The organism is Streptomyces sp. NPDC026672, assembly GCF_040638185.1.
Taxonomy (GTDB): domain Bacteria; phylum Actinomycetota; class Actinomycetes; order Streptomycetales; family Streptomycetaceae; genus Streptomyces.
This window is the reverse complement of the sequence record NZ_JBEZXS010000015.1, coordinates 113,459-171,129: the sequence shown is the minus strand read 5'-3', so window position 1 is coordinate 171,129 and position 57,671 is coordinate 113,459. Positions and strand designations below refer to the sequence as shown.

Sequence of the window (57,671 nt, the reverse complement as noted above, 5' to 3'; positions counted from 1 at the left end):
CACGATCCCCAAAACCGTGTGTGGTGTCGCCGCTCCGAGCGATGCGTTCTCCCGACTCCTGCCTGAGTCCGGCAAGAAACTAACCGTTGACGAGCACGGCACTTTGGCCGACGGCAACGTCACCTGCGGGATCAATGTGGACAAGAACAACATGGTCCTCGTGGTGAACATGGAGCGCATCGGTACTGACGCATCCGCGCGGGGCGTCCTGGTCGATCGGCTCTCGATCTGGCAGCAGAAGTCCGCGGAGAACGGCACCATCGCATATGTCGATCACGCTGCCGCATCGCTGATCAAATGCCGCGGGGCAGGGATCGAGGAGGAAGATATCAGCACCTTCATCAAGGTCCTCAATCCCGGTCGACCCGATGAATCGGCCATGAAAGACATGATCTCCGGATACACGGCTGCACTCAAGAAGAAGCAGCCGTGCACGCCCGAGTCGTAGGTGCTGGGCGATACCGAATGATCGCCAAATGAAACAGGGTGGACACCTCCCGTGCGTGTCCACCCTGTTTGTTTTGCCCGGCGGGGTTACTGAAAGTAGCTGGCCGCCTTGAGGTCGCCGCCTCGGTAGTCGCCGCTGGCCTGGTTGACCTTGTGGCCGATGCTGACCAGCGCCGCGTGGATGGCGGCCGCGTCCGCGTCCCACTCCTTCATCTTCTGGCCGAACTGGTTCGCCGCCTCGCCCTCCCAGCCGCCGGCGACACGGACCACGGCGGCCTTCAGCGCCTGAAGGTCCTCTTCCAGCTTCTTGGCCTGGTTGCCGAGCTCCGTGGTGATCGCGTCGAGACCGCCGTACTTCACGGCGAGTTCGTCGTAGTGCACGTCAGCCATGCTTCCTCATCTCTTCGTTGGCTTCTGCGGGCCGCGGGCCCGTGTCACGCGGGGGCGGCGCTGCTCAGTAGCTGTTGAGGGCCGAGTTCGCTCCGCCGTACTGGACGTCGATGCTCTGCATCGTGGAGCGCACCGCGTCGTCGTTCTTGCTCGCGATCTTGCGGGTCTCGTTGATGTTGTCGAGGAACCACGTGAGCAGCCCGCCGATGTGCTTGACGCGCTCGTTGATCTCGACCTGCTTGTCGTTGAAGGCCTTGGCGCCGATGCCCCGCCAGCTCACCTCCATCGTGTCCAGGGTGCCCTGGAGGCTCTTGAGCTGCCCCTGGATGGACTCGTACCGCGTCACCATTTCCTTTTCGAGCGCGATGACTTCGCTGTCACTGAGCCGCTGGCCCGGTACCGCCATGGTCGGACTTCCTTTCGTGAGGTTTCCTGTCGCGCGCGGGCGTCAGGTCGTTCGCCGCTTGCGGGTCACGGCGAAGATTCCGCCGCCTGCTGCCACGACGACGAGTACGGCGCCGAGGATCACGTACAACTGCGTGTTGTCGTCGGACGAGTTCGCATTCGATCCTGCCGCCGTGGTCGCGCCGCCTGAAGAGTCCTTGGGCTCTTGTGACGAGGCTGATGCGGAGGAGGAGGGCTGGGAGGAGGCCCCGGCGACTCCGCTGCCGTTCTCGTAGCTGAGGGGGTCGGTGTTGGCGGGGCCCGGGTTGATGCCGCTGTTCTCCAGGACCTTGCGGGGGCGGACGAGGCCGTAGCCGAGGTAGTTGCTGCGCTCGTTCCGCGGCCAGCTGCGTCCGGCGGTGTCGATCAAACTGCGGAGAACCTGGTTCGCCGTCCAGTCGGGGTGCGCGGACCAGATGAGGGCGGCGGAGGCGGAGGCGATGGCGGTGGCGGCACTGGTACCACCGCCGTTGTCGCAATAAGAGCGGAAGGTCGCATCGCACCACTCCGGCAGGCCGAGGCCAGGAGCCGACAGGTCCACGTAGCGACCGTGTTCCGAATACTTGGCCACCTTGCCGTTCTTGTCCGCCGCAGCCACCCCCACGACGAACGGATACGCGGCCGGATAGCCGATGAAGTTCTTCGTCTCCGCGTCGTTACCGGTGGCGGCGAACATCAATTTGCCCTTGGATTCCGCGTACTTGACCGCTTTCTCCACATCCGGATCAACGGTGTCGCCGCCGAAGGACATGTTGATGATCCGCGCGTCCGTGTCGGCAGCTGCCTCGATGGCCTCTGCCGGCTCAATTGCGATCTTGTCCGAGTCTCCGGTGATATTCACGTGATACGGAACGATTTTCGCGCCGGGGGCCAAGCCCTTCAGGCCCCCACCGGCACCGGTACCGGCGATCAGTTCGGCCATCGTCGTCCCATGGCCGTCGATGTCGCTCGTCGCTCCACGCGCGGCCGCCTTCGGCACCTCGTCCACCAGCACCTGGCCCCTCAAGGACGAGGTGTTCGGGTTGACGCCGCTGTCCACGACAGCCACCTTGACACCAGTGCCCGTGCTGGTCTTCCACATCCCTTGAGCGTCCATGGGGTCCAGGTACCACTGCTTCGACTGAGTATCGGCAGCGACGGCGCTCGTGGCGAGCTCCGAGGACGTGACGGCGACTGCACCAAGTGCGGCGCACACGATGGCGATCCGCCTTCCGGTACGTCCCGTGAAGACCGCAGTCGATCGGCCCCGTCGGCTGGTCCCTGTCACCTGTAGATCCTCGCTTTTTCGTTCAGTCAGTCGCCGACGGCGTATCGCGTCGCCCAGTTCCGGACCGGCGTTCGCCCTTGTCGTCCGTGCGGTTCTTCCTGTGCTGACTGCCAGTTGAGCTCTGTGGCTTCCGCGCGTTGCCACCCGCCAGTCCGCCGCCCCTGCCTGTCGGGCTCGTGCCTGTGGGCTTGCCCACCACGCCGTCCGGGTTACTCGCCGGAGGACGAGCCTTTTGTCCCCCGCGTGTTTCAGCGGCGGAGTTCTGTGCTCCGATGACGCCCCGTTGCCCGGCCCTGCCCGCAGGCGTCCTCGCGCTGTTACCGCCTTCGGCGCCGACGACCGTACCCCGCGGCACCCTGCTCCCGCTTGCCTGTTTCGCGGGGTTGGCGGTGGGTCTGCCTCCGACAACACCGTTGCCGCGTGCCGCCCCCGTGGGACCGGCCGCCCCGCCGGCTCGACCATTCGCGGGGCCGCCTACCGTGCGCGGAGTACCACCGGTCACGCCACGCCCCATGGGCGATCGAGCCCCTGCGCCGTCACTGCCCCGGACACTCGACTGGGCGTTACCCGCAACGCGTCCGACCGGACCCGTGCCAGAGCGTCCAGTGACCGCACCGCTGGAGGTACCCGCACGTCCCTCGTTCGGAATCGGGGACTTGCTCGTGGAGATCGGGGACTTGGCTCCCCGGGCGCCGCCGATCGGCGACCTGCGAGCGACGGATCCTGCGAATGTCGGAAGAACAGCACCTGAAGCCAAGGGCGGCGTAGGCCCGCCGGTGCCAAGCACCGGGGATTGCGGAGTCGTCGCCGGTCTCACGGCCTCCTGCGGCGGCAAGGTACCGACACTGTCGATCTCCGTACCGAGATCCCGGGCCGGCTCGACGCGCGGATCGCTCTCGTGCTCGATCGATCTTGTGATCGTCTCCCCGGAATCCGGGTGACGGCTCACGACGCCGACAGGCTCGTGGTCAATCGGTTCCGGCCGATGGGTCGTCTCCGCCGTTACGCCGCTTCGCGGACCGCCCGGGGCCATCCAATTCCCGGTCGGCTTCGGCACCCCCACATCCGGCATCGCCTCGAACGTAGGGGGCTCCTGGGCCGCCAAGGTCTCTTCCGAGACCGCGTAGAAGGACGCCAGGCGGTTCATCTGGTTGATGGCTTCCTGGCGGTCCTTCTCGGCCTTGATCGCCGCCGCGTACTCCTCGTTGCTCGCCACCCGCGCCGGCGTCGGGATGTCGGCCGTCGTCTGCGTCGGGTCGGGGCGGGTGTCGCGGGGCGGCATCGCCGCGCGGACGGACGCGAGGCCCGTCGCCGCCGCCGTGATCTGGGTGCCGGCGACCTCCGCGAAGGAGGCGAGGTTGAGGGCGTGCAGGACGAGGTTGCCGCCCCAGTCACGGAAGGCCGTGCCGGACTCGCCCTCCCACTCCACCCAGCCGATGTGGCCGCGCAGTTCCTCGGCGGCCTCCTGGATGGCGTCGCGGGCGTCCCACAGGGCCTTGCCCGCCGTCTCCAGGTGCTCGGGGTTCGCCGAGTCGACCATGTCGATCATGTGGTTCAGGGCGTGGCCCTCGAAATCCGTCTTGCCGAAGAAGCGGACGGTTCCACCGAAAGGCATGATGTTCGCCACGGTGTTGACCATGTCGATCGCCCCGACCTGCGCCGTGGCCCGGTCCTGCTCCTCCTGGTGCGGAGTCTGCTGTTCCTTCTCACCGGCCACTAGAAGCCGCCCTCCGTCGCGTCGTTGCTCTTGGGCGCGGCCCCGCCCTTCTTGGCGGCCTCCGCCGCCCTCCGCGCCTGTTCCGCTTCCTCCTGCTGTCGGCCGATGTCCGTCTGGATCTCCCAGAACCGGCGTCGTTGTTCCTCGTCGAGGTTGCTGAAGTCGCCGTGGGCGCCGATGACCGCGATCTGGATGGCCTCGATCTGGAGGCCCAGGTTCTTGGAGAGCGTCGTCAGCCGTTCGTGGACGCGCTCGTACTGACTGTGCAGGCCCTTGGCCTCGCCGAAGCTCCCGGCGCCGCTGAACGACGCCGCGGAGAGGGTGTGCGTACCGATCTTGCGCGCGCTGCCGGGTGAGCCTTCGAACGTGGAGAGCACCGCGTCCACACGCTTCTTGAAGGTCCCGAGCGCCTCCAGGCTGGCCTTGAAGCCCCCCATGTCCGCAGGAAGCACGATGCCTTCCCTCCCCGTTCCCCGTTGGTGAAGCCGTCGGGTGACGCTCCGATGACTCCGGCTGACGTTGAGCGACGCACCCTTCGACCACTGTAGTCATTGTGTAAAAGGCGGCCAACTGAACTTTGCATTGGTTCAGTTACAAAGTTGTCGAGACACCGTCAGGAGGCCGGCCCAAGCTGCTCCCGGCTGCCTGCGGGCGGAGCCCGGCCAGGGGGTCTGAACAGGCGACTCTCCGGTCACGTAACACTCGCGAACTTCCGTCGTCTGCGTCGCGCGTCGCGTATGGCCACCGCCGTGCCGCCGAGGCCGGCGACGAGGACCACCGCGCCCACGGCCACGTACGTGGCGAGTCGGGCGTTGCGTTCCCGTGCCGTCTCGCCGAGTTGGAACCTGGCGGGCGTCGGAGCCTCGGGTCTGCGCAGTCCCGTCCCGGCGTCGGGGGACTCGATCGGGTGATCGTCCTCCGTGAGCGCGCGTACCGGGTCGACCACTCCCCAGCCCACGAGCCGGTCGTGGCCCGCGACGGTGCGTTCCGCGGTCTGCTCGATCTGAGCGACGACCTCGCGCGCGGTCCAGTCCGGGTGCCTCGCCTTGATCAGCGCGGCCACGCCCGACACGTACGGCGCGGAGAAGCTGGTGCCGTTGTCGGAACAGTGGCCGCCCTGCGGCACCGTGGAGATCATGTCGACGCCGGGCGCGGCCACGCCCACGAAGTCGCCGGACTGGGAGAAGGCGGCGCGCTCGTTGTTGCGGTCGGAGGCGGCGACCGCCAGCACGCCCTCGTAGGACGCGGGGTAGGTCTCCTTGACGTTGCCGCCGAGCCCGTCGTTGCCCGCCGAGGCCACGACCACGACGCCGGCGGCCAGTGCCCGGTCGATCGCCTGCTCCAGCTCGCTGCTCGGCCGCACGGCGTTCGACGTGTCCTGGGAGATGTTGATGACGCCGGCCCTGGCCTGGACGGCGTAGTTGATCGCATCGGTCAGGGTGTCCACGTTGCCGTGGCCCTCGGCGTCGTTCTGCTGGATGGGGATGATCGTGGCCTCGGGGGCGAGGCCGACGAAGCCGGTGCCGTCGGCGGGGCGGGCCGCGATGATGCCGGCGACCTTGGTGCCGTGGCCGACGGTGTCCGTCGTACCGTTCGCGCTGCCGCGTTCGATCGGGTCGCCGTTGTCGTCCTTGAGGTTGCGCGGCATCAGATTGCGGCCGCTCTTGACGTCCACCGCGTCCTTGAGCTGTGGGTTCCGCACGTCCACACCGGTGTCGATGACGGCGACCCGGACGTTCTTCCCCTTGGACCGGCTCCACAGTTCGTCCAGGAGGACACGTTGCAGGGCCCAGGGGCGGCCGGGGTACTCCCCGTTGGGGAACGTGCAGTTCTCGGAGTACGGGCGGCCTGCCGCCACCGCGGGGGACGCTCCCGGGACGACGGCCGTCGCGGCCACCGCCGCGGTCGCGGCCGCCAGCGCCGCCGCACGGCGCGGGCGGAAGGAGCGAAACGAACGGAACGAACGGAACGAACAGAAGGAGACGAGCGGGTGCGGCATGTTTCTCTCCCTCTACGAACCCTGTGGCTGGCGTGCCGCCGACGTCGACAGGCGCGGGCCCGTGGGCAGGAATTCCGACCAGGTGGCGGGGATCGGCGCTGGGGCGACGTTCTTGTATCCCAGCCGGGTCTGCGCCTGTTCGGCCTCCTGCTGGAGCTGCCGGCGCTGTTCGGCCGTGGTGCCGATGCCCGCGTCGTCGGTGGCGCTGTCCGCGTTGGACTGGAGCACGTAGCGCAGGCCGGTGTCGGTGACGAGGAAGACGGGGCCCGCCGTGGTCTCCTCGCCCTGGAACTGCCGGTAGAGCTGGCCGGAGCCGGGCGTGACGTAGGCGCTGGAGGAGCCGGTGGGGAGCCTGGCCGGGAAGTCGGTGCCGGCCCAGGTGCTCAACGTGGTCGCGCCGGTACGGGAGTTGACGTCGCGCAGGACGTTGCAGACCGTGCTGCGGCTGCCGGTCGCGCCCGACGCCTCGTTGACGGGCACGGGCGAGGCCGTGGGCCAGTGGTGCTCGGTGCCGAACGCCTTGCCGGGGACGAGCGCGCCGGGGCTCATCTCCTTGGCGTGCCCGGCCTGGCCGAGCAGGGCCAGGTCCTCGCTGAACAGCAGCAGTTGGGCGATGAACGCGGAGACGGGGGCGACCCGGCCGGGCAGGACCACGTAGTACTGCTCGGTGTTGCTGTCGAGCGCCTTGAGGACGGTGCCGACCTTGTCGGTGGCCGCGTCCAACTGGCCGGGCGCGTGCGCCGTTTCGCCCGGCTGTCCCTCGACGCGGGGGAACGTGACGGGGTCGCCCCGGTGCAGTGTGGCCAGCCATTCGCGGGAGACGCGCTGGGGCTCGCGGCCGGAGCCGACGACGGCGCGCAGCAGCAGTTCGTCGTCCTTGTCGACGGGGTACGCGGTGCCGCCGGCGTCCACGACGGAGCGGCTGCCGTCCGGGCCCTCGACGTACAGGAGCTGACCGCCCCTCAGCCGGCCCTTGCCGTCGGTCGCCCGCATGTCACGGGGGGCGAGGACCAGGGCGGCCTTCTGGATGGACTCGCCGCCCGCGCCGGGGCGTTCGCACACGGCCCAGCGCTTGGCCGTGCCCGCCTCGGACGACGGGGGCAGCCGGTCGGGCGCGTACGGGATGCCGATGGTGACGCCGTGCGGGATCCTGCCGCTGTCGAGGACGGACTCGGAGACGGTGACAACGTCGCCCTGGCTCTCGTCCAGGAGGAGCTTGGCGGAGGCCATGTTGAGGACCGGGTGCAGCTGGAGCTGTCCCTCGGTCTTCAGGACGACGTACCGCGTGGTCGACTTGTCGGCGATGATCACCTTGGCGCCGGGGGTGTTCCACCCTTCGGGTGCCGTCGGTTTGAACATGCCCCACGCCCCGAACACGGCCATGACGACGACGCCCACGAGGATGCCGGGCAGCAGGGCGCGCAGCGGCCGGGGCGCCCCCTCCTCCGAACCGTCGGGCGAGGACTGGAGGAAGGCCGCGAGCATGCGGCGCTTCGCGAAGGTGTAGGCATTGAGCTGGTCGCGCCGGGATGCCATCTGTGCCTGTCTCTCCCCGTGTCTGGCCTGGGACGTGTGCGGGCGACGTGCATCCCGCCCTCGATGTCGGACCGGCCCCCTACTATGCCTGGTATCCGCGGTGACGTGCGGAGCGGGTAGGGTACCCGGGCCCTCAAGGGCCCTGTGCGGTGCGGGAAGACCGCCGGTTTGTGAGCAGAACGGGGGGATGGAGTGATGGCTTCGGGAACGCGCACCCGGTCCCGTGACCGGTCGGGGGCGCAGGGCTCGCCGGCGTCGCGGACGGGGTCGCCGCGCGGCCGGTCGGCGTCGGGCGCGCTCCACCTCCGGGGCCGCTCGGACCAGGTCGGGGCATTCCGGTTGCAACGTCTGGTGCTGCTGGAGCTCGCGCTCGCCGCGCTGCTCGTCGGCTGGGCGATCGGCCCGGTGGCGCTGATGGCGGGCGGTGTTGTCGCCGTGGCCCTGGTGCTGCTCTCCTTCGTGCGCCGCCGCGGGCGTTCCGTGCCCGAATGGCTCGGTATCGCACGGGGGTTGCGGGCACGGCAGCGCCGCGCCGAGAACGTCGTGATACCTCCGGGCACGGAGCCGGGACTCGCTCCGGCCCTGGAGTGCGACCCGAGTCTGCGAACGTACGCGTACGGCGGCCGGGACCGCAGGCCCGTCGGCATCGTGGGTGACGGGACGTTCGTCACCGCTGTGCTCCAGGTGGAGGCGGACGCCACCGCGCTGCGGGCCGAGCGCAACCGTCGTCCGCTGCCGCTCTCCCTGGTGCACGACGCGCTGGAGGTGGACGGCGTCCGCCTGGAGTCGGCGCAGGTCGTGCTGCACACCCAGCCCGCGCCCGCGCTCCACCTTCCCCAGCAGTCCGTGGCCGTCGCCAACTACGCGCCGCTGCAGGAGCGGACGGGTGCGCCGGCCGTGCGCATCACGTGGATCGCGCTGAAGCTCGATCCCGAGCTGTGCCCGGAGGCCGTGGCCGCGCGCGGGGGCGGCCTCGCCGGGGCACAGAAGTGCGTCGTGCGGGCGGCGGACCACCTCGCGAGCCGGCTGACGGGTGCCGGATTCCGGGCGACCGTGCTCGACGAGCAGGAGCTGATCGCCGCCGTCGCCACGTCGGCCTGCGCCAATCCGCTGGTGACGGCGGAAGTGGGGCGGACGGAGGCGCGGGAGCGGCGCACGGAGGAGTCCGGCCGGAGCTGGCGGTGCGACGACCGCCGCCACACCACGTACTGGATCCGCCGGTGGCCCACGCTCGGCGGTGAACGGGCGCCGTCGATGCCCCAGTTCCTCGCCCTGGTCACCGCCGTTCCGGCGCTCGCCACCACCTTCAGTCTCACGCTGGCGCGCGGGGAGCGGCAGGAGGTGTCGGTGTCCGGGCACCTCCGGGTGACGGGCAGCAGCGACGACGAACTGACGGCCGCGCGCCGCGCGTTGGAGGCCGCCGCCCGTCACACGGGTACGGGACTCGCCCGCCTCGACCGGGAACAGGTGCCCGGCATGCTCGCCACTCTGCCCCTCGGAGGTGCCCGGTGACCGCCATGCCCGCACGTGCGGCGCAGCCGCCCGCCGACCGTGCCGAGGAGCGGCCCAGTGATCGGCAGGGGGCCCGTGAACTGCTGCGCAGGGGCTTCGGGTTGATCGGTCCCCGGCACGCCCGGCACACCGTCTCCGTGGAGGGCCTCGACACGCTCGCCCTGCCCATCGGGGACGACGGCGTGGTGATCGGGGTGGACGCGGAGGGCCGGCCGGCGGTGCTGGGGCTCAACCGGCCCACGCCGTACGACGTGCTCCTCATCGGAGGTCTGTGGACCGCGCAGGTCATCGCCCTGCGGGCGGCGGCCACGGGGGCGCGGGTCGCCGTGGAGACCGGACGCCCGCAGGCGTGGATGCAGATGGTCCACGCGATGGGCGGCGGGCAGAACGGCCTGGCCGTGTACGACGTCGGACGGGTCCCCCCGCAGGGGACGTCGGCCGGAACCCCCGTGCTGGTGGTGCGGGACTGCGGCATGCGGCCACCGCGCGGGCGCGTCGTCGCCGGTCCCTGGCAGGCGGTGCTGACCCTGCTGCCGTATCTGAGCCCGGTGGCCCCGCGGTTGCTGCGGCAGGCGCAACTCGTCGGGGTGCAGCGGATCTCCCCCGACGAGACCCTGGAACTGGGCCGTACGATCGCGCTGCCCCAGGCCGAGATCGAGTCCCTGCCCGGTCTCGCGGACGGCCTCACCCTGTGGTGCACGGACCACGACCGGCAGTACGTGCTGACCCAACCCACCGACGCCGAGGTCGGATTGCTGGGCATGCCGCGCAGGATGGACTGAACCGGCCCGCGCGCGACGCGAATCGAGTGCGTGCCGGTCCTCTGTCTCGCTCGCCTGTGCGGAACTGAGCGTGTTATCAGTCGGTTTCCTTGCCGATGACACATTTCGTACGTCGTTTACGGGCCGTTTGTGATGCCCTGGGCGGGCGGTGAGGGGCGGACGGGCCTGCCGCGTCCGGCGATGCGATGACTAGGCTGGTGTTCGGCGCGATGCCGGAAACCCGTGGACAGGGCGTCGGCGCTTCAGGGGAGCCGGTGGATCGGTCGACCTCGAACGACCAAGGACGACGAGTGTGGGTCGCCCCGGCACGGCATGAGGGTGCTCGACCACTTCAGGAGGAACTGTGAGCAGCGACCGGGACGGGACGCGCGGGGGCTGGGCCACACCCGGCGATGACCAGCCCGACGCGGAGACCTCCATCGAGACGACGGGCGAGTTCACGATCGATTACGCACCGCCCGCGTGGTACACGCAGAACACGGCGGAGGCGAAGAAGAAGGACAAGGCGGAGCCCTCGGCCCCCGGGGCGCCGTTCACTCCCCCACCGCCTCCGGCGGCTGCGCCCGAGGCCGCTTCGGCTCCGCCGGAGAACGACGGGTTCGAGCTGCAACCGCCGGAGGCCGAGGCGCCGGTGGCGTCGGAGGAAGGCGAGTCCGGCAGCGGTCAGCCGGAGAGCGGCGCGACGATGCGGTTCTCCGCGGGCGCGTTGCAGCGGGAGATCGCCGAGCGCGCGGCGGCCGAGGACACGGACCGTGCGGATGCCGACGAGCCTCGGGGAGAGGCCGAGTCGGACACGGAGGACGCCGAGAACACGGCCGACGACAGCACGGAGGGGGACGCGTCGGCGGAGTCGGAGACCCCGGACGCCGTCACGGCCGACGCCGAGCCCGAGGAAGAGGAAGAGCCCGGACCGGCTGCGGACTCAGCGCCGGAGGACAGCGCGGAGCAGGACAACACGGCGGAGGACGGTTCCGCCCAGGACAGCGCGGCGCAGGACACGGCCTCGCCCGCGCCACCCACGCCTCAGGACACCCCTGCCCCGGAACCCGAAGAAGCCGAGCCCGCCACCGCGCAGGGCACTGTACCCACGGCTCCGGACGACACCCCCACACCGCCCGCCGCACCCGCCACACCGCCCGCCGCACCCGCACCCGCACCCGCACCCGCACCCGCACCCGCACCCGCACAGGCTGCGCCTCCCGCCCCGCACGATGCCGCACCCCCGGCGCCGCCCGCACCCCCGGCGCCGCCCGCTCCCTGGGCTCCCCCGCCCGCCGCACCGCAGGGCGGGGTGCCTCCGCTGCCGCCGACGTACCAGCCCGCGGCACCGGCGGCGGCCGGCCAGTGGCCCGCGCAGGGGATGCCGCAGCCTCCGGCGACCCCTCCTGCGGCCGGGGCCGATCAGCCCGAGTCCGCGGCGCCGCAGTCTCCGCCCGCCGCCGGGCCCGGTCAGCAGCCGCCGTTCCAGCCGCAGGCACCGCAGCCCGCGCCCGCCGCATGGAACCAGCCCCCGGCCCCGGCCGGTTACGGCTTCCCGAACCCCACGACAACCGGTCCCGTTCCCCCCACGCCCCCCGCACCCGCACCCGCGCCCCACCAGCCCCCGACCCCCAACGCCCAGCCCGGCTACGGCTTCCCCCAGCCCCCGGCCCCCAACGCCCAAGCCGGATACGGCTTTCCGCCCCCGGGCGAGCAGCCCCCCACCCCGGCCGCACCCAACACCCCGGCGGGTTACGGCTTCCCGCAGCCGAGGCCGCACAGCGACAACACCCCCACCCCACAGGGCCCCCCGCCGCCACCGACCCCCAACCCCCAGCCGGGCCACGGCCACCCGCAGCCCCCGGCCCCCAACCCGCAGGACGGCTACGGCTTCCCTCCCCCCGGCACACCCGCACCGCCCGCACACCAGCAGCCCCCGACCCCGGCCGCGCCCCACACCCCCGCCGGCTACGGCTTCCCGCAACCCGGCCCGCAGGGCGACAACTCCCCGGCGCCTCAAGGACCCCCGCCCCCACCGGTCCCCAACCCCCAGGCCGGTTACGGCTTCCCCCAGCCCCCCGCGCCCAACGCGCCCCACGCCCCCGCCGGGTACGGCTTCCCGCAGCAGGCCGGTGCCGGTTCGCAGCCCGACCCCTCTGCCCAGGCGCCGCAGGCACCCGCGCCGCAGGCACCCGCACAGCCACCCGTAGACCCCCGTGCCGGTGCCGCCTGGCCGCAGGCCGTGCGGCACGATCAGCGGCAGCCGGTCAATCCGGGGGCCGCGCCGCTCGGGTACACCGCTGCCGTGGAGCTGTCCTCCGACCGGCTGCTGAACAACAAGAAGCAGAAGGCGAAGAGCGGGCGCCCGACGGCCGCGTCCTCGCGGTTCAGGATCGGCGGGAAGAAGGAGGAGGCCGAGCGGCAGCGCAAGCTGGAGCTGATCCGCACGCCCGTGCTGTCCTGCTACCGCATCGCGGTCATCAGTCTCAAGGGCGGTGTCGGCAAGACCACGACGACCACCGCCCTTGGTTCGACGCTCGCCACCGAGCGGCAGGACAAGATCCTCGCGATCGACGCGAACCCGGACGCCGGCACCCTCGGCCGACGTGTGCGCCGGGAGACCGGGGCCACCATCCGCGACCTCGTCCAGGCGATCCCGTACCTCAACTCGTACATGGACATCCGCCGGTTCACGTCGCAGGCGGCCTCCGGGCTGGAGATCATCGCCAACGACGTCGACCCGGCGGTGTCCACGACGTTCAACGACGAGGACTACCGGCGCGCGATCGACGTGCTGGGCAGGCAGTACCCGATCATCCTCACCGACTCCGGCACCGGTCTGCTCTACAGCGCCATGCGCGGTGTGCTCGACCTCGCCGACCAGCTCATCATCATCTCCACCCCGTCGGTGGACGGCGCGAGCAGCGCCAGTACGACGCTGGACTGGCTGTCCGCGCACGGCTACAGCGATCTGGTGTCGCGGTCCATCACCGTGATCTCCGGGGTTCGCGAGACCGGCAAGATGATCAAGGTGGAGGACATCGTCAGCCACTTCGAGACGCGCTGCCGGGGTGTGGTGGTGGTGCCGTTCGACGAGCACCTGTCCGCCGGTGCCGAGGTCGACCTCGACATGATGCGGCCGAAGGTGCGGGAGGCGTACTTCAACCTCGCGGCGATGGTCGCCGAGGACTTCGTACGCCACCAGCAGTCGCACGGGCTGTGGACCAGTGACGGCAATCCGCCCCCGGTCGCGGCCCCGCCGATGCCGGGCGGCCCCGTGCCCGGGCAGCCCCATCCGGGCCAGCCCCAGCACCAGTCCCCGTACCCGCCCCACCAGCAGCCGTACCCGCAGGTCCCCGGGCAGCCGTACCCGCAGCCCTATCCGCCGCAACCCGGCCAGCCGGGTCAGCCCGGCCAGGCGTACCCGCCGCAGCATCCCCAGGGGCAGCCGCCGTACCCGCCCCAGCAGTAGGCGGCGGGGCAGGAGCCCGATACGAACGACGAAGGGCGGCCGGTGCGCGAGACGCGCCGGCCGCCCTTCGTCGTGTCCGTGCGGGCGTTCAGTCCTCCGCCGCGATCAGCTCACGGCACCGCTTCACGTCCATGGCCATCTGCTCCAGCAGGGCTTCGAGGGACTCGAACTTCGCCTGGCCGCGGACGTACGCCAGGAAGTCGACGGCGACGTGCAGTCCGTACAGGTCGAGTCCGACGCGGTCGATGGCGTACGCCTCCACCGTGCGCTCGGTGCCGTCGAACTGGGGGTTGGTGCCGACGGAGATGGCGGCCGGCATCACCTCGCCCTGCGCGTGCAGATACCCGGCGTAGACGCCGTCGGCCGGGATCGCGGTGTGCGGGAGCGTCTCGACGTTGGCCGTCGGGAAGCCCAGGTCGCGGCCGCGCTGCGCGCCCCGCACGACAACACCCTCCACCCGGTGCGGGCGGCCCAGGATCTCGCGGGCGCCCGCGACGTCGCCCTCGGCGACCAGGCGCCGGGTCAGGGTCGAGGAGAAGGGCTCGCCGCCGCCCGCCTCACCGGTCACGTAGAGGTCGACGACCTCGACCTCGAAGTCGTACGTCCGGCCCTGCTCGGTGAGGTACTCGACGTTTCCCGCCGCCTTGTGGCCGAAGCGGAAGTTGGGGCCCTCGACGACCGCCCGGGCGTGCAACTTGTCGACCAGCACCTTCACCACGAACTCGGCCGGGGACAGCTTCGAGAACTCGGTGGTGAAGGGGAGGATCAGGACCGCGTCCACGCCCAGCTCCGCCATGAGCTCGGCCCGGCGGTGGTGCGGGGCGAGCAGCGGCGGGTGGCTGCCGGGGCGGACGACCTCGCTGGGGTGCGGGTCGAAGGTGACGACGACCGAGGGGACGCCCCGCTCGCGGGCGCGTTCCACGGCATGCTTGATGATCAGCTGGTGGCCGCGGTGCACCCCGTCGTAGGAACCGATGGTGACGACGCTGCGTCCCCAGTCCTCGGGGATGTCCTCCAAGCCACGCCAGCGCTGCACTGTGACCGCTCCTCGAACCATTGTCCGTATTTCCCTTGACCGCTTACGCAGCTCTAAGGGTGCCATGCCGGGCCGCCGGGACAGGCATCGGGCGGGCATCGGCACCAGGCTGTGACGGTGTGCACGCGTGCGGGACGTCACGCCGGGACGCGCACGCCCGCCATCGTGCCGAGCATCCGGCGGGTGCTGGGGCCCACGACGACGGCCCAGTCGTCCGGTCTGTCGGTCAGCCAGCGGGCCATGGTCGCGGCGAAGCCGGGCACATGCCGGCCCAGGTCGACCAGGCCGCGGTCGAAGCGGTTCGCACCGTCCGGGGTGCGCACCAGGAGGAGGCCGGTGCGGTGGACGAGGTCGCGGACCTCCTCGCCCGCGTGCCCGCCGAGCGCGGCGGCGTGCAGCAGGGCGTCCAGGACGGCGGGCTCGCGCTCATGGGCGAGCAGGTGCTCCAGGAGCTCGCGGCGTAACGGGCGGGACGCGGGGGTGCCCGGGCCGGCGAGCACCGTGGCGAGGGCCGCGCGGACGGATTCGGGGCCGTCGTCGAGGAGGGCGGTGACCAGGGGCAGGAGCACGGCGCGGGCGGCCGGTCCGTGGTCGAGGCGACGATCGACGTACGCGGCGACCGCTCCGGCATCACCCGGGCCCGCTCCGGCGTTCCCCGGCCCCGGCTCCGGTCCCGGTCCCGCGTTCTCCGGCCTCGGCCCGGCGTTCTCCGATCCCCGTCCCACGTTCCCCGGCCCCAGCCCCGCGTGCCCCAGTCCCAGCCCCGCGTGCCCCAGTCCCGGCCCCACGTCCTCCAGTCCCAGTCCGGCAGCCGCCAGCACCAGCTCCGTGATCGGGCCGGCGAGTGCGGGTGCGGTCACCTCGGCCAGGGCGCGCAGCGTGTCGCCGGTGTCCGGTGTGCCGAGGCGGGTGCGGAAGGCGTCCAGGACCGGCCCCGGATGGGTGGCCAGGGCGGGGAGCAGGGCGCGCGGCGGGAGCGCGGGGTCCGCGGCGGCGAAGTGCCCCAGGGCGCACGGGAGATGGCGGTCGCGGGTGACGGGGTCGTGGACGAGGAGGGCGAGCGCGCCACCGTGCGGGGCGCGGTCGGCGGGGCGGGCGAGCAGGGCGAGGGCGGCGCGGCGCAGCAGGGCGCGGTCGGTCTCGGTGCGGGCGTGGGGAGCGACGCGCATGCCGTAGGTCGCCGCCGCGTCGAGGCGGTCCCGCCGTCCGTCGTGGGCCCATCGGTCGACGGCCCGGCACAGGGCCGACGGCGCGTCCTCCGCGAGCACGGCGAGCAGTTCGGCGCCCCGCCGGTGCCCGCTGTCCAACAGCACCTCGGTGAGCGCGTCCGGGGCCCGGTGCCGATGGGTGTGCAGCAGCGCCTGGGCGGCGGTGGCCACGGTGGCGTACGGCATCGCGGGCAGCGCGCGGTCGTCGTCGAACCAGCGGGTGAGCGCGGGTTGTACGGCGCCGGGGTCGGCGGCGAGGAGCCGGGCGACGGCGTCGAGGTGGCGGGGCTCCTCGACCGTCGTCCCGGACGGCGGGGGGTCGGCCAGGACCAGTCGGCGCAGCAGGTCCAGGCGCTCGGCGGCCGGGAGGGGCAGGCCGGTCCAGAAGGCCGGGCCGAACTCCGGTGGTACGGGCCGCTGTTGGCGGCGCAGGTCCACGAGGGTGTCGGCCAGCAGCGTCAGGACGCCCGTGTAGAACGTCGCGTCCGGCACCCGTGGCAGGGTCCGGGACAGCAGCCGGGCGGCCCACCACGAGCCGGGGTCGAGGTCGAGGGCGTGGACCAGGTCCGCCAGCCGGCCGGCGAGTGCGCCGGGGCCCTGCCGGTGGCCGAGGAGCAGCAGGGCCTCGGCGACCGGGCCCGCGCGGTGGTGGGGAACGGGTCGCCGAGGGGCGGGGCCCTGGCGGTGCACCAGGGTGTGCAGGGCCTCGTCGAGGTCGAGGTGCAGGCCCTGGATCCAGTCGGCGGTCTCCTCGTGGGCGAAGCGGTAGCCGTCCCCGGCGGGCACGAACAGCCCTTCGGCGAGCACGGCGGAGGCGCAGTCGACTCCCCCGGACGGGCCGGGGAACAGCGCATCGAAGGTCCGCCGGTCCAGTTTCCCCCGCCCCGGCCCGAGGCTGCGTCGCGCGGCCTCGTGGACCTGTCCGCAGACCCGGGCGGCGAGCCGTCGTACGTCGGTGCCGCGTAGCCCGTGCCAGGTGGCGAGCCGGACGGCGACGCGCAGGCACAGCAGGTCGAGGTGGGCCGTGAACACGTCGTGCCGGTCGACGGGCCCGGACGGCGCGGTACGGGGGAGCGCGGCGCGGACCTCGCCGAGGAGGGCGAGGGTGAGGGGGTGCCGGGCGTCGTGCCCGGTGAGGACCCCCTCGGGGACGGCATGGCGCACCCGGGCGCGGCGGGCCTCGGCGGGCGTCAGATCGCCCAGGCGCACGCACACCACCCCCGCCCCGGCCCCCGTCCCCGTCCCCGTCCCCGTCCCCGTCCCCGTCCCCGTCCCCAGGCCGTTGTACGGCGCCGGGCCGGTGAACCGGGCGCCCGCCTCCTCCCACCACTCCTCGCCGCACGCGACCACGAGCCGTGTCCCGGTCGCCCGCAGCCACTCGGCCGTCGCCCCGGCCCACGCGGAGAGCCGGTGGCCGAGGGCGCGCGGCATCTCCTCGGGCGCGTCGAGCAGGAGGAGCAGGGGGTGTCCGGCGCGGGCGGTGAGCAGTGCCGGGGTGAGCTCGCCGAGGTCGTCCGGGTGACTGGAACGGGCGGCGGCGACGGTGCGGGCGGCGCGTTCCAGGGCCCGTCGTGCCGCGTCGGCCACGGAGGTGTCCGCGGCATCGAGGTCGGCGCCGCGCAGCCAGAGCGCCGGCGCGGGGTCGGGTGCCCGGCGGCGGCGTGCGGCGAGGGCCGCGAGTTCCGTCGTACGGCCGCTGCCCGGGGCGCCGACCAGGGCGACGACCGCGGCGCCGGTCGCTCCCGGCTCCGCCGACTGCCGTACGACGGCGGCGCGTTCCACGGGCTGCACGGTGCCGGCCGGGCCGTCCTGCGCCATCGAGGCGTCCGTGAGCCGCAGGACGCCCGCGAGGTTGAGGTCTGCGCCGTAGGCGGGGACGGTGGCGGCGTTGCGGGCGAGGAGGTCGGCAAGTGGGCCCGGTGCGGCGGCGGTCGGCGGCACCGCGAAGCCGACGTCGCGTGCGTCGGAGCACAACGCGCTTCCCAGGACGGCGAGTACGGCTCCGGTCCCGGCGTCGAGCACCGGTCCCCCGGCGGTCCCCCCACCGGGGCGCAGCGCGTCGCGCCCGGCCGTGCCGACCGCCAACTCCAGTGCTCCGTCGATGAGTCGGCGGCCGTCGCCGCAGTCGTAGGTGACCCGGGCCGTGCCGAGCACCCGTGCCTCGCGCCAGTGCCCGGCGGGGATGCGCACATACGCGCCCGGCTCGGTCCGTCCGCGCACGCTGATCGGCAGCGGCTCGGCTCCGAGGCCGTCGGCGCGGACGAGGGCGAGGTCGAGTCCGGGCAGCGGGGTGATCGCGTCGGCGCTCACCCGGCAGGTCCGCCGCCCGGCGCGCAGGACGAGGCCCGGCTGTCCGTCGACGACCTCGTGGCCGGTCAGGACGGTGCCGTGGTGGTCGGCGGCGAATCCGAGGCCCCGCGGGCGCCCTGCCGGGTCGCACACCTGGACCAGGGCGTCGTCACGGGCCGCCGCGGCAGCCCGGTTGTCCCCGCCCCGGGTCCCACCCGTCGCCCGACGGCCGCTCCCGCCGCGCGGGGCCGGTGCCGTCATGGCCGTACCTCCCACCGTGCCTCCGTGTGTCCTGAGGACCGACCGTAGGGGCGGAAAGATGGGGCAAACAGGACGTCCGGGGAAAGCGCCCCCTTCCGAGCCCCCGGTTCACTCCGAGCGCCTGCCCGGACGGGTGAATTGGCGGGTACGGCTGGATAACCCTAGGGGTGGGGGAACCGAGGGGGGACCGTGGAGCGGCGGCAGTGACAGGACCCCGTGGCCGCCGCTCCACGGGCAGGGCCCCGTGGCCCCGCCCGGTGTCAGCCGAAGACGGCGAGGCTCTTGGCCTTGCCCTTCTGCTCCTCGACCAGGGCGAGGAACCGGCCCTCGGGATCGAACACGGCGACGGGCCCGCCGCCCGTGTAGGTGTCGGGCATCTCCAGGCGCACGCCGTTGGTGAGCAGCCTGGCCCGGCGGGTGTCCACGTCCCAGCGCGGGAACGCGGCCGTGGCGGCTTCGGCGACGGGCATCACGGTCAGCTCCTCCTGGAGCTGCTCCAGGGTGCGCGCGGCGTCCAGCCGGTACGGGCCGACACGGGTGCGGCGCAGCGCCGTGAGGTGACCGCCCACGCCCAGCCCGGCGCCCAGGTCGCGGGCGAGGGCGCGGATGTAGGTGCCGGAGGAGCACACCACGGAGACCACCAGGTCGAGCACGGGTGTCCCGTCCTCGGCGACGGCGTCCCGGACGTCGTACACGGTGAACGAGGAGACGGTGACGGGGCGGGCCGGGATCTCGAAGTCCTCGCCCTCGCGCGCCCGCTTGTACGAGCGCACGCCGTCGATCTTGATGGCGCTGACCTTGGACGGCACCTGCATGATGGCGCCGGTCAGCTCGGCGATGCCGGCGTCGACGGCGTCGCGGCCGACCCCGGAGGCGTCGGTGGCTGAGGTGATCTCGCCCTCGGCGTCGTCGGTCAGGGTGTTCTGCCCCAGCCGGATCGTGCCGAGGTATTCCTTCTCGGTGAGCGCGAGGTGACCGAGGAGCTTGGTCGCCCTCTCCACTCCGAGCACGAGGACGCCCGTCGCCATGGGGTCGAGGGTGCCCGCGTGGCCGACGCGGCGGGTCCGCGCGATGCCGCGCATCTTGGCGACGACGTCGTGCGACGTGAAGCCCGACGGCTTGTCGACGATGACAAGGCCGTCGGGCGGGGTGGGCCTGCTGGTCATTCGGCGGTGTCGTCCGTCTCGTCGTCGCCGTCCTCGGCCGGCTTGCGGTACGGGTCGGCCTCGCCCGCGTACGCGGCGCCCGCGGACGCCTCGCGTACCTTCTCGTCGGACTGGCGGGCCTTGTCGAGGAGGTCCTCGATGGTCCGGGCGGTGTCCGGGAGGGCGTCCGCGACGAAGGCGAGCGTCGGCGTGAACTTCACGCCGGCCGCGCGTCCGACCTCGGAGCGCAGGATGCCCTTGGCGCTCTCCAGGCCCGCGGCGGCGGCCTTCCGCTCCTCCTCGTCGCCGTACACCGTGTAGAAGACGGTCGCCTCCCGCAGGTCCCCGGTGACCCTGGTGTCCGTGATGGTGACGTGCGTGCCGAGCCGCGGGTCCTTGATCCCGCGCTGGAGCTTCTGGGCCACCACCTCTCGGATGAGGTCCGCCAGCCTTTTCGCCCGCGCGTTGTCGGCCACTGGTCCGTCTCCCGTTCTTTCCTGTCTCTGTTCTGTGGTCAGTCGTCGTCGCCGTGGATGCGCCGTCGCACGGACAGCAGCTCCACCTCGGGGCGAGCGGCGACCAGCCGTTCGCACCGGTCGAGTACGTCGGTGAGGTGCGACGCGTCGCCGGAGACCACGGCGAGTCCGATGCCGGCCCGCCGGTGGAGGTCCATGTGGTCCACCTCCGCCGCGCTCACGGCGTACTTCCGCTGGAGTTCGGCGACGATCGGGCGGACGACGGAGCGCTTCTCCTTCAGCGACCGTACGTCGCCGAGGAGGAGGTCGAAGGACAGAGTCCCCACGTACATGTATGCAGCCGGTTCACCCGCCGGCGCGGGATAGATGGCCCTGCGGTGAGCAGGAACATCAAGAAACGGTACCCCGTTCCTGCCGGAGGCTCGACGGGGTTTTGCGTTGGCCGGAGACACCCGGAGACACCCGGCCCCCGGCGTCACCGCCCCCGTCTCGCCCACCGCCCACCCGAATCCGTCGACTGAGAAGCGGACGGCGGGGACTCGCCCCGGACGTCGGCCTCCCAGCCCACCGGGTCGGGTGGGCGGGTGGGCAAAAGGGGTGTGCCGGCCGACGGACACATGTTCCGTCGGCCAGCACCGACCACCGGCCTAAATCAGACCCGCGGCTTCTCGCGCATCTCGTACGTCGCGATGACGTCGTCGATCTTGATGTCGTTGAAGTTGCCGAGGTTGATACCGCCCTCGAACCCTTCGCGGATCTCGGTGACGTCGTCCTTGAAGCGACGCAGGCCCTCGATGTTGAGGTTCTCCGCGATGACCTTGCCATCGCGCAGCAGGCGGGCCTTGGTGTTCCGCTTGACCTCGCCGGACCTGATGAGCACACCGGCGATGTTGCCCAGCTTGGACGACTTGAAGACCTCGCGGATCTCCGCCGTACCGAGCTCGACCTCCTCGAACTCCGGCTTGAGCATGCCCTTGAGGGCCGCCTCGATCTCCTCGATCGCCTGGTAGATGACCGAGTAGTACCGGACGTCCACACCCTCGCGCTCGGCCATCTGCTGTGCCCGCCCGGCGGCGCGCACGTTGAAGCCGATCACGATGGCGTCGGAGCCCATCGCCAGGTCGATGTCGGACTCCGTGACCGCACCGACGCCGCGGTGCAGGACGCGGATGTCGACCTCTTCGCCGACGTCCAGCTGGAGCAGGGAGGATTCCAGCGCCTCGACCGATCCGGACGCGTCGCCCTTGATGATCAGGTTCAGCTGCTGGACCTCGCCGGCCTTCAGCACCTTGTCCAGGTCCTCAAGGGACACGCGGCGCGTGCGCTTCGCGAAGGCCGCGTTGCGCTCGCGGGCGGCACGCTTCTCCGCGATCTGGCGGGCCGTACGGTCCTCCTCGACCACGATGAAGTTGTCGCCGGCGCCCGGGACGTTGGTCAGACCCAGCACCTGGACCGGGGTCGAGGGACCCGCCTCGGCGACGTTGTTGCCGTTGTCGTCGAGCATGGCCCGGACCCGGCCGTAGGCGTCGCCCACGACCATCGTGTCGCCGACCCGCAGGGTGCCTCGCTGGACGAGGACCGTCGCCACGGCACCGCGGCCGCGGTCGAGACGGGACTCGATCGAGATGCCCTGCGCGTCCTGGTTGGGGTTGGCCCGCAGGTCCAGGGCGGCGTCGGCGGTGAGGACGACGGCCTCCAGGAGGCTGTCGATGTGCAGACCCTGCTTGGCGGAGATGTCGACGAACATGGTGTCGCCGCCGTACTCCTCGGCCACCAGGCCGTACTCGGTCAGCTGACCGCGCACCTTGGTCGGGTCCGCGCCCTCGACGTCGATCTTGTTGACCGCGACCACGATCGGCACGTCGGCCGCCTTGGCGTGGTTCAGGGCCTCGACGGTCTGGGGCATCACGCCGTCGTTCGCCGCGACCACGAGGATCGCGATGTCCGTCGACTTCGCACCACGGGCACGCATGGCGGTGAACGCCTCGTGACCCGGGGTGTCGATGAAGGTGATCGCCCGGCCCTCGCCGTTGACCTCGGTCGCGACCTGGTAGGCACCGATGTGCTGGGTGATGCCGCCGGCCTCGCCCGCGATGACGTTCGTCTTGCGGATGGCGTCGAGCAGTCGCGTCTTACCGTGGTCGACGTGACCCATGACGGTCACGACCGGCGGACGGACCACCAGGTCGTCCTCGTCGCCCTCGTCCTCGCCGAACTCCAGGTCGAAGGATTCGAGCAGCTCGCGGTCCTCCTCCTCCGGGCTGACGATCTGAACCGTGTAGTTCATCTCGCCGGCGAGCAGGTGGAGCGTCTCGTCGGTGACGGACTGGGTCGCGGTGACCATCTCGCCGAGGTTCATCATGACCGCGACGAGCGACGCCGGGTTGGCGTTGATCTTCTCCGCGAAGTCGGTGAGCGACGCGCCGCGGGAGAGACGGATGGTCTCGCCGCCGCCGCGCGGCAGCATCACGCCGCCGACGCTCGGGGCCTGCATGGCCTCGTACTCCTGGCGACGCTGCCGCTTCGACTTGCGACCACGACGCGCGGGACCGCCGGGACGGCCGAAGGCGCCCTGCGTGCCACCGCGGCCACCGGGACCACCCGGACGACCGCCGAAGCCGGGACGGCCACCGCCGCCACCGCCGAAGCCGCCACCGCCACCACCGGGACCGCCGCCACCGGGACGACCGGCGAAGCCGCCGCCACCGCCCGGACGACCGGCACCGCCGCCGCCACCACCGGGACGACCGGCGAAGCCGCCGCCGCCACCGGGACGACCGCCGCCACCGCCGGGACGACCGGCACCGGCCGGACCACGACCGCCACCGGGGCCGGGACGCGGACCGGCAGCGGGACGCTGCGGCATCATGCCGGGGTTCGGACGCGGACCGGCCGGGCCGGGACGCGGACCGCCCTGCGGACGGGGCATGCCGGACGGGCTCGGACGCGAACCGCCGGGAGCCTGGGGACGCGGACCGCCGCCCTGGGCGCCGGGCGCCTGCGGACGGGGACCGGCACCGGGAGCACCGGGACCGCCGGGACGCGCGCCCTGCGGGCGGGGAGCCTGCGGGCGGGCCATGCCGGTGGAGCCACCGGAGGTGAAGGGGTTGTTGCCCGGACGCGGACCGGCCGGACGGGCACCGGGACGCGCCTGGCCACCGGAGCGGGGACCGCCCTGGGGACGGCCCTGACCCTGGCCCTGGCCCTGACCGGGCGCACCGCCGGGACGGGCGCCACCGGGCTTCGGAGCACCGGGGCGGGCACCGGGACGCGGGCCCTGTGCGGCGGCCGGAGCCGGCGCGGACGGCGGAGCGGTGAACTCCGGCGTCGTGGGCGCGGCCGGGGCCGGACGCGGCGCGGGCTTGGGGCCGGGCGTCGGGCGCGGGCCCTGGGCGGCGGCCGGAGCCGGAGCCGCCGGCGCGGGGGCGGCCGGGGAGGGGGCCGCGGGCTGCTGCGGAGCCGCCGGAGGCCGCGGGGCGGCCGGCTTCGGGGCAGCAGGACGAGCCGACTGCGCCGGAGAGGGCGCGGCCGGCCTGGGGGCAGCCTTGCGCGGGGCGGGCCTGCCGGCGGACTTGCCGTTGCCACCGCCCTGGAAGGCGTCGGTCAGCTTGCGTACTACGGGCGCTTCGATGGTCGAAGACGCCGAACGGACGAATTCACCGAGTTCCTGGAGCTTGGCCATGACGACCTTGCTCTCCACACCGAACTCCTTGGCGAGTTCGTAGACCCGGACCTTAGCCACTTCGCTCCTTTGAGGTCCGGGTTGCGGCCGGACCGTCGCTAGTTCATGGGCGTACTCATCGCGTACTCATCGAGTGCTCATCGCAATCTCGACCTGCTTTCGACTCGCGAGGTACCAGGACCGCACGGGGTTTCGCGCGGCACGTCTTACGGTGTTGCCTGCTCAGCAACTGTTGTCTGCTCCACGTACTGGCGCAACGCCTTTGTGTCGAGCGCTCCCGGGGCACGCAGTGCCCGTGTGAACGCCCGGCGGCGCACCGCCTGGTCGAGACAGACCGAGACGGGGTGTACGTACGCACCCCGGCCGGGCAGCGTACCGCGAGGATCGGGGGCGCATTCGCCCTCGATCTCCACGATGCGCAGCAGATCGTTCTTGGCCGCCCGTTGCCGGCACCCCACACAGGTGCGTTCAGGGCATACTCCGGCGTGCGTCCGGCCAGACACTCCTAAGTCTACCTCCCCGTACCGACCTCACCCTTTTGGGGCCGGAATCGAACAGCTGCCGTACAACAATCTGTCGTGATCCAAGCGGCGTGCGGCCTGGATCTATTCCCCGGGCTGCTCGGTGTCCGGCCGGATGTCGATGCGCCATCCGGTCAGACGGGCGGCGAGCCGGGCATTCTGCCCTTCCTTGCCGATCGCCAGGGAGAGCTGGTAGTCGGGGACCGTGACCCGGGCGGAGCGGGCGGCGAGGTCGACGACCTCCACCTTGGACACCCGCGCGGGTGACAGCGCGTTCGCCACCATCTCGGCCGGGTCGTCCGACCAGTCGACGATGTCGATCTTCTCGCCGTTCAGCTCGCCCATCACGTTGCGCACCCGGCCGCCCATGGGGCCGATGCAGGCGCCCTTGGCGTTCAGGCCCGAACGGGTGGACCGGACGGCGATCTTGGTGCGGTGTCCGGCCTCGCGGGCGATCGCGGCGATCTCGACGGACCCGTCGGCGATCTCCGGGACCTCCAGGGCGAACAGCTTCTTCACCAGATTGGGATGCGTGCGCGAAAGGGTGACGGACGGACCGCGCACACCCTTCGCCACCCGGACGACGTACGACCGCAGCCGCAGGCCGTGCTGGTACGTCTCCCCGGGGACCTGCTCCTGCACCGGCAGGATGGCCTCCAGCTTGCCGATGTCGACGAGCACGTTCTTCGGGTCCCGGCCCTGCTGGACCACTCCGGTGACGATGTCGCCCTCACGGCCGGCGTACTCGCCGAGCGTCGCGTCGTCCTCCGCGTCACGCAGCCGCTGGAGGATGACCTGCTTGGCGGTGGTGGCCGCGATGCGGCCGAAACCGGACGGGGTGTCGTCGAACTCGCGGGGCTCCTGGCCCTCTTCGAGGTCCTCGGGGTCCTCCTTCGCCCACACGGTCACATGCCCGGTCTCCCGGTTGAGCTCCACGCGCGCGTGTCGGCGGCTTCCCTCGGTGCGGTGGTAGGCGATGAGGAGGGCCGACTCGATCGCCTCGACCAGCAGGTCGAAGGAGATCTCCTTCTCCCGTACCAAGCCCCGCAGGGCACTCATGTCGATGTCCACGGCTACGCCTCCTCTTCCTTCTCGTCCTTGATGTTCGTCTCGTCGCCGGACTTCTCGTCGGCGGACTTCTCGTCGGCGGACTTCTCGTCCTTGCGGTTGAACTCGACCTGTACCCGCGCCTTGGCGACGTCGGTGAGCGCGAGCCTGCGGGTGGTCGCCCTGCGGCCCTTCACCCCCGGCACCTCGACGTCGAGGCCGTCCTCGTCCACGCCGAGGACGCGGGCGACCAGCTCGCCGCCCTCGTGCAGCTGGAACCGCACGAGGCGGCCGGTGGCCCGTACGTAGTGGCGGTGTTCGGTGAGGACACGCTCCGCGCCCGGGGTGCCGACCTCCAGGTCGTAGGCACCCGCTCCCATCGCGTCCGTCTCGTCGAGCTTCGCCGAGAGCGCACGGCTCACATCGGCGATCCGGTCGAGGTCCGCACCGGTGTCGGAGTCCACCACGACCCGCAGCACCCGCTTGCGCCCGACGGAGTCCACGACGATCTCTTCGAGGTCCAGGCCCTGTGAGATGACGAGCGGTTCCAGGAGTTCCCGCAGCCTCTCGCTCTGGGTGGTGCTCATCCGGGTGACTCCTCGGCCGCGTGTGCTGTTGTGGGATGGGTCGCGTGTCTGGTCAAAGGGTATCCGGTCGCGGGGTGTGTTGCCGTCCACCTGCGTACGGGCGGTGCCGGTGAGTGGCCGGGGGCGTGTGCGCGGGTACCGTGATCACGGGCGAGTCGCCCCCTGCCGGTTCTTCCCCCCGTACGAGTTCCCCGAGGACGTCTGCCGTGCCCCTCCCCTCGCCTCCGCGGGCCCTGACCGGGCCGCGCAGAAGATCCCTGCTCGTCACGGCCGCCGGTGCGGCGCTGCTCGCGGGCTGTTCGTCGGCCGGCGCGGGCTCCGGCGCCGGCACGAAGTCCGGTCCGTCGCCCGAGGAGCGGGAACGCGCGCGGGCGAACCGCGACAGCCTCGGGCTCGTGGAGCGGTACGACGCGGTCCTCGCGGCGCACCCCGGACTGGCGGAGCGGCTGCGGCCGTTGCGGGCGGAGGTCGTACGGCACGCGGCGGCGTTCGCGGACGGCGCGCGGGCCACGGCGTCGCCCTCCTCCTCGGCGGTCGCGCCCGCGGCGCCGCAGGCGGCGGTGCCCGCGACCGAGAAGGACGCGCTCGCCGGCCTCGCCGCCGCCGAGCGCGCGCTGGCCGACCGGCGCGCGAAGCAACTGCTGGACGTGCCGGGCGAACTGGCGCGGCTGCTGGCGTCGGTGGCGGCGGCCGGGGCGGCCCACGCGTATCTGCTGACGGAGGGTGGCAAGTGAGCGACGAGGGCAGGGCCGCGGAACTGACGGCGGCACAGGCGGCGCTGGCCGCCGAGCACGCGGCGGTGTACGGGTACGGCGTGGTCGGGGGCCGGGTCGGCACCCAGCGGCGCGCGGAGGCGCGGGCGGCGTACGACGCGCACCGGGCCCGGCGGGACGCGCTGGTGCGTGAGGTGCGTGACCTGGGCGGCGAGCCGGTGGCGTCCAGTGCCGCGTACGCGCTGCCCTTCGCGGTGCCGGACGCGGCGGCCGCGGTGCGGCTGGCGGCGGAGCTGGAGGACCGGGTGGCCGGGGTCTACTCCGACCTGGTGCGGGCCACGGGGGGTGCGCGGCGGGGTGAGGCGGCGCAGGCGCTGCGGGAGGCGGCGGTGCGGGCCGTGCGCTGGCGCGGGGGCGGCGTAGCCTTCCCTGGTCTCGCCGAACGGGCCGGTGAGGCGTCCGGTACGGCATCGGCGCCCGCGTCGGCGACGGGCTCGCCGGCTCCGCCGGCCTGACCCCGTCACTCAGCAGGAAGGGAACGACTCGCGCATGGCTTTCGAACCGCCGCGGCGCCTGGTCAGGGCGCTCGGTGAGACGGCGCCCGAGGGTGACGACTGGTTGGAGAGGCTGCCGGAGGCGGCCCGGGGGGCCGTCGAACAGCGCGAGTTGACCGTCGAGCGGGTCCAGGTGCCGGGTGGGCGCAGCAGTCTGGTGGTCCTCGTGCGGCGGGCGGACGGCAGCCCTGCGGTGCTGAAGCTGGCGCCGCGGCGGGCGCGTCCGGAGAGTGAGCGGGCAGCGCTCGCCCACTGGGACGGGCTGGGGGCCGTGCAGCTGCTGCCGGACACGGTCGCCGAGGGGGTGCTGCTGCTGGAGCGGCTGCATCCGGACGTGTCGGTGCGGTCGTTGCCGGAGGCGAAGGCGCTGCTGGAGGCGGCGGGTGCGCTGCGGCGGCTGTGGGTGGCGCCGCCGGAGGGGGCGGACGCGCACCGCTTCGAGACCGTCGCCGAGCGGACGGAGCGGCAGGCGGTGGCGATGCGGGCGGGTGCGGAGGCCGACCCGGAGGTGGCTCCGCTGGTCGACGCGGCGCTCGCGGCGCGTGCGGAGCTTCTGGTCGCGCCGCCCGAACACCGGTTGCTGCACGGCACGTTCCGGCAGAGCAAGGTGCTCGCCGGGGAGCGGATGCCGTGGCTCGCGGTCGGTCCCGACCCGGTGGTGGGCGAGTGCGCCTTCGATCTGGCGCGGCTGGTGCGCGACCGGGTGGAGGACCTGATCGCGGCGTCGTCGGGCCCGGCCACGACGCGCCGCCGGGTGAAGCGGCTGGCGGAGTCCCTGGAGGTCGACCAGGACCGCCTGAGGGGCTGGACCCTGTTCCGGGCGGTGGAGTCGGGTGTGCGCGCCCACCGGGTGGGCCGCGAGAAGGACGCGGAACTCCTCCTGGAGTTCGCGGGCTGGCTGTAGCACCGCCCGCACCGCACACCGACGGCCCGTTCCCCTGTCACGCCGGCGGGGAACGGCCCGTCGTGTGCCGTGACTAGTGCCCCAACAGGCGACGTTCGCCCCGTCGCGACGCCCGGCACGCACTCTCGCCGCACCGGGCACAAACCCGAGTACATCCCGTACGAGGGCGTGCACCCGGCACACCGAGAGCACGCACCGGACGCCGCTCCTCAACGGGCAAACGTCGCCTGCCGGGGCACTACGCCTGTAGAGCCGTGAGGCGGGTGATGGCCTCCTCGGCCGGGAGTTCCTCGCGTTCGCCCGTCCTGCGGTCCTTCAGTTCCAGGACGCCCTCGGCCGAGCGGCGGCCGGCGACCAGGATCTGGGGGACGCCGATGAGTTCGGCGTCGGTGAACTTCACGCCCGGGGAGACCCCGGCGCGGTCGTCGACCAGGACACGCAGTCCGGCGGCGCGCAGCTTCTCGGAGACCTCCAGGGCGAGTTCGGTCTGGAGGGCCTTGCCGGCGGCGACCACGTGGACGTCGGCCGGGGCGACCTCGCGGGGCCACACCAGACCCTTCTCGTCGGCGGTCTGCTCGGCGAGGGCGGCGACCGCGCGGGAGACGCCGATGCCGTAGGAGCCCATGGTCACGCGGACCGGCTTGCCGTTCTGACCGAGGACGTCGAGCTTGAGGGCGTCGGCGTACTTGCGGCCGAGCTGGAAGATGTGGCCGATCTCGATGGCGCGGTCGAGCTTGAGGCCGGTGCCGCACTTGGGGCAGGGGTCGCCCTCCTGGACCACGACGGCGTCGAGGTACTCGTCGACCTCGAAGTCCCGGCCCGCCACGACGTTCTTGGCGTGCAGGTCCGGCTTGTTGGCGCCGGTGATCCACGCGGTGCCGGGCGCCACGCGCGGGTCGGCGAGGTAGCGGACCTTCTCCAGGCCCTGCGGGCCGACGTAGCCGCGCACCAGGTCCGGACGGGTCGCGAAGTCCTCCTCGGTGACCATCTCGACGCCGGCCGGCGCGAAGTGCGCCTCGACCTTGTCCATGTCGACCTCGCGGTCACCGGGCACGCCGATCGCGACGATCTCGCCGCCGACCTTGACGAGGAGGTTCTTCAGGGTGGCGGAGGCCGGTACGCCGAGGGAGGCGGCCAGGGTCTCGATGGTGGGGGTGTCCGGGGTCGGGATCTCCTCGGCGGCGGGCACGGCGGAGCCGTCGACCGGCTGAAGGGTGTAGCCGACGGCCTCGGTGTTGGCGGCGAAGTCGCAGTTGGGGCAGTCCGCGAAGGTGTCCTCGCCGGCCTCGGCCGGGGCGAGGAACTCCTCGGACTTGGAGCCGCCCATGGCGCCGGCGGTCGCGGCGCAGATGCGGTAGTCGAGGCCGAGCCGGTCGAAGACGCGCCGGTACGCCTCGCGGTGCAGGGCGTAGGAGCGGGCGAGGCCGTCGTCGTCCAGGTCGAAGGAGTACGAGTCCTTCATCAGGAACTCGCGACCGCGCAGGATGCCGGCACGCGGGCGGGCCTCGTCGCGGTACTTGTTCTGGATCTGGTAGAGGACGACGGGCAGGTCCTTGTACGAGGTCGCCTGGTCCTTCACCAGCAGGGTGAAGATCTCCTCGTGGGTCGGGCCGAGCAGGTAGTCGCCGCCCTTGCGGTCCTTGAGGCGGAACAGCTCGGGGCCGTACTCCTCCCAGCGGCCCGTGGCCTCGTACGGCTCCCGCGGCAGCAGGGCGGGGAGCAGCACCTCCTGGGCGCCGATCGCGTCCATCTCCTCGCGGACGATGCGCTCGACGTTGACGAGGACCCGGCGGCCGAGCGGCAGCCAGCTCCACACACCGGCGGCGGTGCGGCGCACGTAGCCGGCGCGGACGAGCAGCTTGTGGCTGAGGACCTCGGCGTCGGCCGGGTCGTCACGCAACGTCTTGGCCATCAACTGGGACATGCGCTGGACCGGTGCGTTCGCCATGTTTCTCGTACTCCTGCTGCTGGGGGTCCCCCGCTCCTGCGAAGCCGAGAGTGGAGGAGATGATGGCAGGAGGTTAACCGGGGCCGCTGGCCCGGTGGAAATCGGTTATCGGCGGCGCAGCGGGAGGGGGGCTCCCATCACGGCGTACGGCTTCGGCGCGCTGGGGAAGTGGACCCGGCGGGCGAGGTCCTGGTAGCCGAGGGAGCGGTACAGGCCGCGGGCGGGGCTGTCGGTGTCGATGGCGGAGAGGATCGAGCGGGGTTCGGCGGCGCCGTCGGTGATGCCGGTGATCAGGGCGCGGCCGATGCCGCGGTTCTGGTGGTCCGGGTGGACGTGCAGTTCGGTGATCACGAAGGAGTCGTCGAGCCAGGCGTCGGTTCCTTCGGCGCGGAGGTAGGGCTCCACGACGGTGGACCACCAGTGGGTGCGGTCGTTGGGCATGCCGTACACGAATCCGACGAGGCGGCGTCCGACGCTCGCGCCGAGGGCCCGCGCGCCCGGGTAGGTCATGTGACGGACCACGATCTGGCGGCGGACCGCGACCTCGTCGGGGCCCAGACCGAAGGCTATCGCCTGGACGGCCAGTGCCTCGTCTACGTGGGCGGACAGGTCGAGGGGGCCGATGACGAGGTCCATGGCGGGAGCTTACAGGGGGGTGCGTGGTGTGTACGGTGCCTGTCGGGGCGCTAGAACAGGACGCTCATGAACGCGCCGACCTCGTGGAAGCCCACGCGCTGGTACGTCCGTCTCGCCGGGGTGTTGAAGTCGTTGACGTAGAGGCTGACCTGGGGGGCCACGTCGGCGAGGGCGTAGCGCAGGACGGCTGCCATGCCGGGGGCGGCCAGTCCCCTGCCCCGGTACTCGGGGGCCACCCAGACGCCCTGGATCTGGCAGGCATGGGCGGTCGCGGCGCCGATCTCGGCCTTGAAGACGACGTTGCCGTGCTCGTCCGTGCGCGCGAACGAGCGTCCTGAGCCCACGAGTTCGGCCACCCGGGCCTGGTAGAGCAGTCCGCCGTCGCCGGCCAGCGGGGAGACGCCGACCTCCTCGGTGAACATGGCCACGCACGCCGGCATGATCGTCTCCATCTCGTCCTTGCGGATGCGGCGGACGTACGGATCGGGGGCGATGTCGGCGGGCATGCGGTCGGTGACCATGAGCGGCTGGTGGCGGCGGACCTCGCGGGCCGGGCCCCAGTGCGGTTCGAGGAGCCGCCACAGCTGGGCGGTGGCGTCGGCGGGACCGACGATCGAGGAGCAGCGGCGGCCCGCCCGGCGGGCGCGGTCGGCGAAGGCGCGTACGGCGCGGGGGGTGGCGCAGATGGGGACCAGGTTGGCGCCCGCGTAGCAGAGGGACGTCAGCATGCCGTCCTCGTACCAGCCCCACATCTCGCCGCCGAGGCGCCACGGGTCGAGACCGGCGATCCGCACACGGGACGTCACGAAGGCGTTCGCGACGGGCTCGCGGTCGAGGACCGCGAGCGCGGCGTCCAGGTCGCTCGGGTCGAGCACCCGTGAGGTGGTCTGGGTCAACACGTACGGGGCCTCACGCTGGGGGTTCTGCTGATCCCCGCACTATAGCTGCGCTGCTTTGGCCTGGCGCCCCCGAGCTCGGGACTTGCGGTCTCCGGGCGGGTGCGGGCCGTTTGTGGCTGGTCGCTCCGCCCCCGCCCCCTGGCTTCAGTTCGTTACCGAGATCGAGGGTTCGCCCGACGGGAGGCCGGCCTGTTCCATCTGTTCGGCCAGCTTCATGGCCTCTTCGATGAGGGTTTCCACGATCTTGGACTCGGGGACGGTCTTGATGACCTCGCCCTTGACGAAGATCTGGCCCTTGCCGTTGCCGGAGGCGACACCGAGGTCGGCCTCGCGGGCCTCGCCGGGGCCGTTGACCACACAGCCCATGACGGCGACGCGCAGCGGGACCTCCATGCCGGTCAGGCCGGCGGTGACCTCTTCGGCCAGCTTGTAGACGTCGACCTGGGCGCGGCCGCAGGAGGGGCAGGAGACGATCTCCAGTCCGCGTTCCTTGAGGTTCAGGGACTCCAGGATCTGGAGGCCGACCTTGACCTCCTCGGCGGGCGGGGCCGAGAGGGAGACGCGGATGGTGTCGCCGATGCCCTGGCTGAGGAGGGCGCCGAAGGCGACGGCCGACTTGATGGTGCCCTGGAAGGCGGGGCCGGCCTCGGTGACACCGAGGTGGAGGGGGTAGTCGCACTGGGCGGCGAGCTGGCGGTACGCCTCGATCATCACGACCGGGTCGTTGTGCTTGACCGAGATCTTGATGTCGTGGAAGTCGTGCTCCTCGAAGAGGGACGCCTCCCACAGGGCGCTCTCGACCAGCGCCTCGGGGGTGGCCTTACCGTACTTCTGGAGCAGACGGCGGTCCAGCGAACCGGCGTTGACGCCGATGCGGATGGGAGTGCCGTGGTCCTTGGCGGCCTGGGCGATCTCCCTGACCTTGTCGTCGAACTGCTTGATGTTGCCCGGGTTGACGCGGACGGCGGCGCAGCCGGCCTCGATGGCGGCGAAGACGTACTTGGGCTGGAAGTGGATGTCCGCGATGACGGGGATCTGCGACTTCCGGGCGATGGTGGCGAGGGCGTCGGCGTCGTCCTGCGTGGGGCAGGCGACGCGGACGATCTGGCAGCCGGAGGCGGTCAGCTCGGCGATCTGCTGGAGGGTGGCGCCGATGTCGGAGGTGCGGGTCGTGGTCATCGACTGGACCGAGACGGGTGCGTCTCCGCCGACCGCCACTGATCCGACCTGGATCTGGCGGCTCTTCCGGCGCTCGGCGAGCTTGGTCGGAACGGACGGCATGCCGAGAGAAATCGCAGTCATCTGCTGTGCAACCCCAAGTCGTGGATTCAGGATCCGGTCCCGGAAACGGCGGGCTCCAGGCTTCGAGATTACGGCACCGGCCGGGGCGCGAGCACATCCCACCCGGCGGACCACCCGGGGGGAGGCGGTCCGGGACGCAGTGTCCCGGACCGCCGTGAACAACGCGTGGCTACGAGATTTTGACGGGGTTGACCACGTCCGCGATGAGGACGAGCACGGTGAAGCAGATGAAGATCCCCGCCACCACGTAGGCGACCGGCATCAGCTTCGCCACGTCGAACGGACCGGGGTCCGGGCGGCGCAGCACCCGGGCCAGGTTGCGGCGCAACGCCTCCCACAGGGCGCCCGCGATGTGCCCGCCGTCGAGCGGGAGCAGCGGGAGCATGTTGAACAGGAAGAGGGAGAGGTTGAAGCCGGCCACCAGCATCAGGGCCATGCCGAGCTGCTGGGTGGGCGGGATGTCGAGGGTGAAGATCTCACCGCCGACCCGGGCCGCGCCGACCACGCCCATGGGTGAGTCGGGCTGGCGGGGCGCCCCGTCGAAGGCCGCGTTCCACAGGGCGGGGATCTTGGCAGGCAGGCTCGCGATGGAGTCGACGGCCTCGCCGAGCCGGTCGCCCATCCAGGTCACGGAGTCGCCGAAGTCCTGGCGGACGACGCCGGTGGCTGCGCTGAAGCCGAGGAAGCCTGCGGTGACGAACCGGCCCTCGACGATCTGGCCGCTGGAGTCCTTCTCGGCGACCTTGTTGGTGGCGATCTGCGCGTGCAGGGTCACCTCCTGGCCCTTGCGGTCGACGACGATGGCGACGTCCTTGCCGGGGGTGGCGCGGATCAGGTCGGAGAGCTGGTTCCAGCTGGTGGTCCGCGTCCCGTCGAAGGAGACGATCCGGTCGCCGGGCTTGAGGCCCGCGGCGGCGGCCGGGGCGGCCTTGTCGGTGCCGCGGCAGGTGTCGCGGTTCTCGCTCTGGGAGATCACGCACTTCGACACCGAGCTGACCGTGGTGGTCTGCTGGGTGATGCCGAAGCCCATGAGGACGGTGAGGAAGAGGCCGACCGCGAGGATCAGGTTCATGAAGGGGCCCGCGAACATCACGATGACCCGCTTCCAGGGCTTGCGGGTGTAGAAGAGGCGGGTCTCGTCGCCGGGCTTCAGCTCCTCGAAGGCGGCCGAGCGGGCGTCCTCGATCATGCTGCGCCAGGGCGAGGTGGAGCGCGCGGTGATCCGTCCGTCCTCGCCCGGCGGGAACATGCCGATCATGCGGATGTAGCCGCCGGCCGGGATGGCCTTGATCCCGTACTCCGTCTCGCCCTTCCTGCGTGACCAGACGGTCGGGCCGAAGCCGACCATGTACTGCGGCACGCGGATGCCGAAGAGCTTGGCGGTGGACAGGTGTCCCAGCTCGTGCCAGGCGATCGACACCAGCAGGCCGATCACGAAGACGACTATGCCGAGGATCATCATCAGGGCTGTCATGCACGGGCCTCCGCGGTCGCCGTCTGTGCCGTCAGTTCCCGGGCCCGGGCCCGGGCCCAGGTCTCCGCTTCGAGGACGTCCGACACGGTGAGCGAAGTTCCCGTGGGGGGCGTGCCGTGCTCCTCGACCACCCGTGTGACGGTCTCCATGATCCCGTTGAAGGGCAGGGCACCGTTACGGAACGCCTCGACGCACTCCTCGTTGGCGGCATTGAACACCGCCGGGGCCGTACCGGCGAGCCGGCCGACGTGCCTGGCGAGGTTCACCGAGGGGAACGCTTCGTTGTCCAGGGGGAAGAACTCCCAGGTGGACGCCTTGCTCCAGTCGAAGGCGGGCGCCGCGTCCGGTACCCGTTCGGGCCAGCCGAGACCGATGGCGATCGGCCCCCGCATGTCGGGGGGCGTCGCCTGGGCGAGCGTGGAGCCGTCGGTGAACTCAACCATCGAGTGAACATACGACTGGGGGTGGACGACCACCTCAATGCGATCGAAGGGAATGTCGTAGAGCAGGTGCGCCTCGATGACCTCCAGGCCCTTGTTGACGAGGGTCGCGGAGTTGATCGTGATGACCGGACCCATGGCCCAGGTGGGGTGGGCGAGGGCGTCCTCGACGGTGACGTGCGCCAGCTCGGCCCTGGTCCGGCCGCGGAAGGGGCCGCCGGAGGCGGTGACGACGAGCTTGCGGACGTCGGCGCGGGTGCCGGCCGCCAGCGCCTGGAAGAGGGCGGCGTGCTCGGAGTCGACGGGGATGATCTGCCCCGGCTTGGCGAGCGCCTTGACCAGCGGGCCGCCGACGATGAGCGACTCCTTGTTGGCGAGCGCGAGCGTGCGGCCCGCCTCCAGGGCGGCGAGGGTGGGCGCGAGGCCGATGGAGCCGGTGATCCCGTTGAGGACGGTGTGGCAGTCGGAGGCGGCGAGCCGGGTGGCCGCGTCGGGTCCGGCGAGGATCTCGGGCAGCGGCTCCCCGGGGCCGTACTCGGCGGCCAGGGCCTCGCGCAGCGCCGGTACGGCGTCCTCGCGGGCGACGGCGACGGTCCGTGCCCGCAGTCGGCGGGCCTGCTCGGCGAGGAGGGCGACGCGTCCGCCGTTGGCGGACAGGGCGGTGACCCGGAAGCGGTCGGGGTTGCGCAGCACGAGGTCGATGGCCTGGGTGCCGATGGACCCGGTGGAGCCGAGGATCACCACGTCCTTCGGGCCGTCGCCGGCGAGGGGGTCGTAGACGAGGTGGGGGTCGGCGAGGGGTGCTGGACTGTCGCTCATCCCTCCATTGTTGCGGCAAGCGCGGCCGGGCCGGACAGCGCGTCCCCCGGGCGGGTGGCGGGCCGGGGGACGCGGGCGCGGGGTTACCTGATCGGGCGGCGCAGGTTGGTCCGTTCGCTGGGGCCCGGGGTCGCGTCGGCGATCCAGGGGCCTTCGCCCGAGGGGTCGACGACGCCCTGCTCCAGCCACTCGTAGACGCCGCCGAGGACGCCCTTGACGACCTTGCGGTCCAGGTCGTCGGTGTTGTTCCACAGGCGTGAGAAGAGTTCGTCGACGCGGATGCGGGCCTGGTGGCAGAAGGCGTCGGCGAGCTGGTAGGCCTCGCGGCCGTTGCCGCCCCTGGCGCGCAGCAGCTCGGCCCGTACGCAGGCGGCGCTCATGGCGAAGAGTTCGGCGCCGATGTCGACGATCCGGCCGAGGAAGCCCTGCTTGGTCTCCATGCGGCCCTGCCAGCGGGACATGGCGTAGAAGGTGGAGCGGGCGAGCTTGCGGGCGTGCCGCTCGACGTAGCGCAGGTGTGGGGAGAGGTCCACCTCGTGCTTGAACTCGGCGTAGGAGGCGGGGAGTTGTCCGGGTCCGGCGACGAGTTTGGGGAGCCACTTGGCGTAGAAAACCCCGGCGCCCGCGCCGGCCCGTGCCTTGTCGGACAGGGACTTCTCGGGGTCGATGAGGTCGCCGGCGACCGACAGGTGGGCGTCGACGGCCTCGCGGGCGATGAGGAGGTGCATGATCTCGGTCGAGCCCTCGAAGATCCGGTTGATGCGCAGGTCGCGCAGGATCTGCTCGGCGGGGACGGCGCGTTCGCCGCGGGCGGCGAGGGAGTCGGCCGTCTCGAAGCCGCGGCCGCCGCGGATCTGGACGAGTTCGTCGGCCATCCGCCAGGCCGCCTCGGAGCCGTACAGCTTGGCGAGGGCGGCCTCGATGCGGATGTCGTTGCGGTTCTCGTCGGCCATCTGGGAGGACAGGTCGAGCACGGCCTCCAGGGCGAAGGTGGTGGCGGCGATGTAGCTGATCTTCGAGCCGACGGCCTCGTGCAGTGCGACCGGCCTGCCCCACTGCTCGCGGGCGGCCGACCACTCGCGGGCGATCTTCAGGCACCACTTGCCGGCGCCGACGCACATCGCGGGCAGCGACAGCCGGCCGGTGTTGAGGGTGGTGAGGGCGATCTTCAGTCCCGCGCCCTCGGGGCCGATGCGGTGGGCGACGGGGACGCGGACCCGGTGGAAGCGGGTGACGCCGTTCTCGATGCCGCGCAGGCCCATGAAGGCGTTGCGGTTCTCGACGGTGATGCCCTCGGAGCCGGCCTCGACGACGAACGCGGTGATGCCGCCGCGGTGGCCCTCGGACGCCGGTACCCGTGCCATGACGACGAGCAGGTCGGCGACGACACCGTTGGTGGTCCACAGCTTCACGCCGTCGAGGACGTAGTCGTCGCCGTCGGGGACGGCGGTGGTGGCGAGGCGGGCGGGGTCGGAGCCGACGTCGGGCTCGGTGAGCAGGAAGGCGGAGATGTCGGTGCGGGCGCAGCGGGGCAGGAAGGTGTCCTTCTGCTCCTGGGTGCCGAACAGCTTGAGCGGCTGGGGTACGCCGATGGACTGATGGGCCGACAGGAGGGCGCCGAGCGCGGGGCTCGCGGAGCCGACGAGGGCGAGGGCCTTGTTGTAGTACACCTGAGTGAGGCCGAGGCCGCCGTACTTGGTGTCGATCTTCATGCCGAGGGCGCCGAGTTCCTTGAGCCCGTCCACGACCTCGTCCGGGATGCGGGCGTCGCGCTCGATGGCGGCGGAGTCGACGCGGGTCTCGCAGAAGTCGCGGAGCTTGGTGAGGAATTCCTCGCCGCGCCGGACGTCGTCCTCGGCGGGCAGCGGGTGCGGGTGGATCAGGTCGAGGCGGAAGCGGCCGAGGAAGAGTTCCTTGGCGAAGCTGGGCTTGTGCCAGTCCTGTTCCCGGGCGGCCTCCGCCACCTGCCGGGCCTCGCGCTCGGTGACCGTGCGTCGTCGGGTTGGAGCGGACATGGTGCTCACCTCGCCACGAAGAGGGATGAGTGGGACCGTTTGTTGTCGCCAGTGCTACTGCTACCCGAATCGCGGCGATGTCACCAGGCGGGCCGGGCCGTTCGGCCGAGCGGCCCGGGAGACGGCGGAGGGGCCCGCCGCCGGGTTCCTTCCGGCGGCGGGCCCCTCGGGGCGGGTGAGCGGGCCCTAGAGGGCGAGGTCGGTGAGGACCAGGACGCGCTCGTAGGTGTAGTCCTCCATGGCGTAGCGGACGCCCTCGCGGCCGACGCCGGACTGCTTGGCGCCGCCGTACGGCATCTGGTCGGCGCGGTAGGAGGGCACGTCGCCGATGACCACGCCGCCGACCTCCAGCGCGCGGTGGGCGCGGAAGGCGGCCTGGATGTCGTGGGTGAACACCCCTGCCTGGAGGCCGTACTTGGAGGAGTTGACGGAGGCGAAGGCCGCGGCCTCGCCGTCCACCTTCTGCACGGTCAGCACCGGTCCGAAGACCTCCTCGCAGGCGAGGGTCGCGGTGGCGGGCACGTCCACGAGCACGGTCGGCGTGTAGGAGGCGCCGTCGCGCTTGCCGCCCGCCAGCAGCGTGGCGCCCGCGGCGACGGCCTCGTCGACCCAGGACTCCACGCGCTTGGCGGCGTCCTCGCTCACCAGCGGGCCGACGTCCGTGCTGTCGTCGGCGGGGTCGCCGGTGACCTGGGCCTCGACGGCGGCGACGATGCGCGGCAGCAGCCGGTCGTACACGGCCGCGTCGACGATGACGCGCTGCACGGAGATGCAGGACTGGCCGCCCTGGTAGTTGGAGAAGGTCGCGATGCGGCCGGCGGCCCAGTCGAGGTCGGCGTCGTCGGCGTAGTCGCCGAGCACGACGGCTGCGCCGTTGCCGCCCAGCTCCAGGGTGCAGTGCTTGCGCGGCACCGAGTCCATGATCGCGTAGCCGACCTTCTCGGACCCGGTGAAGGAGATCACCGGCAGGCGCTCGTCCTGGACGAGGGCGGGCATGCGGTCGTTGGCGACCGGGAGGATGCTCCAGGCACCGGCCGGCAGCTCGGTCTCGGCGAGCAGGTCGCCGATGACCAGGCCGGACAGCGGGGTGGCCGGGGCGGGCTTGAGGACGATCGGGACGCCGGCGGCGATCGCCGGGGCGATCTTGTGGGCGCACAGGTTCAGCGGGAAGTTGAACGGGGCGATGCCGAGCACGGCGCCCTTGGGGAAGCGCCGGGTCAGGGCGAGCCGTCCCCGGCCGCCGGGGTCGGTGTCGAGCCGCTGGGCCTCGCCGCCGTTGAAGCGGCGGGCCTCCTCGGCGGCGAGCCGGAACACGGAGACGGCGCGGCCGACCTCACCGCGCGCCCACTTCATCGGCTTGCCGTTCTCGTCGCAGATCAGCCGGGCGATCTCCTCGGCGCGCTCGGCGAGGCGGCGGCTGACATGGTCGAGGGCGGCGGCCCGGACGTGGGCCGGGGTGGCGGCGAAGTCGTCCCGCACGGCGTGGGCGGCGGCGACGGCCTCCTCGACCTGGGCGTCGGTCGGCACGCTCACCGTGCCGACGAGCCGGCCGTCCCACGGGGAGGTGACGTCGAAGGTGTCCTCGCCGGTGACCTGGCGGCCGGCGAGCCAGAAGGCGTGGGTGGAGGTCATGGGCGGGTCCCGGCCCTTCGTCGGAGGTGTGCGTGGTGTGCGTGGTCCACGGTAGGTCCGGGCCGGGCGGGGGTCGTTTGTCCGAGCCGTAGTAGTCGCGTCCTGCGGTACGACGCTTTGTCGTACGACGTGGTCCCGCGACCGTGTCCTGCGGGCTGACCGGCGGGCTGACCGGCGGACCTACTCGGGTGCGGTCGCCTTGAGGGCCAGCCACAGCTCCATGCGCACGTCGGGGTCGTCCAGGGAGCGGCCGAGGATCTCCTCGACGCGACGCATCCGGTAGCGCAGGGTGTGGCGGTGGACGCCCAGGTCGGCGGCGGCCGCGTCCCACTGGCCGTGGCGGGAGAGCCAGGCGCGCAGCGAGGCGACGAGGTCGCCGCGGCCCGTGGCGTCGTGTTCGCGCAGGGCCCGCAGCAGTCCGTCCGCGAACGCCTTGACCGCGTCGTCGGCGAGCAGGGGCAGCACGGAGCCCGACGCGAGCTGGTCGTGCTCGACGAGGACCCGGCCGCGCCTGCGGGCCACCGACAGGGCCTGTTCGGCCTGTTTGTAGGCGGCGGAGGCGGCGATGGGTCCGGCGGGCGCCGAGAGGCCGACGACGAGTTCGTCCTCGTCCGCCGTGCCCCGCTCGGGCAGGGAGCGGGCGGCCTCCAGGGCGGCGGTGTACTCCGCGCAGGCGGCGACCGCGGCGCCCCCGTCGGCGGCCAGCACCACGAGACGTTCCCCGTCGGGCACCACGAGCACGGCCTCGCCCGAGCGGGCGGCCGCGGACTCCACGGTCTCCGCGAGCCCGCCGAGCGGGTCGCCGCCCGCGTCGGCGGCGGCGAGGGCGGCGGCGCTCGGCCTGACCGGTGCCGCGCCGGTGTGCGCCCGCGCGGCCGACGCGGCCACGGACTCGGCGACGATCATCCGGAAGGGCGCGTCGAGGAGCGAGCCGTACAGGTCGCCCGCGACGGCCCGCGCGTGGTCCGGCTCCGCGGCGAGCAGCATGCCCAGGACGGCGGCGCCGATCCGCTGCTCGGCCGCGTGCAGGGAGCGGGAGCGTTCGGTGGTGAGGGTGAGCAGGGCGATCGCGGAGTGGACGGCGTAGCGCTCGGCGGTGCCGGGGGCGGCCGCGGTGCCGACGGCGAGGGCGGCGCGGGGGCGGCGGCCGGTGCCGAGGGAGTGCAGTTCGACGCGGTCCTCGTGCTCGGGGCCGCCGACCACGGAGGAGGCGGGCGCGGGCCGGTCGCGCAGCCGTTCCACGTCGGCGGTGAGCCGTGCGGCCCTGCGGCCCGCCCACTCGGGCGCGGCGGCGACGACGGCGCCCGAGGCGTCGTACAGCGCGGCCCAGCCGTCGACCTGGGCGGCGAGGGCGGTGAGCAGTCCCTCGGGACCGGCGCCCAGGGCTTGCCGGGTCAGCTCGCGCTGGGCGGCGAAGCCCGCGGTCACGGCGCGGTACTGGTCGGCGGCGATCGCGGCGGACACGGCCTTGCTGATGGCGAGGAAGGGGGTGCGGCGCGGCACTTCGAGTAGCGGCAGCCCCTCCTGCCCGGCCGCGTCGACGAGCGCCCCCGGGACCTCGTCGTAGTTGACGCCGACGGCGAACCCCAGCCCGACCACTCCGGCGCCGACCAGCCGCTTCACATAGCGGGCCATGGCCTCCGGGTCCTCCGCGTCCAGTGTGAGCGCGGTGATCAGGAGCAGTTCCCCGCCCTCCATGTACGGCACGGGGTCGGCCAGCTCGCTGACGTGTGCCCAGCGCACGGGCACGTCGAGGTGGTCCTCGCCCGCGCGCACGGTGAGCTTGAGCGCGGAGTGGTGGACGAGCGAGGACAGCGTCGGGGGCATGGGGCCTTCAGGTCTGAGGAGATCGGGTGATCGTTGTGATCTTTTGGCCGCTTCGTATGAACAGCCTATGTCGATTCTGCCTCACCGTACCGGTCGGCGGGTGGCCCGGCGGCCGACCCCGTGCCCCCCTCAGCGCGTCAGGTCCACCAGCAGGGGCGGAGCGTGCTCTCCCTGCACGGTCGTCAGGGACAGCACCGCGTGCCCCGGCGGCACCCCGTGCGCCAGCTCGGACGCCGACCACCGCTCCCGCTCCACCTGCCGAACGGTCACGGCCTCCGTTGTGACCGCCTTTCCCGTCACCAGCTTGCGCAGGGCGTGGATCGCGCGGGTCATCGGCTGGTCCGCGAAGACGGTGTGCCGGGCCACGTCCCGCGCCTCCACCCACTGCGTGCCCCAGGCACTCGCGAAGCGGCTGCCGTCCCACGTGGTCACGCCGGAGAACGCCATACGGCAGCCGACCGCGCCGTACAGCGGCCCGTGCAGGGCCTCGGGAACGTCCCCGACCGTAGGCAGGCTCAGCACGACACCCGCATTGCGAGAGCGCAGGCGCTGGATGCGGCGAACGGACTCGGTCGTGACCGCCCCCGTGGCGTCGTCCAGGACGAGGCAGGCGAAGTGAGCCCGTTCGCCGTCTCCGGTGACGGCTCCGAACTGGGCCAGCAACAGCCTGGTCAGCAGCCTGGACGCCTCCTCGTGTCCGCGCTGGGGCAGGTCGATACGGACACGCAGCGGATGGTGGGCGACGGCGCGCAGCGAGAACGCGCGGGTGCCGCCGTCGCTCGCGTCGAAGAAGTCGGCGAAAACCGGCCGGTCCAGCAGGGAGAGCCGATCCGCGAGAGCCGGCCCGGGATCGCCCGCACCGCCCGACTGCCGGACGCGCGCATCGAGTTCGCGGCGCATCACGGCATGTTCCTCGCCGGCGAGCGCAGCGCGCAGCGCGGTCAACGCCGACGGCTCTGCCTCCAGGAGTTCCCGCAGGACGGGCAGGTTCGGGAAGTGGCCGTGAGCCGCCCGGTAGGGGCCGAGGAGTTGGGCGAGCGCGGTGGCCGTGCGCTGCCCGTTCACCGTGCTGAGATCGCCCACCAGCCCCTCCGCCATGAAGGCGGCCACCTCGTCGGGGTCGTCCGAGCCGGCATACACATCGAGATCGTGCAGAGAGGCGGCGTCTCCCAGGCGCACGACGACGTCGTATGCGGAGTCGGGACCGAGCGGGGTCCCGGCGGCGCAGACCACAACGACGGCGCAGTTGCCGGTGAGCGCCTGCAGTCCGAGGGACTCGACGACGGGACGGATCAGATGACGTGTCTTGCCGGAGCCGGACGGGCCCACGACGAGCAGTGACGTGCCGAGGGTGTCCGGCCCGAGGGCCGCCCCGGCACCACCGTAGGCAAGAGGGGTACGGTCTCCCGCCACCCAGCGTCCGATGCGGACCTGGTCGGCAAGCAGGTCATGTCTGGCGGCCCGGCCGGGCAGGTCACGGTCGCCGGACGGGTGGGTCCACGCCGCCGCGCGCTCCCGCAGCACCGTCTCCGCGAACGATGTGAGCCGTGCCCGGCTGCGGGCCACGCTCCACATATGACCGATCCGCGCACAGTCCACATCGTTCATGCGGCCCGCGAGCACTTCGGCGGCGAGTACGTCGGCGGCCTGATGCAGCCCGGCCTCCCGCAGTTCCGGCCACTGCGACGGCGGCAGGCCGCCCGCAGGCCGGGAGTCCGGCTCTGCCTTTGCCCGGGCACGCGCGGCAAGCCCCTGTTTCGCGTACGACCACCAGCCGCCGATTCGGGCGAACGGCCACACCACCAACAGGGTGATCAGCGTGTACAGCGCATCGGTGAAGAGTTGCGAGGTGAAGATCTCGTAGCTGCCGGTGATCAGCACGCTGAGCGAGAGCAGAGGGTCGACGACGGGCACCGGGGCCCAGCCGGCGCCGGGGAAGGCGGACGGGAAGACGAGGCTCAACGCGACCAGGGCGCCCAGGACGGCCAGCAGAGCACGAGCGGGCTGGGGCCTGCGGGCCATGAGATGACGGGCTACGGCGAACCAGCCGCCCAGCCGGATCACGGCGAGGACGAGCACGGCGAAGAAGATCCCGCTGTACACCACCAGGGCCTCCTGGCCCGGGTACTCCACCGGCTGCCCCTCATGTTGCCGAGGTGCGACGAGTGTGCCACCCCACCACCAGTTGTCCGGAGTGAAGAACCGCAGGACCGCGAACTGGTACGGGATGGCCCCGCGCTGCCAGAGGCTCCACACCACGAAAGCCACGCCGAGAGGAATCAGCATGCCGATGACGGTCACCGGCGCGAGCCTCTCCCCCGCGCGCGCTGCCTTCGGCAACTGGTAGCCGTACCGCCAGATGCCGGGCTCGGCGATCGGGCGCGGCTCGTCGAGCCACTCGGCAACGGGCGAACGGGGAAGCGGAGTAGGCGCGGCCGTGGTCGGCATGGTGTCCGGCGCGCGGGAAGGCCGCGGCGGAACGACCGACCCCCCGCGCGGCGTCGCCGGCGGGTCCTGTGGTGCCGCCGGACGGGGCACCGGGTTCGCATGCGTGCCCCGCGCGTCCTGCGTCCCGTCGCTGTCCATCGCCCTTGCCCCCTGACCAGCCGCTCCGTCCACCATCAGCAAGTCAATCTAACGTGCCCACAAAGGGAGTTCACCGCTCACACGGCCAGGAAAACGGACCAGGGACCTCCAGATCGGCGGAAACCCGATCGCCCTGCCTATGTCCACCGCGGACAACCGCACCCCGCGGACAACGCCCACATGGAGCATGCCCGCACCCCGCCGGGGGGCCTAGCCTGCGAGAAAAGAAGACACGTGCCCGCAAGACCCCCCAGGAGCCCCTCATGACCGCACTTCCGCAGGAGCGCCGCGTCGTCACCGCCATTCCCGGTCCGAAGTCGCAGGAGCTGCAGGCCCGCCGTACCGCGGCGGTCGCGCAGGGCGTGGGCTCCGTGCTGCCCGTCTTCACCGTGCGCGCGGGCGGCGGTGTCATCGAGGACGTGGACGGCAACCGGCTGATCGACTTCGGCTCGGGCATCGCCGTGACGAGCGTCGGCGCGTCCGCCGAGGCCGTGGTGCGCCGCGCCTCCGCGCAGCTCGCCGACTTCACCCACACCTGTTTCATGGTCACCCCGTACGAGGGGTACGTGGAGGTCGCCGAGGCGCTCGCCGAGCTGACGCCGGGCGACCACGCGAAGAAGTCCGCGCTGTTCAACTCGGGCGCCGAGGCCGTGGAGAACGCGGTGAAGATCGCGCGTGCGTACACCAAGCGGCAGGCCGTCGTCGTCTTCGACCACGGCTACCACGGCCGTACGAACCTCACGATGGCGCTGACCGCGAAGAACATGCCGTACAAGCACGGCTTCGGTCCGTTCGCGCCCGAGGTGTACCGGGTGCCGGTCGCCTACGCCTACCGCTGGCCGACCGGCCCGGACAACGCCGGCCCGGAGGCCGCCGCGCAGGCCATCGACCAGATCACCAAGCAGGTCGGCCCGGACAACGTGGCCGCCGTCATCATCGAGCCGGTGCTCGGCGAGGGCGGCTTCATCGAGCCGGCCAAGGGCTTCCTGCCGGCGATCCGGCAGTTCGCCGCCGACAACGGCATCGTCTTCGTCGCCGACGAGATCCAGTCCGGCTTCTGCCGCACCGGCCAGTGGTTCGCCTGTGAGGACGAGGGGATCGTCCCGGACCTGATCACCACCGCCAAGGGCATCGCGGGCGGTCTGCCGCTGGCCGCCGTCACCGGCCGCGCCGAGATCATGGACGCCGCGCACTCCGGCGGTCTGGGCGGCACCTACGGCGGCAACCCGGTGGCCTGCGCCGGTGCGCTCGGCGCCATCGAGACGATGAAGGAGCTGGACCTCAACGCGCGGGCGAAGAACATCGAGGCGGTCATGAAGGGCCGGCTGACGGCCATGGCCGAGAAGTTCGACGTCATCGGTGACGTCCGGGGCCGCGGCGCCATGATCGCCATCGAGCTGGTCAAGGACCGGACGACCAAGGAGCCGAACCCGGAGGCGACGGCCGCGCTGGCCAAGGCGTGCCACCAGCAGGGCCTGCTGGTCCTGACCTGCGGCACGTACGGCAATGTGCTGCGCTTCCTGCCGCCCCTCGTCATCGGTGACGACCTGCTGAACGAGGGCCTCGACATCATCGAGCAGGCGTTCGCGGGCGTCTGACCACCTGTCCTGTACGCCTCGGGTGACGTCGTTGTCAGGGCGTGTGAAGAAGGTGTGCGAGGTGGATGGCGGGTTGCCGTTCCGACTGTCTTGGAGCGATCCGCTCCCGTAGGTTCTACCCAGATGAGAGATACACCCCGCCCACAGGGGACTGTGGGCGACCCCAGGCCGGGGCCTCCCCAGCTTCGACCTGGTCGTGCCCTCGCGCACACCACCGGTGCCTCCGGCTCCGGATCTCCTCACCGATCGGGCCGTCGCTCGCCCCAAACCCCCCGGGGCGCGCGACAATCCGATCCGGTCGGCCGTCTCGGAACTACCCCCCCTGTTCCGGGGCGGCCGACCTCCTTCCTTCTCCTGGGTCTCCCGGCCCTCCTGTTCGTGCTGATCACCTGGCAGGTCGTGGCCGACGGTCCGCTGGTGCGCATGGACGAACGGCTGAGCCGGGGCCTCCTCCACCCGGACCGCCTCGGCGAACTGCTCTCCGACCTCGGCAACGCCCAGGTCGCGGTCCCCGTCCTTGTCCTCGCGCTCGTGCACGTCTCCGTGCGGGGGCGTCGTGGTGGCGTGGAGCGGTGGTGGGCCCCTCCCCTCTCGGCGGCCGTTCTGATGGCGCTGGTCCCGGTGCTCGTGATGCCCCTCAAGGAGTGGGTGGCCCGTCCGGGCACACCCGCCGTGCCGCCCGCCGTCGGGTACTACCCCTCCGGGCACACGGCCACGGCGGCCGTCGCGTACGGCGCGGCGACGCTGGTCCTCCTCCCCTGGCTGCGCACCGCGCGGGCCCGCCGCGGTCTGGTCGCGGTCTGCTGCGTCGTCGTCCTCGGTGTCGGGTACGGGCTCGTGCGCCGCGGCTACCACTGGCCGGCGGACGTGCTGGCCAGTGGCTGCCTGTGCGCGGTGCTGCTGACGCTGCTGTCCCTCGTGATCAGCCGAAGTACGCGTCGAAGGTCCGCTGGAACTCCCAGTTCGAGAACCGGTCCCAGTTGACCGACCACGTCATCAGGCCGCGCAGCGCGGGCCAGGTGCCGTGGGTGGTGTACGCGCCGCAGTTCGTCTTCTTCGTCAGGCAGTCCAGGGTCTTGGTGACCTCGGACGGCGGGACGTAACCGTTGCCCGCGTTGGTGGAGGCGGGCATGCCGATGGCGATCTGGTCGGGGCGCAGCGGCGGGAAGACGTTGTTGGCGTTGCCCGCGACCGGGAAGCCGGTGAGCAGCATGTCGGTCATGGCGATGTGGAAGTCGGCGCCGCCCATGGAGTGGTACTGGTTGTCCAGGCCCATGATCGGGCCGGAGTTGTAGTCCTGGACGTGCAGCAGGGTGAGCGAGTCGCGCAGGGCGTAGATCACCGGGAGGTAGGCGCCGCAGCGCGGGTCCTGCCCGCCGAACGGGCCGGTGCCGTAGAACTGGTAGCCCATCTGCACGAAGAAGGTCTCCGGGGCCATGGAGAGCACGAACTTGGCCCCGTACTTGGCCTTCAGGGTCTTCAGGGCCGAGATCAGGTTGACGACGACCGGGGTCGTGGGGTTCTTGAAGTCGGTGTCGTTGGCGTTGAGGGACAGGGAGTGGCCCTCGAAGTCGATGTCGAGCCCGTCGAGCCCGTAGGTGTCGATGATGTTCGACACGGAGGAGACGAAGGTGTCGCGGGCGGCCGTGGTGGTGAGCTGGACCTGGCCGTTGGCCCCGCCGATGGAGATGAGGACCTTCTTGCCCGCGGCCTGCTTGGCCTTGATCGCCGCCTTGAAGTCGGCGTCGGACTCGACGCCGGGGCACTCGGAGGCCGGGCAGCGGTTGAAGCGGATGTCACCGGAGGTGGCCGAGGTCGGCTCGCCGAAGGCCAGGTCGATGACGTCCCAGCTCGCGGGGACGTCGGCCAGGCGGGTGTAGCCGGAGCCGTTGGCGAAGGTGGTGTGGAGGTAGCCGACGAGGGCGTGGGCCGGCAGGTCGGAGGAACCGCCGCCTCCCCCGCCGCCGGTGCCCGCGGAGGTGGTCGCGGTGACGGTCGCGGACCGCGCGGACTCGCCCGCGGTGTTGGTGGCGGTGACCTGGAAGGCGTACGCGGTGGCGGCGGACAGTCCGGTGACCGTGGCCGAGGTGCCGGTCGTGGTCGTCACCCGGGTGCCGTCGCGGTAGACGGCGTAGCCGGTGGCGCCGGGGACGGCGGTCCAGGACAGGGCGACGCTGGACGAGGTGACGGTGCCCGCCCTGAGGCCGGTGGGGGCGGCGGGCGGCTGGGCGGTGTCGCCGCCGGGGCCGATCAGGCTGATGTCGTCGGCGTTGTAGGCGCCGGTGCCGTACCAGCCGTGGGTGTAGACGGTGACCCTGGTGGTGGACGGGCCGGTGCGGAAGGTGGTGGTGAGCTGCTGCCAGGCGGGCGCGGACTGGGTCCAGGTGGAGACGTCGGTGGTGCCGGTGCCGCTCGCGCCGAGGTAGACGTAGGAGCCGCGGACGTAGCCGGACAGGGCGTACTGGGAGTCCGGCTTCACGGTCACGGTCTGCGCGCACTGGGCGTTGTCGCTGCCCGCCGGGGTCGCCTGGAGGGCCGAACCGCCACCGTGCACGGGTGAGGTGACGGTCGTGCCGCTGCCCGCGGTGCAGCTCCAGCCGTCGAGGCCGGACTCGAAGCCGCCGTTGCGGGCGAGGTCCGCGTCGGCCGCGCGGGCGGCCGACGAGAGGGCGGTGATGCCGGGCAGGGCCAGCAGTGCGGCCGTGAGCGCGGCGAGGAGGGATCTGGTGCCTGGTCTCCTGCGTTCCACGAGTGCCTCCGGGCATGGGGGATTTGGAGGGTGGAGCGCGCTCAACTTGGTCCAGACCAATCCTGTTGTCAAGACCTCCGGCGGTGTCCGGGCCCGCCGGGGCCGCTACCCGTCGCCCTCCGTGGCCAGCCCCGCCGCCGCCTCGTGCATCGCGAGTTCGAGCAGGGCCGGGTCGGTGAGGGTGCCGGCGCCGTCCGGCTCAACCAGCCAGCGCACACCGCGTGTCGACCGGCCGGGGTACGGCACGACGATCCAGGTGCCGCGCCCCACCGTGCGGATGCCGGTGCCCAGCCAGCGGGACGCGGTGCCCGGGGGCACGAAGAAGCCCACCCGGTCGTCCCCGAAGTCGACCAGCACGGGGCCGGGTTGATCGAGGACCCGGGTGAGCACGTCCAGCGTCGGATAGCCGAGGTCGCCCGGCAGGATCAGGACGTCCCAGGCCCGGCCCGCGGGCAGCAGCGCGACCCCGTGCGGGCTGCGCTCCCACTCCCACCGGCACGCCTCGGGATCCGGTGCGACGGATGCCAGCCACTCGACCGCCGTCTTCGCCCCAGCCATGAAAACCTCCCTGTCGACCATGAACGCACTCGCGTCACACGGGGAGAGGGGGCGCCGGACCGGGCATTACGCGGGTTCCACGACCGTGTGCGGTGACCTGGGTCACACTCGCTTCCCGAGGGTTCAGCTGTCGAAGCCCAGACCGAGCCGGTCCATCGTCCTCAGCCAGAGGTTGCGGCGTCCCGCGTGGGCGTCGGCCCGCGCCAGGGACCACTTGGTGAGGGCGATGCCCGTCCAGGCGAAGGGCTCCGGCGGGAACGGGAGCGGCTTCTTGCGGACCATCTCCAGTTCCGTGCGCTCGGTGCGCTCGCCGGACAGCAGGTCCAGCATCACGTCGGCGCCGAAGCGGGTGGCGCCCACCCCGAGGCCCGTGTAGCCGGCCGCGTACGCCACCCGGCCCTGGTGGGCGGTGCCGAAGAACGCCGAGAAGCGGGAGCAGGTGTCGATCGCGCCGCCCCACGCGTGGGTGAAGCGGACGCCCTCCAGCTGCGGGAAGCAGGTGAAGAAGTGCCCGGCGAGCTTGGCGTACGTCTCCGGGCGGTCGTCGTACTCCGCGCGCACCCGCCCGCCGTAGGGATAGATCGCGTCGTAACCGCCCCACAGGACCCGGTTGTCGGCGGAGAGGCGAAAGTAGTGGAACTGGTTCGCCGAGTCGCCGAGGCCCTGGCGGCCCCGCCAGCCGACCGACGCGAGCTGCTCCGCGGTCAGCGGCTCGGTCATCAGGGCGTAGTCGTAGACCGGCACGGTGTACGCGCGCACGCGCCGGACCAGGTTCGGGAAGATGTTCGTGCCGAGCGCGACCTGCCGGGCCCGGACCGCCCCGTAGGGAGTGCGTACCTCCATGCCGGCGCCGTACGGCTTCAGGGTCAGCGCCGGTGTGTGCTCGTGGATCCGCACGCCCAGCGCGAGACAGGCCCGCCGCAGGCCCCAGGCCAGCTTCGCCGGGTGGACCAGGGCGACGCCCCGGCGGTCCCACAGCCCCGCCTCGAAGGTCGGCGAGTCGACCTGTTCCCGGACCGCGTCGGCGTCCAGGAAGTCGATGCCGTCCGCGAGACCCCGGTCCTGCAACTCCCGGTGCCAGTCGCGCAGTTCCCACGCCTGGTACGTCTCGGTCGCGACGTCGATCTCGCCCGTCCGCTCGAAGTCGCAGTCCAGGGAGTGGCGGGCGACCGCCTTCTCGATCTCGTCGAGGTTGCGCGCGCCCAGCTCCTGGAGCCGGTGGATCTCGTCCGGCCACCGGGTCAGCCCGTTGGGCAGCCCGTGGGTGAGGGAGGCGGCGCAGAAGCCGCCGTTGCGGCCCGAGGCGGCCCAGCCCACCTCACGGCCCTCCAGCAGCACCACGTCCCGCCCGGGGTCGCGCTCCTTCGCGTTGAGCGCCGTCCACAGCCCGCTGTATCCGCCGCCGACGACCAGCAGGTCACAGCTCTCGGTGCGGGTGAGGGCGGGCTCGGGACGGGGCCTGCCGGGGTCCTCCAGCCAGTACGGGACCGGCTGCGCCTCGGAAAGGGATCGGGTCCAATCGCCGTTTCGGCTCATGGCGCTCGGGGCCATGATGTCAACTCCCTACAGAGCGGTCATGCCCTTTGTCTGCTGCGGCGGTTTCCGACGGCCATGGACGCCAGGACGAACAGTACGGCGACGAGGAACATGGCCGTGCCGATGACATTGATCTGGACGGGCGTTCCGCGCTGCGCCGAACCCCACACGAACATGGGGAAGGTGACGGTGGAGCCCGCGTTGAAATTGGTGATGATGAAGTCGTCGAAGGAGAGCGCGAAGGACAGCAGCGCGCCCGCGGCGATCCCGGGTGCCGCGATGGGCAGGGTGACGCGCAGGAACGTCTGCGCCGGCCCGGCGTAGAGGTCCCGCGCCGCCTCCTCCAGACGGGGGTCCATCGACATCACGCGGGCCTTGACCGCGGTGACGACGAAGCTCAGGCAGAACATGATGTGGGCGATCAGGATGGTCCAGAAGCCCAGCTGGGCGCCCAGGTTGAGGAACAGGGTGAGCAGCGAGGCGGCCATGACGACCTCGGGCATCGCCATGGGCAGGAAGATCAGCGAGTTGACGGCGCCCCGCGCGCGGAAGCGGTAGCGCACGAGCGCGAAGGCGATCATCGTGCCGAGCACGGTGGCGCCGACCGTCGCCCACACGGCGATCTGGAGGCTGAGGGAGAGCGAGCCGCACAGGTCGGCGACGCCGCACGGGTCCTTCCAGGCGTCCGTGGAGAACTGCTGCCACTCGTAGTTGAAGCGCCCCTTCGGCTTGTTGAAGGAGAACACCGTGACGACGACGTTCGGCAGCAGCAGGTATCCGAGCGTCACGAGTCCCGCGATGACGACGAGATGGCGCTTGAGCCAGTTGACGAAGGGCATTTAGACCAGATCCTCCGTCCCGGACCTGCGGATGTAGAAGGTGACCATGAGCAGGATCGCGGCCATGAGAATGAACGAGAGGGCCGCCGCCGTCGGATAGTCGAGAATGCGCAGGAACTGCGTCTGGATGACGTTTCCGATCATGCGGGTGTCGGTGGAGCCGAGGAGTTCGGCGTTGACGTAGTCGCCGGCCGCCGGGATGAACGTCAGCAGCGTCCCGGAGACCACGCCGGGCATGGACAGCGGGAAGGTCACCTTGCGGAAGGTGGTGAACGGCTTGGCGTACAGGTCGCCCGCCGCCTCGTGCAGCCGTCCGTCGATGCGCTCCAGCGAGGTGTAGAGCGGAAGGACCATGAACGGCAGGAAGTTGTACGTCAGTCCGCACACCACCGCGAGCGGGGTGGCGAGCACCCGGTCGCCCGCGGTCCAGCCGAGCCAGTTGGTGACGTCCAGGACGTGCAGCGTGTCGAGGGCGCCGACGACGGGCCCGTTGTCGGCGAGGATCGTCTTCCAGGCCAGCGTGCGGATCAGGAAGCTGGTGAAGAACGGCGCGATCACCAGGACCATGACGAGGTTGCGCCAGCGGCCCGCGCGGAAGGCGATCAGATACGCCAGCGGATAGCCGAGCAGCAGGCACAGCACGGTCGCGGCGGCCGCGTAGGCGACCGAGCGCAGGAACTGCGGCCAGTACTCGCCCAGCGCGTCCCAGTAGGTCGCGAAGTGCCAGGTGACCTTGTAGCCCTGCTCAAGGGAGCCGGTCTGCACGGACGTGGACGCCTGGTAGATCATCGGCAGCGCGAAGAAGACCAGCAGCCACAGGATGCCGGGCAGCAGCAGCCAGTACGGCGTCAGGCGGCCACGCGCGCGGGGCTTCTTCCGCTCCGGCGCCGGCGCGAGGGGCGGCGGCGCCTCGGTGAGGGTCGACATGTCTACGCGGCCTCTTCCTCTGCGGTCCCGACGCCGGCGGTGCCCGTCGTCCCGGCGAGCAGGGACTGCGCCGCGTCGAGCCCGAACGTGTGGGCCGGGCTCCAGTGCAGGACGACCTCGGCGCCGGGCACCAGCCGGGGATCGCGCTCGACGTTCTGCGCGTAGACCTCGAACTCGGGGCAGACGGCGCTGTCGACGACGTACTGCGTGGACACGCCGATGAAGCTGGAGTCGGCGATCTTCCCGGTGATGCGGTTGCGGGCCTCAGGGATCGTGCCCGCGTCGTCGGCGTGGGTGAGGGTGATCTTCTCGGGGCGCACGCCGACCAGCACCTTGCCGCCGGCCGCGGCGGGGGCGGAACAGCGCGCCTCGGGCAGCACCAGCTTGCCGCCGCCGGCCCGTACGACGATCTCCCCGCCGGCCCTGGTGTCGACCTCGGCCTCTATGAGGTTGGAGGTGCCGAGGAAGTTGGCGACGAACGTGGTCCGCGGGTTCTCGTAGAGGTCGGTGGGCGGGCCCAGTTGCTCGACCCGGCCCGCGTTCATCACGGCGACCGTGTCGGCCATGGTCATGGCCTCCTCCTGGTCGTGCGTGACGTGGATGAAGGTGATGCCGACCTCGGTCTGGATGCGCTTGAGCTCCAGCTGCATCTGGCGGCGCAGCTTGAGGTCGAGGGCGCCCAGGGGCTCGTCGAGCAGCAGCACCTTGGGGTGGTTGATCAGGGCGCGGGCGACGGCCACGCGCTGCTGCTGGCCGCCGGAGAGCTGGTGCGGCTTCTTGCGGGCCTGCTCGCCGAGCTGGACCAGGTCGAGCATCTCCTCGACCTGCTTCTTCACCGACTTGATGCCGCGTCGGCGCAGGCCGAAGGCGACGTTCTCGAAGATGTCGAGGTGCGGGAAGAGGGCGTAGGACTGGAAGACGGTGTTCACCGGCCGCTTGTACGGCGGCAGCCGGGTCACGTCCTGGTCGCCGAGGTGCACGGTCCCGGAGGAAGGTTCCTCCAGGCCGGCGATCATGCGCAGGGTGGTGGTCTTGCCGCAGCCGGACGCGCCGAGCAGGGCGAAGAAGGAGCCCTGCGGCACGGTCAGGTCGAGCGGGTGCACGGCGGTGAAGGAGCCGTAGGTCTTGCCGATCCCGGAGAGGCGGACGTCGCCGCTGGTGTCTGTCGTCATCTTCGTCACGCCCCTGTGAGCTTCGCGAACTTCTCTTCGTAGGCCGTCTCTTCCTTCTGGCTCAGTGAGCGGAAGGCGTGGGACTTGGCCTGCATGGCCTTGTCGGGAACGATCAACGGGTTGTTCGCCGCGTCCTTGTCGATCCTGGCGAGGTAGGGCTTCACACCGTCGACCGGGCTCACGTAGTTGATGTACGCGGCGAGCGCGGCGGCCTGCTCGGGCTCGTAGTAGAAGTCGATGAGCCGTTCCGCGTTCGTCTTGTGGCGTGCCTTGTTGGGGATCAGCATGTTGTCGGTCGACGTCATGTAGCCGCTGTCGGGGATGACGAAGTCGACGTCGGGGCTGTCGGCCTTGAGCTGGACGACGTCTCCGGCCCACGCGACGCAGGCGGCGAAGTCGCCCTTGGTCAGGTCGGACGTGTAGTCGTTGCCGGTGAAGCGGCGGATCTGCCCCTTGTCGACGGCCTTCTGGAGGCGGGCGATCACCGCGTCGAAGTCGTCGTCGGTGAACTTCGCCGGGTCCTTGCCCATGTCGAGCAGGGTCATGCCGATGCTGTCGCGCATCTCCGAGAGGAAGCCGACGCGCCCCTTGAGCTTGGGGTTGTCCAGCAGATCGGAGATCGACTTCACCTCGACGCCGTCGAGGGCCTTCTTGTTGTAGGCGATGACGGTCGAGATGCCCTGCCAGGGATAGGAGTAGGCGCGGCCGGGGTCCCAGTCGGGGTTGCGGAACTGGGGCGACAGGTTGGTGAAGGCGTGCGGCAGGTTCGAGGGGTCGAGCTTCTGGACCCAGCCCAGGCGGATCAGCCGGGCGGCCAGCCAGTCGGTGAGGACGACGATGTCGCGGCCGGTGTCCTGGCCCGCGGCGAGCTGCGGCTTGATCTTGCCGAAGAACTCGTTGTTGTCGTTGATGTCCTCGGTGTACTTGACCTTGATGCCGGTGCGCCGGGTGAAGGTCTCCAGCGTCGGGTGGTGCTTGCCGCTGTCGTCGACGTCGATGTACTCGGTCCAGTTGGAGAAGTTGACGGTCTTCTCCTTCGCCGAGTGGTCCTCGGCCGACGTGCCGCCCTGGGTCTTGCCGGCCGCGGGGATCCCGCAGGCGCTCAGCGCCCCGAGGCCGCCGAGGGCGAGCGCGCCGCCCGCGGAGGCGCGCAGCAGGGACCGGCGGGTGAGGGCGGCCCGCCCGTTGCGGAAACTGCGCCGCATGGCGGCCGCTTGGGCCGGTGTCAGGCGGTCGGGCTCGTACTGCTCCATGCGCGTGGTGCCCTTTCGGGAGGTGTGGGCCATGGTGGTCGGGCGGCCCGTCGTCGCTATCGGTCCCCGAAGATCGTGCGGTGCCAGTCCTTGCGGGCCACCGCGGTATTGTCGAACATTACGTGTTTGACCTGCGTGTATTCCTCGAATGAGTACACGGACATGTCCTTGCCGAAGCCGGACTGCCGATAGCCGCCGTGCGGCATCTCGCTGATGATCGGAATGTGGTCGTTGATCCATACGCAGCCCGCCCCGATCTCCCGGGTGGCGCGGTTCGCCCGGTAGACGTCGCGGCTCCACGCGGAGGCGGCCAGGCCGTACGGGGTGTCGTTGGCCAGCCGTATCCCCTCGTCGTCACCGTCGAACGGCAGGACGACCAGCACCGGGCCGAAGATCTCGGCCTGGACGATCTCGCTGTCCTGCGCCGCGTCGGCGACGAGGGTGGGCCGATAGTACGCGCCTTCCTTCAGCGCACCCTGCGGGGCCTCGCCGCCGGTGACCACGCGGGCGTGGGCGCGGGCGCGGTCGACGAAGGCAGCGACGCGGTCGCGCTGGGCGTGCGAGACCAGCGGGCCGAGGTCGGTGCCGGGCGCGAAGGGGTCGCCGAGGCGGACCGTCTCCATGAGGGCGGCGGTGCGCTCGACGAACGCCTCGTAGAGCGGCCGTTGCACATAGGCGCGGGTGGCGGCCGTGCAGTCCTGGCCAGTGTTGATGAGCGCGCCGGCGACCGCCCCGTTGACGGCCGCGTCGAGGTCCGCGTCGTCGAAGACGACGAAGGGCGCCTTGCCGCCGAGTTCCAGGTGGAGGCGTTTGACGGTGGCGGTGGCGATCTCCGCGACGCGCCTGCCGACGGCGGTGGAGCCGGTGAAGGAGACCATGGCCACGTCGGGGTGGCCGACGAGGTGCTCACCCGCCTCCCTGCCCGTGCCGGTGACGATGTTGATCACACCGTCCGGGATGCCCGCGTCGGTCGCGGCCTCGGCGAACAGCAGCGAGGTCAGCGGGGTGAGTTCGGCGGGCTTGAGCACGATGGTGTTGCCCGCGGCGATCGCCGGGAGGACCTTCCAGGCGGCCATCTGGAGGGGGTAGTTCCAGGGGGCGACGGAGCCGACGACACCGATGGGTTCGCGGCGCACGTACGAGGTGTGGTCGCCGGAGTACTCCCCCGCCGACTGCCCCTGGAGGTGCCGTGCGGCGCCGGCGAAGAAGGCGGTGTTGTCGATGGTCCCGGGGACGTCGAACTCACGGGTCAGCTTGAGCGGCTTGCCGCACTGGAGGGACTCGGCGCGGGCGAACTCCTCGGCGCGGTCGGCGAGTACGGCGGCGAAGCGGTGCAGGGCGTCGGAGCGCTCGCCGGGCGTGGCGGCGGCCCAGGCGGGGAAGGCGGCGCGGGCGGCGGCGACGGCCGAGTCCACGTCGTCCGCGCCGGCGAGTTCGTACGTGTGGACATCCTCGCCGGTGGCCGGGTCGACCACGGTGTGGGTGCGGCCCGACGTGCCCTTCATGAGCTGTCCGGCGATGTACTGCGCGCCGTCCGCGAGGCGCTCACGCGCCGGGAATCGCTCCGGGGCGGCGGTGCCCGGGTTGTCCATGTCGCTCTCCTCCGCCGTGCGCCCGCCCGGAGGCGGGGGGCGTGGCTCCAGCTCGATTTGAGTGCCGATCCTGACAGAGCAAAGGGACGCCAACAAGTGATTCCGTTGTTGCCTTTTGGTTACGCGACGGAATCTGTCGACCAGCTGTCGAGTCGGGCGGGAAAACGGGGGACGGAGTGTCGGTGGTGGCTGCCAGACTGGCGTGCATGGGGAAGATCGATTCGGTGGAGTCCCTGATCGGGGAGGTCCACGCGGGGGCGCGCATCCGGTACCTGCACTTCTGGGGACACGCCCCGCGGACCGACGGGCGGGTCGGGGCGAGCTGTCTGAGCCAGTGGTGGCCGTCGCCGTTCGTGGTCGACGGGGTGCGGTACGCGACGGCGGAGCACTGGATGATGGCCGCCAAGGCCCGGCTGTTCCGGGACCCGGAGGGGGAGCGGCGGGTGCTGGCGGCCGGGCACCCCGCCGAGGCGAAGAAGGCGGGGCGGCTGGTGCGCGGCTTCGACGAGGCGGTGTGGCGGCGCGAGCGGTTCGGGGCCGTGGTCGAGGGCAGCGTCCACAAGTTCTCGTCCGACCCGGAGCTGCGGGAGTTCCTGCTGGGCACGGGTGAGCGCGTCCTGGTGGAGGCGAGCCCGATGGACCGCATATGGGGCATCGGCCTGGCGGCGGACCACGAGGCCGCGGAGGCGCCCGAGCGCTGGCGGGGCGCGAACCTCCTGGGCTTCGCCCTGATGGAGGCCCGGGAGCGGCTGCGCCGGGGATAGCGGCACGGGGTGCGCCGGGGACGGCGGCACGGGAGCACCGCTCCCCCGGACCGGCCCCGGGTCAGCCGTGCGCGAGGACCGGGGCCGTCACCCGGGGGGCCGAGTTGTAGCAGGGGTCGTAGTCGGACTCGTCGTCGTCGCTGTTGTTCACGGCGATCACGATGCTGACGACGATCAGGGCGGTCGTGGCCAGGCCGATGACGATGCCGATGATGCCGGTGACGAAGCCCGCCTGGGCCTGGCTGCGGTTGGTCGCCTCGCCGCGGTCGGCCCGCCGCTTCCCCTTGACGCCGAGGATCACGGCGATGACCCCGAGGATCACCGAGACGACGCCGTAGAGGCAGAAGAGACAGATGGACAGGATGCCCAGCACCATCGCGGTGGTGCCCATGCCGTTCTGCGGGCCCATCGGCGCGCCGGGCCAGCCGTAGCCCTGCGGGTAGCCGGGGTAGCCGTAGCCGCCGGGGGCGGCCGGGACCGGGGAGCCGGGGCCCGCGGGCCCGACGGGCGGGGGCGGCACGGCGCCCTCGGCCCAGCCCATGGGCGGGGTCGCGGCGGACCCGCCGTGGGCCGGTCCCCCGAACCCGACCGACGGCATGGCCGTCATGGTCGCCTGGTCGTGCACGGACGGCGGCTGCACCGGGGGCCGCCCGTCGGGGGTGGGAGCGGGCCAGACCGGGGTGGCGGACTGGTCCGGGGTGGCCGGTCGGCCGGGGGCCTGGGGCTGTTGGCCCGGTGCGGGAGGCTGCCAGTTCGGTGCGGGAGGCTGCGGGCCCGGTGCGGAGGACTGTTCACCGGACGCCTGGGACCGCGGGTCCGGCGCCGTGGGGTGCTGACCGGGCGCCATGGGCTGCCCGCCCGGCGCGACGGCGTGCGGGCCCGGCGCGGGGAACGGCTGTCCCGGTACGGGGGGCTGAAACGGCGGCGCCGGCTGTCCCGGTGCGGGCGGACGCGGGCCCTTGTCCAGGGACGGCTTGTCCTCCGGCGGTGCCCACGGGTCGAAGTCCGCTCCCCCGCCCCCGTCCGGCCGTGTCTGATCCGTCACGTCCCCATCCCCCTCGATGTCCCCCTCGATCGTTCGTCGAGTCATGCTAAAGCCTCGCCTGCGCGGCACCCCGAGCCGGGCCGCCCGCGGCG

Annotated in this window: 45 protein-coding genes (1 of these 45 cut by a window edge); 10 read left to right on the top strand and 35 right to left on the bottom strand. The window is 72.0% G+C overall.

Annotated features, from left to right (window positions below; all coding sequences use genetic code 11):
• Positions 1-448 carry the 3' portion of a hypothetical protein gene (locus AB0F77_RS19685; protein ID WP_361949788.1) on the top strand. The gene continues 74 nt to the left of window position 1, outside the view, so 448 of the gene's 522 nt are visible here — the last part of the coding sequence; the start codon falls outside the window, past its left edge; the stop codon is at positions 446-448.
• A gap of 86 nt (positions 449-534) precedes the next feature.
• Here the strand turns inward: AB0F77_RS19685 and AB0F77_RS19680 are convergent, their stop codons facing one another.
• The 7 genes from AB0F77_RS19680 to eccB all read right to left on the bottom strand — a co-directional run bounded on the left by AB0F77_RS19680 (position 535) and on the right by eccB (position 7,800).
• A complete protein-coding gene (locus AB0F77_RS19680; RefSeq protein ID WP_361949785.1) occupies positions 535-837 on the bottom strand; it encodes a WXG100 family type VII secretion target in 303 nt (100 codons plus the stop codon).
• Positions 838-901: 64 nt separating this feature from the next.
• Positions 902-1,243: a WXG100 family type VII secretion target gene (locus AB0F77_RS19675; RefSeq protein WP_361949782.1), complete on the bottom strand. Its 342-nt coding sequence runs from the start codon at positions 1,241-1,243 to the stop codon at positions 902-904.
• Between the two features lie 42 nt (positions 1,244-1,285).
• Positions 1,286-2,362: a S8 family serine peptidase gene (locus tag AB0F77_RS19670; protein WP_361949779.1), complete on the bottom strand. Its 1,077-nt coding sequence runs from the start codon at positions 2,360-2,362 to the stop codon at positions 1,286-1,288.
• Between the two features lie 208 nt (positions 2,363-2,570).
• Complete coding sequence (locus AB0F77_RS19665; protein ID WP_361949776.1) at positions 2,571-4,265, bottom strand: hypothetical protein; 1,695 nt, start codon at positions 4,263-4,265, stop codon at positions 2,571-2,573.
• Positions 4,265-4,717 (bottom strand): hypothetical protein, encoded by a 453-nt coding sequence (locus AB0F77_RS19660; RefSeq protein WP_361949773.1) that lies wholly within the window; start codon positions 4,715-4,717, stop codon positions 4,265-4,267. The genes AB0F77_RS19665 and AB0F77_RS19660 overlap by 1 nt, the downstream gene beginning before the upstream one ends.
• A 239-nt stretch (positions 4,718-4,956) precedes the next feature.
• A complete protein-coding gene (gene mycP / locus AB0F77_RS19655; RefSeq protein ID WP_361949770.1) occupies positions 4,957-6,264 on the bottom strand; it encodes a type VII secretion-associated serine protease mycosin in 1,308 nt (435 codons plus the stop codon).
• Positions 6,265-6,276: 12 nt separating this feature from the next.
• Positions 6,277-7,800, bottom strand: coding sequence for a type VII secretion protein EccB (eccB, locus tag AB0F77_RS19650; RefSeq protein WP_361949767.1), 1,524 nt, complete (start codon positions 7,798-7,800; stop codon positions 6,277-6,279).
• A 195-nt stretch (positions 7,801-7,995) separates the two neighbouring features.
• Between eccB and eccE the strand changes: the two genes are divergently transcribed.
• The 3 genes from eccE (at position 7,996) to AB0F77_RS19635 (ending at position 13,545) form a co-directional block, all read left to right on the top strand.
• The gene (gene eccE, locus AB0F77_RS19645) at positions 7,996-9,312 is read left to right on the top strand and encodes a type VII secretion protein EccE (RefSeq protein WP_361949764.1); all 1,317 of its coding nucleotides are present in this window, start codon (positions 7,996-7,998) and stop codon (positions 9,310-9,312) included.
• Positions 9,313-9,317: 5 nt separating this feature from the next.
• Positions 9,318-10,094, top strand: coding sequence for a hypothetical protein (locus tag AB0F77_RS19640; RefSeq protein WP_361949761.1), 777 nt, complete (start codon positions 9,318-9,320; stop codon positions 10,092-10,094).
• Positions 10,095-10,437: 343 nt separating this feature from the next.
• Positions 10,438-13,545: an SCO5717 family growth-regulating ATPase gene (locus tag AB0F77_RS19635; RefSeq protein WP_361949758.1), complete on the top strand. Its 3,108-nt coding sequence runs from the start codon at positions 10,438-10,440 to the stop codon at positions 13,543-13,545.
• An 88-nt stretch (positions 13,546-13,633) separates the two neighbouring features.
• On the opposite strand, the gene AB0F77_RS19630 is transcribed toward AB0F77_RS19635, so the two are convergent.
• From AB0F77_RS19630 to rimP, 9 genes are all read right to left on the bottom strand, one after another.
• Entirely contained in the window at positions 13,634-14,581 is a 948-nt protein-coding gene (locus AB0F77_RS19630; RefSeq protein WP_361949755.1) for a bifunctional riboflavin kinase/FAD synthetase, read from the bottom strand.
• 137 nt (positions 14,582-14,718) lie between these two features.
• Entirely contained in the window at positions 14,719-18,339 is a 3,621-nt protein-coding gene (locus tag AB0F77_RS19625; protein WP_361949752.1) for a trypsin-like peptidase domain-containing protein, read from the bottom strand.
• A 260-nt stretch (positions 18,340-18,599) separates the two neighbouring features.
• A complete protein-coding gene (truB, locus tag AB0F77_RS19620; protein WP_361949749.1) occupies positions 18,600-19,505 on the bottom strand; it encodes a tRNA pseudouridine(55) synthase TruB in 906 nt (301 codons plus the stop codon).
• A complete protein-coding gene (gene rbfA / locus AB0F77_RS19615; RefSeq protein ID WP_361949746.1) occupies positions 19,502-19,960 on the bottom strand; it encodes a 30S ribosome-binding factor RbfA in 459 nt (152 codons plus the stop codon). Before rbfA ends, truB begins: the two co-directional genes overlap by 4 nt.
• A 38-nt stretch (positions 19,961-19,998) precedes the next feature.
• Positions 19,999-20,292: a DUF503 domain-containing protein gene (locus AB0F77_RS19610; RefSeq protein ID WP_361949743.1), complete on the bottom strand. Its 294-nt coding sequence runs from the start codon at positions 20,290-20,292 to the stop codon at positions 19,999-20,001.
• A gap of 320 nt (positions 20,293-20,612) precedes the next feature.
• Positions 20,613-23,702, bottom strand: a complete 3,090-nt coding sequence (gene infB, locus AB0F77_RS19605; protein WP_361949740.1) for a translation initiation factor IF-2 — start codon at positions 23,700-23,702, stop codon at positions 20,613-20,615.
• Positions 23,703-23,848: 146 nt separating this feature from the next.
• Positions 23,849-24,145: a YlxR family protein gene (locus tag AB0F77_RS19600; RefSeq protein WP_361949737.1), complete on the bottom strand. Its 297-nt coding sequence runs from the start codon at positions 24,143-24,145 to the stop codon at positions 23,849-23,851.
• Positions 24,146-24,247: 102 nt separating this feature from the next.
• The gene (gene nusA, locus AB0F77_RS19595) at positions 24,248-25,234 is read right to left on the bottom strand and encodes a transcription termination factor NusA (RefSeq protein WP_361949734.1); all 987 of its coding nucleotides are present in this window, start codon (positions 25,232-25,234) and stop codon (positions 24,248-24,250) included.
• A 2-nt stretch (positions 25,235-25,236) separates the two neighbouring features.
• The gene (gene rimP / locus AB0F77_RS19590) at positions 25,237-25,797 is read right to left on the bottom strand and encodes a ribosome maturation factor RimP (RefSeq protein ID WP_361949731.1); all 561 of its coding nucleotides are present in this window, start codon (positions 25,795-25,797) and stop codon (positions 25,237-25,239) included.
• Between the two features lie 206 nt (positions 25,798-26,003).
• Between rimP and AB0F77_RS19585 the strand changes: the two genes are divergently transcribed.
• Genes AB0F77_RS19585 through AB0F77_RS19575 form a run of 3 tightly spaced genes read left to right on the top strand, consistent with a single transcriptional unit; the run spans position 26,004 to position 27,968 of the window.
• The gene (locus tag AB0F77_RS19585) at positions 26,004-26,531 is read left to right on the top strand and encodes a hypothetical protein (protein WP_361949728.1); all 528 of its coding nucleotides are present in this window, start codon (positions 26,004-26,006) and stop codon (positions 26,529-26,531) included.
• Positions 26,528-27,025, top strand: a complete 498-nt coding sequence (locus tag AB0F77_RS19580; protein ID WP_361949725.1) for a DUF4439 domain-containing protein — start codon at positions 26,528-26,530, stop codon at positions 27,023-27,025. Before AB0F77_RS19585 ends, AB0F77_RS19580 begins: the two co-directional genes overlap by 4 nt.
• A 34-nt stretch (positions 27,026-27,059) precedes the next feature.
• Positions 27,060-27,968: an aminoglycoside phosphotransferase family protein gene (locus tag AB0F77_RS19575; protein WP_361949722.1), complete on the top strand. Its 909-nt coding sequence runs from the start codon at positions 27,060-27,062 to the stop codon at positions 27,966-27,968.
• A gap of 238 nt (positions 27,969-28,206) precedes the next feature.
• Here AB0F77_RS19575 and AB0F77_RS19570 read toward each other — a convergent pair whose 3' ends face one another.
• The 10 genes from AB0F77_RS19570 to AB0F77_RS19525 all read right to left on the bottom strand — a co-directional run bounded on the left by AB0F77_RS19570 (position 28,207) and on the right by AB0F77_RS19525 (position 43,546).
• Entirely contained in the window at positions 28,207-29,916 is a 1,710-nt protein-coding gene (locus AB0F77_RS19570) for a proline--tRNA ligase (protein WP_361949719.1), read from the bottom strand.
• A 105-nt stretch (positions 29,917-30,021) separates the two neighbouring features.
• A complete protein-coding gene (locus AB0F77_RS19565) occupies positions 30,022-30,552 on the bottom strand; it encodes a GNAT family N-acetyltransferase (RefSeq protein ID WP_361949716.1) in 531 nt (176 codons plus the stop codon).
• A 50-nt stretch (positions 30,553-30,602) separates the two neighbouring features.
• Positions 30,603-31,451, bottom strand: a complete 849-nt coding sequence (locus tag AB0F77_RS19560) for a GNAT family N-acetyltransferase (protein WP_361949713.1) — start codon at positions 31,449-31,451, stop codon at positions 30,603-30,605.
• A gap of 144 nt (positions 31,452-31,595) precedes the next feature.
• Positions 31,596-32,753, bottom strand: coding sequence for a flavodoxin-dependent (E)-4-hydroxy-3-methylbut-2-enyl-diphosphate synthase (ispG, locus tag AB0F77_RS19555; RefSeq protein ID WP_361949710.1), 1,158 nt, complete (start codon positions 32,751-32,753; stop codon positions 31,596-31,598).
• 169 nt (positions 32,754-32,922) lie between these two features.
• The gene (locus AB0F77_RS19550; RefSeq protein WP_361949852.1) at positions 32,923-34,215 is read right to left on the bottom strand and encodes a site-2 protease family protein; all 1,293 of its coding nucleotides are present in this window, start codon (positions 34,213-34,215) and stop codon (positions 32,923-32,925) included.
• A gap of 8 nt (positions 34,216-34,223) precedes the next feature.
• Positions 34,224-35,486, bottom strand: a complete 1,263-nt coding sequence (gene dxr, locus AB0F77_RS19545; protein WP_361949707.1) for a 1-deoxy-D-xylulose-5-phosphate reductoisomerase — start codon at positions 35,484-35,486, stop codon at positions 34,224-34,226.
• Positions 35,487-35,569: 83 nt separating this feature from the next.
• A complete protein-coding gene (locus tag AB0F77_RS19540) occupies positions 35,570-37,501 on the bottom strand; it encodes an acyl-CoA dehydrogenase family protein (RefSeq protein WP_361949704.1) in 1,932 nt (643 codons plus the stop codon).
• A 186-nt stretch (positions 37,502-37,687) separates the two neighbouring features.
• The gene (locus AB0F77_RS19535) at positions 37,688-39,133 is read right to left on the bottom strand and encodes an aldehyde dehydrogenase family protein (protein ID WP_361949701.1); all 1,446 of its coding nucleotides are present in this window, start codon (positions 39,131-39,133) and stop codon (positions 37,688-37,690) included.
• A gap of 180 nt (positions 39,134-39,313) precedes the next feature.
• A complete protein-coding gene (locus tag AB0F77_RS19530; protein WP_361949698.1) occupies positions 39,314-40,960 on the bottom strand; it encodes a PucR family transcriptional regulator in 1,647 nt (548 codons plus the stop codon).
• 129 nt (positions 40,961-41,089) lie between these two features.
• Entirely contained in the window at positions 41,090-43,546 is a 2,457-nt protein-coding gene (locus tag AB0F77_RS19525) for an ATP/GTP-binding protein (RefSeq protein ID WP_361949695.1), read from the bottom strand.
• Positions 43,547-43,809: 263 nt separating this feature from the next.
• On the opposite strand from AB0F77_RS19525, the gene gabT reads away from it, so the two are divergent.
• Both gabT and AB0F77_RS19515 read left to right on the top strand, forming a co-directional pair.
• Positions 43,810-45,144 carry a 4-aminobutyrate--2-oxoglutarate transaminase gene (gene gabT, locus AB0F77_RS19520; protein ID WP_361949692.1) on the top strand — a complete coding sequence of 445 codons (1,335 nt, stop codon included), beginning with the start codon at positions 43,810-43,812 and terminating at the stop codon, positions 45,142-45,144.
• Between the two features lie 153 nt (positions 45,145-45,297).
• Positions 45,298-46,128, top strand: a complete 831-nt coding sequence (locus AB0F77_RS19515; RefSeq protein WP_361949689.1) for a phosphatase PAP2 family protein — start codon at positions 45,298-45,300, stop codon at positions 46,126-46,128.
• Here the strand turns inward: AB0F77_RS19515 and AB0F77_RS19510 are convergent.
• The 8 genes from AB0F77_RS19510 to AB0F77_RS19475 all read right to left on the bottom strand — a co-directional run bounded on the left by AB0F77_RS19510 (position 46,067) and on the right by AB0F77_RS19475 (position 55,770).
• Positions 46,067-47,893: a glycoside hydrolase family 18 protein gene (locus AB0F77_RS19510; protein ID WP_361949686.1), complete on the bottom strand. Its 1,827-nt coding sequence runs from the start codon at positions 47,891-47,893 to the stop codon at positions 46,067-46,069. The two genes, AB0F77_RS19515 and AB0F77_RS19510, sit on opposite strands and share 62 nt — an antisense overlap.
• Before the next feature lie 105 nt (positions 47,894-47,998).
• Positions 47,999-48,451: a hypothetical protein gene (locus tag AB0F77_RS19505; protein ID WP_361949683.1), complete on the bottom strand. Its 453-nt coding sequence runs from the start codon at positions 48,449-48,451 to the stop codon at positions 47,999-48,001.
• 123 nt (positions 48,452-48,574) lie between these two features.
• Positions 48,575-50,002 carry an FAD-dependent oxidoreductase gene (locus AB0F77_RS19500; protein WP_361949680.1) on the bottom strand — a complete coding sequence of 476 codons (1,428 nt, stop codon included), beginning with the start codon at positions 50,000-50,002 and terminating at the stop codon, positions 48,575-48,577.
• Positions 50,003-50,025: 23 nt separating this feature from the next.
• Positions 50,026-50,826: an ABC transporter permease gene (locus tag AB0F77_RS19495; protein WP_361949677.1), complete on the bottom strand. Its 801-nt coding sequence runs from the start codon at positions 50,824-50,826 to the stop codon at positions 50,026-50,028.
• Positions 50,827-51,753 carry an ABC transporter permease gene (locus AB0F77_RS19490; RefSeq protein WP_361949674.1) on the bottom strand — a complete coding sequence of 309 codons (927 nt, stop codon included), beginning with the start codon at positions 51,751-51,753 and terminating at the stop codon, positions 50,827-50,829.
• A gap of 2 nt (positions 51,754-51,755) precedes the next feature.
• Positions 51,756-52,925 carry an ABC transporter ATP-binding protein gene (locus tag AB0F77_RS19485; RefSeq protein WP_361949671.1) on the bottom strand — a complete coding sequence of 390 codons (1,170 nt, stop codon included), beginning with the start codon at positions 52,923-52,925 and terminating at the stop codon, positions 51,756-51,758.
• A 5-nt stretch (positions 52,926-52,930) separates the two neighbouring features.
• The gene (locus AB0F77_RS19480) at positions 52,931-54,178 is read right to left on the bottom strand and encodes a spermidine/putrescine ABC transporter substrate-binding protein (RefSeq protein WP_361949667.1); all 1,248 of its coding nucleotides are present in this window, start codon (positions 54,176-54,178) and stop codon (positions 52,931-52,933) included.
• 56 nt (positions 54,179-54,234) lie between these two features.
• Positions 54,235-55,770, bottom strand: coding sequence for a gamma-aminobutyraldehyde dehydrogenase (locus AB0F77_RS19475; RefSeq protein ID WP_361949664.1), 1,536 nt, complete (start codon positions 55,768-55,770; stop codon positions 54,235-54,237).
• Positions 55,771-55,976: 206 nt separating this feature from the next.
• Here AB0F77_RS19475 and AB0F77_RS19470 point away from each other — a divergent pair, with 206 nt between their 5' ends.
• Positions 55,977-56,534, top strand: a complete 558-nt coding sequence (locus AB0F77_RS19470) for an NADAR family protein (RefSeq protein ID WP_361949661.1) — start codon at positions 55,977-55,979, stop codon at positions 56,532-56,534.
• A 61-nt stretch (positions 56,535-56,595) separates the two neighbouring features.
• Here AB0F77_RS19470 and AB0F77_RS19465 read toward each other — a convergent pair whose 3' ends face one another.
• Positions 56,596-57,381 (bottom strand): DUF4190 domain-containing protein, encoded by a 786-nt coding sequence (locus AB0F77_RS19465; RefSeq protein ID WP_361949849.1) that lies wholly within the window; start codon positions 57,379-57,381, stop codon positions 56,596-56,598.
• Between the last annotated feature and the right edge of the window lie 290 nt (positions 57,382-57,671).

Coding starts and splice junctions, on each gene's coding strand:
- AB0F77_RS19570 (WP_361949719.1), bottom strand. CDS start 29,916: ATGGCGAACGCACCGGTCCAGCGCATGTCCCAGTTGATGGCCAAGACG.
- AB0F77_RS19480 (WP_361949667.1), bottom strand. CDS start 54,178: ATGGAGCAGTACGAGCCCGACCGCCTGACACCGGCCCAAGCGGCCGCC.
- truB (WP_361949749.1), bottom strand. CDS start 19,505: ATGACCAGCAGGCCCACCCCGCCCGACGGCCTTGTCATCGTCGACAAG.
- rimP (WP_361949731.1), bottom strand. CDS start 25,797: ATGAGCACCACCCAGAGCGAGAGGCTGCGGGAACTCCTGGAACCGCTC.
- dxr (WP_361949707.1), bottom strand. CDS start 35,486: ATGAGCGACAGTCCAGCACCCCTCGCCGACCCCCACCTCGTCTACGAC.
- AB0F77_RS19680 (WP_361949785.1), bottom strand. CDS start 837: ATGGCTGACGTGCACTACGACGAACTCGCCGTGAAGTACGGCGGTCTC.
- AB0F77_RS19495 (WP_361949677.1), bottom strand. CDS start 50,826: ATGCCCTTCGTCAACTGGCTCAAGCGCCATCTCGTCGTCATCGCGGGA.
- AB0F77_RS19640 (WP_361949761.1), top strand. CDS start 9,318: ATGCCCGCACGTGCGGCGCAGCCGCCCGCCGACCGTGCCGAGGAGCGG.
- AB0F77_RS19475 (WP_361949664.1), bottom strand. CDS start 55,770: ATGGACAACCCGGGCACCGCCGCCCCGGAGCGATTCCCGGCGCGTGAG.
- AB0F77_RS19550 (WP_361949852.1), bottom strand. CDS start 34,215: ATGATGATCCTCGGCATAGTCGTCTTCGTGATCGGCCTGCTGGTGTCG.
- eccE (WP_361949764.1), top strand. CDS start 7,996: ATGGCTTCGGGAACGCGCACCCGGTCCCGTGACCGGTCGGGGGCGCAG.
- AB0F77_RS19485 (WP_361949671.1), bottom strand. CDS start 52,925: ATGACGACAGACACCAGCGGCGACGTCCGCCTCTCCGGGATCGGCAAG.
- AB0F77_RS19490 (WP_361949674.1), bottom strand. CDS start 51,753: ATGTCGACCCTCACCGAGGCGCCGCCGCCCCTCGCGCCGGCGCCGGAG.
- AB0F77_RS19675 (WP_361949782.1), bottom strand. CDS start 1,243: ATGGCGGTACCGGGCCAGCGGCTCAGTGACAGCGAAGTCATCGCGCTC.
- AB0F77_RS19575 (WP_361949722.1), top strand. CDS start 27,060: ATGGCTTTCGAACCGCCGCGGCGCCTGGTCAGGGCGCTCGGTGAGACG.
- AB0F77_RS19470 (WP_361949661.1), top strand. CDS start 55,977: ATGGGGAAGATCGATTCGGTGGAGTCCCTGATCGGGGAGGTCCACGCG.
- AB0F77_RS19525 (WP_361949695.1), bottom strand. CDS start 43,546: ATGGACAGCGACGGGACGCAGGACGCGCGGGGCACGCATGCGAACCCG.
- gabT (WP_361949692.1), top strand. CDS start 43,810: ATGACCGCACTTCCGCAGGAGCGCCGCGTCGTCACCGCCATTCCCGGT.
- AB0F77_RS19500 (WP_361949680.1), bottom strand. CDS start 50,002: ATGGCCCCGAGCGCCATGAGCCGAAACGGCGATTGGACCCGATCCCTT.
- AB0F77_RS19540 (WP_361949704.1), bottom strand. CDS start 37,501: ATGTCCGCTCCAACCCGACGACGCACGGTCACCGAGCGCGAGGCCCGG.
- AB0F77_RS19565 (WP_361949716.1), bottom strand. CDS start 30,552: ATGGACCTCGTCATCGGCCCCCTCGACCTGTCCGCCCACGTAGACGAG.
- AB0F77_RS19625 (WP_361949752.1), bottom strand. CDS start 18,339: ATGACGGCACCGGCCCCGCGCGGCGGGAGCGGCCGTCGGGCGACGGGT.
- AB0F77_RS19535 (WP_361949701.1), bottom strand. CDS start 39,133: ATGACCTCCACCCACGCCTTCTGGCTCGCCGGCCGCCAGGTCACCGGC.
- AB0F77_RS19465 (WP_361949849.1), bottom strand. CDS start 57,381: ATGGCGCCCGGTCAGCACCCCACGGCGCCGGACCCGCGGTCCCAGGCG.
- mycP (WP_361949770.1), bottom strand. CDS start 6,264: ATGCCGCACCCGCTCGTCTCCTTCTGTTCGTTCCGTTCGTTCCGTTCG.
- AB0F77_RS19530 (WP_361949698.1), bottom strand. CDS start 40,960: ATGCCCCCGACGCTGTCCTCGCTCGTCCACCACTCCGCGCTCAAGCTC.
- ispG (WP_361949710.1), bottom strand. CDS start 32,753: ATGACTGCGATTTCTCTCGGCATGCCGTCCGTTCCGACCAAGCTCGCC.
- AB0F77_RS19610 (WP_361949743.1), bottom strand. CDS start 20,292: ATGTACGTGGGGACTCTGTCCTTCGACCTCCTCCTCGGCGACGTACGG.
- AB0F77_RS19505 (WP_361949683.1), bottom strand. CDS start 48,451: ATGGCTGGGGCGAAGACGGCGGTCGAGTGGCTGGCATCCGTCGCACCG.
- eccB (WP_361949767.1), bottom strand. CDS start 7,800: ATGGCATCCCGGCGCGACCAGCTCAATGCCTACACCTTCGCGAAGCGC.
- AB0F77_RS19670 (WP_361949779.1), bottom strand. CDS start 2,362: ATGTGGAAGACCAGCACGGGCACTGGTGTCAAGGTGGCTGTCGTGGAC.